This window comes from Sphingobacterium bovistauri (assembly GCF_020295405.1).
In the GTDB taxonomy this organism is placed as follows: Bacteria; Bacteroidota; Bacteroidia; order Sphingobacteriales; family Sphingobacteriaceae; genus Sphingobacterium; species Sphingobacterium bovistauri.
In genome coordinates this window covers 1-57,671 of the sequence record NZ_JADEYP010000026.1, presented here as the reverse complement: position 1 = coordinate 57,671, position 57,671 = coordinate 1, and the positions used below count along the sequence as shown (strand labels likewise).

The 57,671-nt window shown below is 34.4% G+C and carries 55 protein-coding genes (1 of these 55 running past the window's edge); 30 read left to right on the top strand and 25 right to left on the bottom strand.

Annotated features, from left to right (window positions below; genetic code table 11):
- A protein-coding gene (locus tag IPZ78_RS13205; protein ID WP_225554453.1) for an MIP family channel protein crosses the window boundary here: on the bottom strand, positions 1-109 show its start. Its footprint begins 614 nt before the window's first position; the window shows 109 of its 723 coding nt (coding positions 1-109); its start codon is at positions 107-109; its stop codon lies beyond the left edge, outside the window.
- Between the two features lie 321 nt (positions 110-430).
- On the opposite strand from IPZ78_RS13205, the gene IPZ78_RS13200 reads away from it, so the two are divergent.
- A complete protein-coding gene (locus tag IPZ78_RS13200) occupies positions 431-1,621 on the top strand; it encodes a hypothetical protein (protein ID WP_225554451.1) in 1,191 nt (396 codons plus the stop codon).
- Between the two features lie 82 nt (positions 1,622-1,703).
- On the opposite strand, the gene IPZ78_RS13195 is transcribed toward IPZ78_RS13200, so the two are convergent.
- Positions 1,704-2,873, bottom strand: a complete 1,170-nt coding sequence (locus IPZ78_RS13195) for a hypothetical protein (RefSeq protein ID WP_225554449.1) — start codon at positions 2,871-2,873, stop codon at positions 1,704-1,706.
- A 100-nt stretch (positions 2,874-2,973) separates the two neighbouring features.
- Positions 2,974-6,075 carry a TonB-dependent receptor domain-containing protein gene (locus IPZ78_RS13190; RefSeq protein WP_225554448.1) on the bottom strand — a complete coding sequence of 1,034 codons (3,102 nt, stop codon included), beginning with the start codon at positions 6,073-6,075 and terminating at the stop codon, positions 2,974-2,976.
- A 289-nt stretch (positions 6,076-6,364) separates the two neighbouring features.
- Here IPZ78_RS13190 and IPZ78_RS13185 point away from each other — a divergent pair, with 289 nt between their 5' ends.
- The 3 genes from IPZ78_RS13185 to IPZ78_RS13175 all read left to right on the top strand — a co-directional run bounded on the left by IPZ78_RS13185 (position 6,365) and on the right by IPZ78_RS13175 (position 8,938).
- A complete protein-coding gene (locus tag IPZ78_RS13185) occupies positions 6,365-6,991 on the top strand; it encodes an ABC transporter ATP-binding protein (RefSeq protein WP_225554446.1) in 627 nt (208 codons plus the stop codon).
- A gap of 66 nt (positions 6,992-7,057) precedes the next feature.
- Positions 7,058-8,455, top strand: a complete 1,398-nt coding sequence (locus IPZ78_RS13180) for an ABC transporter permease (RefSeq protein WP_262903875.1) — start codon at positions 7,058-7,060, stop codon at positions 8,453-8,455.
- Complete coding sequence (locus tag IPZ78_RS13175; RefSeq protein WP_225554442.1) at positions 8,456-8,938, top strand: hypothetical protein; 483 nt, start codon at positions 8,456-8,458, stop codon at positions 8,936-8,938.
- Here IPZ78_RS13175 and IPZ78_RS13170 read toward each other — a convergent pair.
- The 9 genes from IPZ78_RS13170 to IPZ78_RS17325 all read right to left on the bottom strand — a co-directional run bounded on the left by IPZ78_RS13170 (position 8,935) and on the right by IPZ78_RS17325 (position 17,740).
- Positions 8,935-9,648 (bottom strand): 16S rRNA (uracil(1498)-N(3))-methyltransferase, encoded by a 714-nt coding sequence (locus tag IPZ78_RS13170; protein ID WP_225554440.1) that lies wholly within the window; start codon positions 9,646-9,648, stop codon positions 8,935-8,937. The two genes, IPZ78_RS13175 and IPZ78_RS13170, sit on opposite strands and share 4 nt — an antisense overlap.
- Before the next feature lies 1 nt (position 9,649).
- Entirely contained in the window at positions 9,650-10,966 is a 1,317-nt protein-coding gene (locus IPZ78_RS13165; protein ID WP_225554438.1) for a hemolysin family protein, read from the bottom strand.
- Between the two features lie 4 nt (positions 10,967-10,970).
- Positions 10,971-11,513 (bottom strand): inorganic diphosphatase, encoded by a 543-nt coding sequence (locus IPZ78_RS13160; RefSeq protein ID WP_225554436.1) that lies wholly within the window; start codon positions 11,511-11,513, stop codon positions 10,971-10,973.
- A 26-nt stretch (positions 11,514-11,539) separates the two neighbouring features.
- Positions 11,540-12,178 carry a DedA family protein gene (locus IPZ78_RS13155; protein WP_225554434.1) on the bottom strand — a complete coding sequence of 213 codons (639 nt, stop codon included), beginning with the start codon at positions 12,176-12,178 and terminating at the stop codon, positions 11,540-11,542.
- A gap of 32 nt (positions 12,179-12,210) precedes the next feature.
- Positions 12,211-12,624 carry an HIT family protein gene (locus tag IPZ78_RS13150; protein WP_225554432.1) on the bottom strand — a complete coding sequence of 138 codons (414 nt, stop codon included), beginning with the start codon at positions 12,622-12,624 and terminating at the stop codon, positions 12,211-12,213.
- Positions 12,625-12,826: 202 nt separating this feature from the next.
- A complete protein-coding gene (gene greA, locus IPZ78_RS13145; RefSeq protein WP_225554430.1) occupies positions 12,827-13,300 on the bottom strand; it encodes a transcription elongation factor GreA in 474 nt (157 codons plus the stop codon).
- 143 nt (positions 13,301-13,443) lie between these two features.
- Positions 13,444-14,139: a response regulator transcription factor gene (locus IPZ78_RS13140; RefSeq protein ID WP_225554429.1), complete on the bottom strand. Its 696-nt coding sequence runs from the start codon at positions 14,137-14,139 to the stop codon at positions 13,444-13,446.
- 5 nt (positions 14,140-14,144) lie between these two features.
- The gene (locus IPZ78_RS13135) at positions 14,145-15,821 is read right to left on the bottom strand and encodes a sensor histidine kinase (RefSeq protein WP_225554427.1); all 1,677 of its coding nucleotides are present in this window, start codon (positions 15,819-15,821) and stop codon (positions 14,145-14,147) included.
- On the bottom strand, positions 15,821-17,740 hold the full coding sequence (locus tag IPZ78_RS17325) for an alpha/beta hydrolase family protein (protein ID WP_225554424.1): 1,920 nt from the start codon (positions 17,738-17,740) through the stop codon (positions 15,821-15,823). Before IPZ78_RS17325 ends, IPZ78_RS13135 begins: the two co-directional genes overlap by 1 nt.
- 63 nt (positions 17,741-17,803) lie before the next feature.
- Here IPZ78_RS17325 and IPZ78_RS13125 point away from each other — a divergent pair, with 63 nt between their 5' ends.
- Positions 17,804-18,088, top strand: coding sequence for a DUF4286 family protein (locus IPZ78_RS13125; protein ID WP_225554422.1), 285 nt, complete (start codon positions 17,804-17,806; stop codon positions 18,086-18,088).
- A gap of 30 nt (positions 18,089-18,118) precedes the next feature.
- On the opposite strand, the gene IPZ78_RS13120 is transcribed toward IPZ78_RS13125, so the two are convergent.
- The 5 genes from IPZ78_RS13120 to IPZ78_RS13100 are packed head-to-tail and all read right to left on the bottom strand — an operon-like array spanning position 18,119 to position 21,687.
- Positions 18,119-18,379 (bottom strand): hypothetical protein, encoded by a 261-nt coding sequence (locus tag IPZ78_RS13120; protein WP_225554420.1) that lies wholly within the window; start codon positions 18,377-18,379, stop codon positions 18,119-18,121.
- A 43-nt stretch (positions 18,380-18,422) separates the two neighbouring features.
- On the bottom strand, positions 18,423-19,118 hold the full coding sequence (locus IPZ78_RS13115) for an RluA family pseudouridine synthase (RefSeq protein ID WP_225554418.1): 696 nt from the start codon (positions 19,116-19,118) through the stop codon (positions 18,423-18,425).
- 19 nt (positions 19,119-19,137) lie between these two features.
- Positions 19,138-20,127, bottom strand: a complete 990-nt coding sequence (locus tag IPZ78_RS13110; RefSeq protein WP_225554416.1) for an MlaD family protein — start codon at positions 20,125-20,127, stop codon at positions 19,138-19,140.
- 12 nt (positions 20,128-20,139) lie between these two features.
- On the bottom strand, positions 20,140-20,913 hold the full coding sequence (locus IPZ78_RS13105; RefSeq protein WP_225554414.1) for an ABC transporter ATP-binding protein: 774 nt from the start codon (positions 20,911-20,913) through the stop codon (positions 20,140-20,142).
- 3 nt (positions 20,914-20,916) lie between these two features.
- Complete coding sequence (locus tag IPZ78_RS13100; protein WP_225554412.1) at positions 20,917-21,687, bottom strand: MlaE family ABC transporter permease; 771 nt, start codon at positions 21,685-21,687, stop codon at positions 20,917-20,919.
- A gap of 312 nt (positions 21,688-21,999) precedes the next feature.
- On the opposite strand from IPZ78_RS13100, the gene IPZ78_RS13095 reads away from it, so the two are divergent.
- The 5 genes from IPZ78_RS13095 to IPZ78_RS13075 all read left to right on the top strand — a co-directional run bounded on the left by IPZ78_RS13095 (position 22,000) and on the right by IPZ78_RS13075 (position 26,890).
- Positions 22,000-23,376 carry a DUF6600 domain-containing protein gene (locus tag IPZ78_RS13095; RefSeq protein ID WP_225554411.1) on the top strand — a complete coding sequence of 459 codons (1,377 nt, stop codon included), beginning with the start codon at positions 22,000-22,002 and terminating at the stop codon, positions 23,374-23,376.
- 131 nt (positions 23,377-23,507) lie between these two features.
- Positions 23,508-24,686 (top strand): nicotinate phosphoribosyltransferase, encoded by a 1,179-nt coding sequence (gene pncB / locus IPZ78_RS13090; RefSeq protein ID WP_225554410.1) that lies wholly within the window; start codon positions 23,508-23,510, stop codon positions 24,684-24,686.
- Entirely contained in the window at positions 24,679-25,380 is a 702-nt protein-coding gene (locus IPZ78_RS13085) for a class I SAM-dependent methyltransferase (protein ID WP_225554408.1), read from the top strand. The genes pncB and IPZ78_RS13085 overlap by 8 nt, the downstream gene beginning before the upstream one ends.
- A gap of 63 nt (positions 25,381-25,443) precedes the next feature.
- Positions 25,444-26,298, top strand: coding sequence for a methylated-DNA--[protein]-cysteine S-methyltransferase (locus IPZ78_RS13080; RefSeq protein ID WP_317197581.1), 855 nt, complete (start codon positions 25,444-25,446; stop codon positions 26,296-26,298).
- Entirely contained in the window at positions 26,285-26,890 is a 606-nt protein-coding gene (locus tag IPZ78_RS13075; RefSeq protein ID WP_225554404.1) for an alpha-ketoglutarate-dependent dioxygenase AlkB family protein, read from the top strand. The genes IPZ78_RS13080 and IPZ78_RS13075 overlap by 14 nt, the downstream gene beginning before the upstream one ends.
- Before the next feature lie 51 nt (positions 26,891-26,941).
- On the opposite strand, the gene IPZ78_RS13070 is transcribed toward IPZ78_RS13075, so the two are convergent.
- Positions 26,942-27,943 carry a D-alanine--D-alanine ligase gene (locus IPZ78_RS13070; RefSeq protein WP_225554402.1) on the bottom strand — a complete coding sequence of 334 codons (1,002 nt, stop codon included), beginning with the start codon at positions 27,941-27,943 and terminating at the stop codon, positions 26,942-26,944.
- 126 nt (positions 27,944-28,069) lie between these two features.
- Here IPZ78_RS13070 and IPZ78_RS13065 point away from each other — a divergent pair, with 126 nt between their 5' ends.
- The 10 genes from IPZ78_RS13065 to IPZ78_RS13020 all read left to right on the top strand — a co-directional run bounded on the left by IPZ78_RS13065 (position 28,070) and on the right by IPZ78_RS13020 (position 42,344).
- A complete protein-coding gene (locus IPZ78_RS13065) occupies positions 28,070-28,852 on the top strand; it encodes a PASTA domain-containing protein (RefSeq protein ID WP_225554401.1) in 783 nt (260 codons plus the stop codon).
- 2 nt (positions 28,853-28,854) lie between these two features.
- Positions 28,855-29,895, top strand: a complete 1,041-nt coding sequence (gene mltG, locus IPZ78_RS13060; RefSeq protein WP_225554399.1) for an endolytic transglycosylase MltG — start codon at positions 28,855-28,857, stop codon at positions 29,893-29,895.
- A 10-nt stretch (positions 29,896-29,905) separates the two neighbouring features.
- Positions 29,906-30,313 (top strand): acyl-CoA thioesterase, encoded by a 408-nt coding sequence (locus IPZ78_RS13055; RefSeq protein WP_225554398.1) that lies wholly within the window; start codon positions 29,906-29,908, stop codon positions 30,311-30,313.
- A gap of 9 nt (positions 30,314-30,322) precedes the next feature.
- Positions 30,323-31,285 (top strand): YihY/virulence factor BrkB family protein, encoded by a 963-nt coding sequence (locus IPZ78_RS13050; protein ID WP_225554396.1) that lies wholly within the window; start codon positions 30,323-30,325, stop codon positions 31,283-31,285.
- Positions 31,286-31,293: 8 nt separating this feature from the next.
- Entirely contained in the window at positions 31,294-33,378 is a 2,085-nt protein-coding gene (locus IPZ78_RS13045; protein WP_225554394.1) for a hybrid sensor histidine kinase/response regulator, read from the top strand.
- A 93-nt stretch (positions 33,379-33,471) separates the two neighbouring features.
- Positions 33,472-35,394, top strand: a complete 1,923-nt coding sequence (gene rpsA / locus IPZ78_RS13040) for a 30S ribosomal protein S1 (RefSeq protein WP_225554393.1) — start codon at positions 33,472-33,474, stop codon at positions 35,392-35,394.
- 90 nt (positions 35,395-35,484) lie between these two features.
- On the top strand, positions 35,485-36,321 hold the full coding sequence (locus IPZ78_RS13035) for a sulfurtransferase (RefSeq protein WP_225554392.1): 837 nt from the start codon (positions 35,485-35,487) through the stop codon (positions 36,319-36,321).
- A 132-nt stretch (positions 36,322-36,453) separates the two neighbouring features.
- The gene (locus tag IPZ78_RS13030) at positions 36,454-40,197 is read left to right on the top strand and encodes an ATP-binding protein (RefSeq protein ID WP_225554391.1); all 3,744 of its coding nucleotides are present in this window, start codon (positions 36,454-36,456) and stop codon (positions 40,195-40,197) included.
- A 71-nt stretch (positions 40,198-40,268) separates the two neighbouring features.
- Positions 40,269-41,453 carry a C1 family peptidase gene (locus IPZ78_RS13025; RefSeq protein WP_225554388.1) on the top strand — a complete coding sequence of 395 codons (1,185 nt, stop codon included), beginning with the start codon at positions 40,269-40,271 and terminating at the stop codon, positions 41,451-41,453.
- Between the two features lie 111 nt (positions 41,454-41,564).
- Positions 41,565-42,344 (top strand): META domain-containing protein, encoded by a 780-nt coding sequence (locus tag IPZ78_RS13020; protein WP_225554386.1) that lies wholly within the window; start codon positions 41,565-41,567, stop codon positions 42,342-42,344.
- Positions 42,345-42,392: 48 nt separating this feature from the next.
- On the opposite strand, the gene cysM is transcribed toward IPZ78_RS13020, so the two are convergent.
- Genes cysM through IPZ78_RS13000 form a run of 4 tightly spaced genes read right to left on the bottom strand, consistent with a single transcriptional unit; the run spans position 42,393 to position 45,288 of the window.
- Positions 42,393-43,265 (bottom strand): cysteine synthase CysM, encoded by an 873-nt coding sequence (cysM, locus tag IPZ78_RS13015; RefSeq protein ID WP_225554385.1) that lies wholly within the window; start codon positions 43,263-43,265, stop codon positions 42,393-42,395.
- Positions 43,265-44,074, bottom strand: coding sequence for a serine O-acetyltransferase (locus IPZ78_RS13010; RefSeq protein WP_225554382.1), 810 nt, complete (start codon positions 44,072-44,074; stop codon positions 43,265-43,267). Before IPZ78_RS13010 ends, cysM begins: the two co-directional genes overlap by 1 nt.
- A gap of 52 nt (positions 44,075-44,126) precedes the next feature.
- Complete coding sequence (locus IPZ78_RS13005; protein ID WP_225554380.1) at positions 44,127-44,510, bottom strand: DUF3037 domain-containing protein; 384 nt, start codon at positions 44,508-44,510, stop codon at positions 44,127-44,129.
- Positions 44,488-45,288, bottom strand: coding sequence for a HipA family kinase (locus IPZ78_RS13000; protein ID WP_225554378.1), 801 nt, complete (start codon positions 45,286-45,288; stop codon positions 44,488-44,490). The genes IPZ78_RS13005 and IPZ78_RS13000 overlap by 23 nt, the downstream gene beginning before the upstream one ends.
- 140 nt (positions 45,289-45,428) lie before the next feature.
- On the opposite strand from IPZ78_RS13000, the gene IPZ78_RS12995 reads away from it, so the two are divergent.
- From IPZ78_RS12995 to gldG, 6 genes are all read left to right on the top strand, one after another.
- A complete protein-coding gene (locus tag IPZ78_RS12995) occupies positions 45,429-45,974 on the top strand; it encodes a DUF1599 domain-containing protein (protein WP_225554376.1) in 546 nt (181 codons plus the stop codon).
- 4 nt (positions 45,975-45,978) lie between these two features.
- Positions 45,979-47,181: a BT_3928 family protein gene (locus tag IPZ78_RS12990; protein WP_225554374.1), complete on the top strand. Its 1,203-nt coding sequence runs from the start codon at positions 45,979-45,981 to the stop codon at positions 47,179-47,181.
- A 4-nt stretch (positions 47,182-47,185) separates the two neighbouring features.
- Positions 47,186-47,704 carry a shikimate kinase gene (locus IPZ78_RS12985; protein WP_225554371.1) on the top strand — a complete coding sequence of 173 codons (519 nt, stop codon included), beginning with the start codon at positions 47,186-47,188 and terminating at the stop codon, positions 47,702-47,704.
- Positions 47,705-48,685 carry a glycerophosphodiester phosphodiesterase family protein gene (locus IPZ78_RS12980; protein WP_225554369.1) on the top strand — a complete coding sequence of 327 codons (981 nt, stop codon included), beginning with the start codon at positions 47,705-47,707 and terminating at the stop codon, positions 48,683-48,685. It abuts the gene before it with no gap.
- Positions 48,686-48,688: 3 nt separating this feature from the next.
- Entirely contained in the window at positions 48,689-49,396 is a 708-nt protein-coding gene (locus IPZ78_RS12975; protein WP_225554367.1) for an ATP-binding cassette domain-containing protein, read from the top strand.
- Positions 49,397-49,469: 73 nt separating this feature from the next.
- Entirely contained in the window at positions 49,470-51,884 is a 2,415-nt protein-coding gene (gldG, locus tag IPZ78_RS12970; protein ID WP_225554365.1) for a gliding motility-associated ABC transporter substrate-binding protein GldG, read from the top strand.
- Positions 51,885-51,925: 41 nt separating this feature from the next.
- Here the strand turns inward: gldG and IPZ78_RS12965 are convergent, their stop codons facing one another.
- A complete protein-coding gene (locus IPZ78_RS12965) occupies positions 51,926-53,419 on the bottom strand; it encodes a succinate CoA transferase (RefSeq protein ID WP_225554363.1) in 1,494 nt (497 codons plus the stop codon).
- A 338-nt stretch (positions 53,420-53,757) separates the two neighbouring features.
- Between IPZ78_RS12965 and IPZ78_RS12960 the strand changes: the two genes are divergently transcribed.
- Positions 53,758-54,570 (top strand): helix-turn-helix transcriptional regulator, encoded by an 813-nt coding sequence (locus tag IPZ78_RS12960; RefSeq protein WP_225554360.1) that lies wholly within the window; start codon positions 53,758-53,760, stop codon positions 54,568-54,570.
- A gap of 25 nt (positions 54,571-54,595) precedes the next feature.
- Positions 54,596-55,471: a 3-keto-disaccharide hydrolase gene (locus IPZ78_RS12955; RefSeq protein WP_225554358.1), complete on the top strand. Its 876-nt coding sequence runs from the start codon at positions 54,596-54,598 to the stop codon at positions 55,469-55,471.
- A gap of 85 nt (positions 55,472-55,556) precedes the next feature.
- On the opposite strand, the gene rpsT is transcribed toward IPZ78_RS12955, so the two are convergent.
- Positions 55,557-55,811 (bottom strand): 30S ribosomal protein S20, encoded by a 255-nt coding sequence (gene rpsT, locus IPZ78_RS12950; protein WP_225554356.1) that lies wholly within the window; start codon positions 55,809-55,811, stop codon positions 55,557-55,559.
- A 194-nt stretch (positions 55,812-56,005) separates the two neighbouring features.
- Between rpsT and IPZ78_RS12945 the strand changes: the two genes are divergently transcribed.
- Positions 56,006-56,536 (top strand): RNA methyltransferase, encoded by a 531-nt coding sequence (locus IPZ78_RS12945; protein WP_225554354.1) that lies wholly within the window; start codon positions 56,006-56,008, stop codon positions 56,534-56,536.
- 82 nt (positions 56,537-56,618) lie between these two features.
- Positions 56,619-57,491 (top strand): succinate--CoA ligase subunit alpha, encoded by an 873-nt coding sequence (gene sucD / locus IPZ78_RS12940; protein WP_225554353.1) that lies wholly within the window; start codon positions 56,619-56,621, stop codon positions 57,489-57,491.
- Between the two features lie 68 nt (positions 57,492-57,559).
- Here sucD and IPZ78_RS17375 read toward each other — a convergent pair whose 3' ends face one another.
- Positions 57,560-57,661 carry an IS3 family transposase gene (locus IPZ78_RS17375; protein WP_394371242.1) on the bottom strand — a complete coding sequence of 34 codons (102 nt, stop codon included), beginning with the start codon at positions 57,659-57,661 and terminating at the stop codon, positions 57,560-57,562.
- Positions 57,662-57,671: the final 10 nt, after the last annotated feature.

Sequence of the window (57,671 nt, the reverse complement as noted above, 5' to 3'; positions counted from 1 at the left end):
CAGCCAATGTCGTGCCTCCAGCTATTACCGCTGCACCACAGCCGAATAAGACTAAACCAAATGTTCCAATTAGTTCAGCAATGAATTTTGAAGAAGTTTTAATTTCCATGAAAATAGAATTAGTTTTAGTAATTGGTTAAAATTAAAGAGAATGTCGATGCACACACAAGAAAACACATAGGCTATTATGTTTATTGTAAACGATAACCTACATTAGGCTAGATATAAAATATTTCGACATATCTAATCTACTAAAAATTAATCATTTGAAAAAATAAAATATTCATCCAAAAAAATACATTAAAACATCCCACCAATACGCTAACAAAGAGGACTTTTCGGATAATTTATAACAAATAATTTTCATCTTTTATCAAATCATTTTATTAATTTTATGTTAACTAATCGTTAATGATTTGTAAGCAAAAAAATGTGGAACCTACGCTATACACTTTATTGTATTGTAATTATATTACAATCTCACATTTCCTTTGCCCAAAAACTAGATAGTATTCATTTCCTTCAAAAACCATTTGTGGTTGACAAATCTTTACTTGAAACGTTCCAGTTTCCTTCACAAATTAGTAAAGATGCTATACAACGCTTTTATCAAGAGATTAACAATCAGTCGTATCACAATTTAGTTAAAGATTTAGTTCAATTTCGAACTGCAGAAAAACTTAGTGATTGGCTTTATTATCAACTTATACGCAGGGTATCACAATCCCTAAGTTCTAAGTCTGAAAATTACCATAGATACACTTTATATAAATGGTATTTGATGAATAAGTCTGGATATGATGCGCGTATTGCCATTGGTAACAATCAGATTATCTTTTACATCAAGAATAAAGAAGATATCTCAGACATTCCTTTTTTCAATATTGGTAAACAGCAGTACACTTGCCTTAATTATCATGATTATGGCAAGCTATTTCAACGAACTGATGCGTATACACCTATAGAAATATATTTTGAAGAGGGGAAAAATGATTTTAAGTACAAAATAAATCAAATGCCAGAATTGTTGGCTCAGGGATACAAGCAAAAAAGTATCAATTTTGAATACAATGACAAAGTGTACAACTTCAAGATCAAGGTGAATGATGAGGTGTCTAGTATTTTTAAAAATTACCCTGGTGTCGATTTTGACTCCTACTTTAATATTCCGCTTACCAAAGAAACCTATAGTTCCTTGATACCAGTATTGAAGGAGAATGTAGCAGAAATGACTACAGAAAAGGGTGTAGATTATTTGATGCGATTTACGAGATATGCGTTTTTATACGAAGATGATGAAGATAATTTTGGTAAAGAAAAGCGTTTATCTCCCGAACTCACACTGCTCAATCCCTACAGCGATTGTGATGACCGTGTAGCGTTGTTTTTCTATTTGGTCAAAGAGATATATAATTTACCAATGGTCGCCATCTTGTATCCTACACATATTACTATGGGGGTACAATTTGACAAAAAGATTGGTAAAACCATCAAATTTGAAGATCAATATTATTCTATTTGTGAACCAACACCACAAGCAAGAAGTCTTAACATTGGTGAATTAGCAGACAAATACTTAGACGAAGAATACAAGATCGTATATCACTATTCTCCAAAATAAAAACTCCCCATTCAATGAATGAGGAGTTGATTATTAGTTTAAAATTATAGTCTTATAAAGAATATTTTAGTATAGCTGTAGATTATAAACCTACAGTCCAACCTTTAGCCCATTCAGGTGTAGATGTTCCGGCTCCAGCACCAGTAGCCGTAGCATCTTCAGTGAATACCGATGCTACATCCACAGAAGAACCATCACTTTTCTTTCCTTTTGATTTTGTAGCAACATTATCAAATTTTACACGAGTAGCTTTTAATGTAGAACCAACATAACCAAGTGTAACATCATTTTCTACATCAAATCCTGTTCCCCAGTTTGAAAGCACCACATTGTCTAACATACCTTTAGTTCCTACACGTAATTTTAAAGCTTGTGATTCACCTTGATGAGCACCACGTCCAATTAATGTTAAATTTTTAATTGTTGGGTTTGATGTTGGGTTTACATCATGTGTATTTGAATTATTGTCAGCTTCAATACCTCTGTTTCCTTTTGCAGAAGCTTCTTTTGCATACCAATTTTCATTTGTACCATTCCAACCTTCAGTCCAATCAAATTGATCATCTTCGTTTGCTGTAGCTACTAAATATTTAGAATCTACCGTTCCACCAAACCATTCGAAACCGTCGTCAGAACCTTCGTGAACTTGTACATACTCGATTGTTGTTCCCTTACCTACACCAAACATCGACAAACCATTAAACTCTTTTTCAGCTGAGTAAGAATAACCAGAATATTCAATACGTAAATATTTAATTGATCCTGAATTGTCATTTGCTAAAGTACCACCGTAAATTAAGCCAGAAACTTCCGCAGTAGCTGTAGTTCCCTTATTAATTGGAGCTTTACCACATAATACTAAACCTCCCCAAGAACTTTGCACTTTATTTGTTGCTGTCATTACAACAGGTTTTGCCGCGGTACCTTCTACAAAGATTTGTCCTCCTTGCGCCGTAGCAATATATCTTATTTCTTCTCCATCTTTGAAAGGTGTAGCCTCGATAGTAACACCAGCCTTAACTGTCAACTTACCGCCGTTTTCAACAATAAGAGGTCCCGTCAATTTGTAAACTCCACTTTCTAATACGATGTGCTCACCATTCTTAATCGCACCTTTTAGGTTTTCACGATCTACTTCTTTGCCTGGATCTACCACTATAAGTTCGTCGTCATCACTACTACAAGCTGTGAAAACAAATGGTGTCGCAGACAAGGACATTAATAATAATAGAGTTGAAACTGATTTTTTCATTATTTCTGATTTATTAATTTTCAATTTTATAATACAAATAAACTAAGCTTATATTAACATCTAATCAACTGACTGTTAATAAATTATTAAATTTACCGGGTTAAAAATTATACTTCAAACCCAAGTTAAAGAATTGACCTTTTTTGTATGACAACACTTTGACAGGCTCCGAATTTTCTTGCCATCTTTCAAATGCTGGATTCAAAATATTGCGTGCAGACAACTCCAATCCAATTTTTTTCGAGATTTTACTTTTTACAATTAAATCCAAAGTACCAAGCCCCTTGTCTACGCGATGTCCTAATCCACCTGTTCCGATAGCATAGATTTTGTCCGAGTAATAATTGTATAGCACAGTAGCTACTATATTTTTTCCTTCGGCGAAATTTTTATTGTATGATAAATCCGCGTTGATGATAAAGTCAGATGCTCCAGTGAATTTTGAGCTTGAGTGTGATGGATCGATATTTACTAAACCATTCGTTTCTGTAGTCACTTTTTGCGCATCAAAATCTTGATCTGTTTTCATGATTGCCGAATTAAATCCGAAGCTCAATTTATCTTCATTAAATTCAAGAATATCCTTTTTGAATTCTAATTCAACACCATACACAAAACCTTTGTCGCCAGTATTCGCATATGAAATATCATTTGTTGCCGAAGCGATCATAATTTCGTTGATCGGATTTTGAATATATTTACCAAATGCAGCTACCGAAATCAATTCCGCCTCAGTCGGAAACATTTCCCATTTCAAATCTACATTATAATTGTCCGAAGCATACAAATATGGATTACCAAGCACCACTTCAGTCACATCGTCATAAGGAAAACGTGCTCTTTCTTTGAATTGAGGTAATGTATAAGTTTTGCTAGCGCCAAATCTTAAATTTTGCTTTTCGTTCAATGCGTATTTCAAATTCAAACTCGGTAAAAATGCGTCTTTCGATATCTCATTCTTAGCTTTCGGGAATTCAATGCTATAGTAATCTACACTTTGTTTGATTTTTTCATAACGAGCACCTACAACAGCTGTCAAGCGATCCGTCAATGCATAATCCACACTTGCAAAAGCAGAATGAATATTTTGATCACCATTGTAATACTGAAAAGCATTACCCGCAAATCCTTTCAATTCGTAAAATGTTCCATATCCTGCAGCTCCTAAGTATTGATCAATATTATTTGGATCAATAACGGTCTGTCTAGCATCTGTAAGAATATTAAAGTTCAATTGCATTACATCAAATGATCTTTTCTTCATTCTTGCATTATAGCCTAATGTAATTTTCCCTTTATTATCATCACCTAATTTGTAGCTTGCCGCAATGTTGGCAGCATATTCATTTTCTTTCAAGAAATAATTGTAGCGGTGATTATCAGCCTCATTCACACGAATAAAAACATGGTCACCATTGCTTAACATGCGCGTCTGCGATTGCATACGATCTGGCATATCGCCGTCCACTATATTTGCAGCCAATCCCCAATTCAAATCGATTTTGTCTGTCAGTTCGTGTTTACCAAGCAATTGATTGATTATTAACTGTGTTTGAGAAAACGTATTACGTCTCACGACTCCATTACCATCTTCTGCTGCATCGCGAATATATCCTGTGAAATTATCTGCGAATTGTTCACCAGAATTGATATATAAAAAGTTATATGATAAACTGTGCTTATTATTAATTTGATAATTGGCATTCAACATACCAGTTGACTTGGTGTTATAGCTATGTCTTGTTTGGAAAAAGCTTTTCAAACGGTCACCTTGCGCACCAACATTTGCATTCAAACCTTCGCGGTAAGCGTATCCATTTGCAAAATTTAAGGTTGCGAAAAGACTTAAACGGCTTTCGTCTCCTACGTTAAATGATTTGCCTAATTTCAAACCCAGGTCAACTGGCAACATATTTTTAGCGTCCAAATTCCAACTATTTTTGAAATGGTAGCTTCCTTGTGCATCAGCAGGTATATTGGCGTTCGAAAATCCAAAAAAGTTAGGTCCTTGTTGTAAATTGAAATTGCCCGCTTGCTTCAATGCATTTGTATTCACAGTAGAACCTAAAGAAACTTCAAATAACTGATCACCTTTGAAATTTTTGGATGCAATGTCTACGTTTGCACCACCGAAATCACCATTCAGTGTCGCATTGTGCAATTTATCCACTCCGATATAATCAACCACATCTGTGCTAAATACATCCAGAGCAATATTTTTTAAATTTGGATTGCTAGATGGAATCGGTAATCCATTCAATGAAGTCGTATTGTAACGATCTCCCAAACCACGTACATAAACTTGGCTATTGCCTTCTTGTTTTGACACACCCGAAAGTTTAGAAACAGCCGTTGCCGCATCGCTAACACCCTTTCTTGACAATTCCTCTACCCCTATTTTCTCTACAACTAACGCCGCATTTTTGCGCTCTTCTAACAATGCAAGTTCGCCAACCTGTGATCTGCGACGTGATACAACCACTTCATCTAATACTGAACTTGTATTAACAAGAACAATATTTATGTTTTCCCACTTTTTGTCAACTAAAGAGACAGGTGTTATTTCTTTATTATATCCTAAGTAGCTAGTCACTACTTGATACTCACCATTTTTAGAAACTGGAATCATAAATTCACCACGTTCATTCGTAGATGTCGTTTTAGAATTATCTCCTAACGCTACACTTACTCCTGCAATAGGTTGCATTGTTTCCACATCTATTATTTTTCCTCGAATTCCGTATCCAGCCATAGTAGTGGCAGCAGAAAATCCATCAGCAATAGATGTACTATTCTTTTGCTGTGCTACTAATGTTTTAGTTGTATCAGCTTTATTAGAAATCCGAACTATCAAATCATTTTTTGAAGTCGAAACACCCAATTTCACATTCAGTTTTGATAGTTTGCCTGACACAATTTCTACATCCGAAATTTCCTTCTTGTGAGTTCCCTTCGCTGAAAACTCAATAGTATATATACCAGGTGCAATACCTGCTAAAGTATAATTACCATTTGCATCTGAATTTGTGATTTTATTTAATGAAATAATTTTGATTAATGCATTAATCGTAGGCTTACCATCTTTCTCATTTGTAATCGAACCGGACACCAAGCCTGAACTCTGTGCAAAAACAACAGCATGGATAATAATACTTAGTACTAGTAAACTTGCCTTCTTAATGTGTAAATCTGTTTTCAACATTACTTAATTTTAATTTAACACAAATTAAAAGCAAGTAGATTAACTCAATGTTAGGTTTAAATTACCATTCCATGACAGAATCATTAAGTTAATGTTAATCAATCTCTTCAAAACTTGATTCCTTATATATTTATAAGGGAATCTAGGTTGAATATTGTGATAAGATTAATTTTTCTTTAATTAGAAAAGTGTGTTAATGGTGTAATAATTTGAATAGAATTTTCTATTGTAATCTATTGTCAATACCTTTAAACATTATCTAAATGCATTTTTTAGAATTTAAAAATCAATGATACGTTCAGAAAATCTCACATTCCAATATGATTCTTCATCGGAGCTAAATTTCGCTACTGTAGATGTAGAAAAAAATCAACACACATTACTTTTAGGTGAATCAGGAAGTGGTAAAACAACTTTATTACATCTTTTGGGTGGCTTATCATTACCTAAGACTGGAAAAGTAATAATTGATGATGTAGATATCTATTCGTTAAGTGAACAACAACGTGATTTATTCAGAGCTAAGAATATGGGTTTTATATTTCAGGATGCACACTTACTCAAAAATCTAACCATAGCCGAAAATATCTTACTTGCGCAATATTTGGCAGGAGAAAAACAAGATAAAAACGCTGTAAATGCAATCTTGGCAAAGCTAAACATTGGAGACAAAGCAAATCAACGCCCAAATCAATTAAGTAGAGGACAATTACAACGTGCAGCAATAGCGCGCGCAGTCATTAATAAACCAAAAGTGTTGATTGCGGATGAACCTACAGCAGCACTTGATGACACCAACACCAAACATGCAATTGATTTGCTATTAGAAGTAGCATCTAATTACCATGCAACATTATTAATAGCAACACATGATACAAGAATAAAATCATATTTTGCCAACACCTATCAATTATAATTTTTAGCTATGAATACGTTATCTCTTGTTTGGAAAAATATTACGCAACAATGGGGTTCAACTCTATTGAGTATTTTGCTAACAGCTTTTGGTGTTGCTATCCTAATTGTAATTTATATTAGTTCAACAACACTCGAAAAACAATTACAAAACAACACCAAAAATATAGATTTAGTTGTGGGCGCTAAAGGCAGTCCTATGCAACTTATCTTGAGCTCGCTTTATCATGTAGATAATCCTACTGGAAATATTCCGATGATAGAAGCGAATAAAATTGCTGAAAATCCCCTTGTGCAACTGGCCACGCCAATTTCTCTCGGAGACAACTACAAAGGCCACAGAATAATTGGTACAGATGCAAGTTTCTTAGAGCTATATAATTTGAAATTGAAAGACGGGAAATTATGGAGCAAATCTTTTGAAGTAGTTTTAGGAGCTGAGGTAGCGCGTAAACATAATCTGAAAATAGGTGATAAAATATTCAGTGCCCATGGTCTATCAGCAGATGCACATCAGCACGATGATCATCCTTTCACCGTAGTAGGCATCTTAATACCAGCGCAATCTGTCGCGGATAATTTAATCCTTAGCAACTTAGCCAGTGTCTGGGAAGTTCATGGGATAGCGCATAATGGCGAACATATTCATGGTGAACATTGCGATCATGAACACGATCATTCACACGATGACCACAAACATGAGGAGCATCATAATCATACAAATGAAGCACCTATTGCGGTAAATAATGAAAAAGAAGAGCATAAACACGACCATGATCATACGGAACACGGTCACAGTCATGAGGCTCATCAACACGAGCATATAGAATCTTCGCATCCACACAAAGAAGAATTAGTAACGGAAAAACCCCAGGATAATGCCTTTATAAAGAGTATAGGGGAAGATATGATCCAAGATCAAGGTGTTGAAATTACAGCTTTGTTAGTTAAATACAATTCACCGGCAGCAATTTCAGTTCTTCCTCGAATGATTAATCAAAGCACACAGATGCAAGCAGCTTCTCCTGCAATAGAAAGTTCTCGAATTTTCTCTTTATTAGGAGTTGGATTTGATTCTCTTGAGATTTTGGCTTATGTAATTATGATTATCGCTGGATTTAGCGTTTTTATCAGTTTGTACAATGCCTTGAAAGATCGCAAATATGATTTAGCCATTATGCGGACTTTAGGAGCTACTAAAGCTAAACTTTTTGCTATTACATTAGTCGAAGGATTAGTAATTACGTTTATCGGAGGAGTGATTGGGTTAATTTTAGGACATATCATCTTATACTACATCAGTTTACAAACAAGTCAAAGTGCTGATTTCATACAGGCTTTCTCAATAAATCCAAATGAAGTAATAATCTTAATAGCTGCTATTGTAATTGGTATTTTAGCCAGTATTGTACCTGCCATTAAGGCTTATAAAACTACTATTTCGAACATATTAGCATCAAAATAAATGAAAAAATATTTAATAATAATCGCATCATTCTTTATTGCCATTGCCACAAATGCACAAATAGGTGGATTTAAACAAGGTCTTGATGTACCTGATCATACCCCTATGATGAATAGTACATGGGAGGCAATTGACAAAATGATGTACAAAGTTACTACTAGTGGTAATAAAAAAGTATATACACCACATTATCCAGCCGATCTTAAAAAATTAGAGAATAAAATTGTAGAACTTCCAGGTTACTTGGTCCCGCTTACAAGTGGGCGTAATCACAGCACATTCATGTTGTCTGTACTTCCAATTGCTCAATGTCAATTTTGTGGAACAAACGGCATACCTCCGATGGTAGAAATATTTATGAAAAATGGAACAGTGAAGTTTACAGAAGAACCGTTCAAAGTTAAGGGTAAAATGGTATTTAATCCCGAACCATTAAAAGGTAATGCCGAAATCCAAATTGTAGATGCAGTAATAGTGCGTTAACGATTCAATAATGAAACTTCAATAACAGAAGCTAGTGCAGCTGTTTCGGTACGCAGCCTTGCTTCTCCTAAAGACAAAGGAACAAAGCCAGCATCTAATGCCTGGCTTATTTCTTTTTCAGAGAAATCTCCTTCAGGACCTATTAAAATAAGATAATTACCCTTAGGATTGAAAGATGTTGAAATAAATTTCTTTTCACTATCAACGCAATGTGCAATACCTTTTGTATAACCACTGTCTTTTGCTAGATCAATAAATTTGGAAAATGTAATAGCAGGATTTATTTTAGGAATATATGCTTTCAAAGATTGCTTCATTGCAGCTACAGCTACTTTTTCTAATCTCTCTACTTTTACTTCTTTACGCTCTGAATGTTCACAAATAACAGGAGTAAATTCAGTTAGACCAACTTCTGTTGCTTTCTCCAAAAACCATTCAATACGATCAATATTCTTGGTTGGAGCCACCGCTAAATGAATCTTATAGGATATTTTACCGAAATTTTCTTGTACTGATAAAACACGTAAGGTTGTTCGTTTGGGATGTGCATCAATGATCTCAGTTTCATAAATCCCCCCTCTGCCGTCAATTAAATGTATTATCTCACCTACAGTAAGACGTAATACACGAATAGCATGTTTACTTTCTTCCTCACTAAGAATAAAAGACTTATGTTGAGATTCTATATCAGGAGTAAAAAAAAGCTGCATTTTAAAATTCTGAATGTTCATCACCAGCGACCTCAACCACATCCAGTTTAACAAACTCGATATTTTGTTGTGTCTTCTTCATAATAGTAAAACGGTAACCTAATTCTTCAATGGATTCCCCTACATCAGGTATTTTTTCAAACACATGACTTACAAGGCCAGCTATGGTGTCATAATCTGTACTTTCTGGTAGTTCTATTGGCAAGAATTCATTAACATCATACACGCTCGCTCCCGCATCAATCATAAATTCAGTTTCTGATATTTGCTCGACTACAGGTGTTTCCTCATCGTATTCATCTTGAATATCACCAACAATTTCTTCAACAATATCTTCTAAAGTAACCATACCTGAAGTACCGCCAAATTCGTCCAACACAAATGCAATTTGAATACGCTTTTGCTGAAATTCAGCCATCAAATCATTTATTTTCTTTGTTTCTGGAATAAAATAAGGCTTGCGCATAATATCCTTCAAGTCAATTAGCTTTCCTTTGAACAATATTGGAAGAATATCCTTTGTATGAACAACACCTACAATTTTATCAATATTGTCATCATAGATAGGGATACGAGAATATCCTTCTTCAGTTACTGTATTAATAAATTCTTCTGTGGTATCATTAACCTCTACTGCGATAATCTTAGTACGTGGCACCATAATATTCTTTACAATACGCTCATTAAAATCAAAAACATTTTTAATAAGCTCATGCTCTGAAATATTTAATGCACCCGACTCCTTTCCTTTATCTAAAAGATATTGAAGTTCTTCCGATGAGTGATTAGATTCATTAGGATGTGGTTCTATACCGATTAATTTCAGTAAAAAATTTGCAAACCCATTAAAAACATAAATTAGAGGCATCAGAAACCAATAAAATAGCCTTAAAGGGATCGCGACTTTCATCGTTGTTGCGATAGGCTTTTGAATTGCTATAGATTTTGGAGCCAATTCACCCAACACTACATGCAAAAATGTAATAGTACCAAAAGCTATTACTATACCTAAACCTTTAGCCCAGCCCTGTGAAATATCAATATGAAAATACCCAAACAAATGACTGACAATCTCTGTCATGACTTCTTCACCGATCCATCCCAAACCAAGTGATGCTAAAGTAATACCTAGCTGTGTTGCAGCTAGGTATTTATCCAAATGCTCCGTAATATTCTTTGCAATCTTAGCCACATTGCTTCCGGATTTTGCTTGTAGCTCAATTTGTGATGCCCTTACTTTGACAATCGCAAACTCAGCGGCGACGAAAAAGCCATTTGCAAAAACTAATAAAAATGTCCAAAAAATATCTAGAGCCATTTGATTATTTATTTCTTATTTCAGTGTTATAAAGCTCAATGCTTTCTTTAATGATATTTTGTGCATAAGTACGTCCATATAGATTTTGAACCTCTACACTTTTACCTTCTAATGCCTTATAATCTTGGAAGAAACGTACAATTTCTTTCATCGTGTGCGGAGGTAATTCTGATAAATCATTGATATAATTTACTGAAACATCATTTTTAGCTACAGCAATAATTTTATCGTCTTGCTCACCACCGTCAATCATGTGCATCACACCGATAACCTTAGCTTCAATCAAACTCATAGGATAAACATCCACTGAACTAATAACCAAGATATCCAATGGATCTTTATCATCACAATATGTCTGAGGAATAAATCCGTAATTTGCTGGATACATTACCGAAGAGAATAATACACGGTCCAATTTAATTAAACCACTGTCTTTATCAATTTCGTATTTCGCTTTTGAACCTTTAGGAATTTCAATTATGGCATTTACCGAATTTGGCACGTCATCTCCAGGAGATACTTGATGCCAAGGATGTTGTGTACTCATTAATATTTATTCTGTTTATATGTTGTTTATTTTTGTTTTCTATTTTTTAACCATCTCTTAAGCAAAGCAATGATAATAGGTAAGAATGCAATAACAATCATCCCTACTACTATATATTCTACATAATTAATGATATCTGGAAATAATTCACCCAAATAATATCCAGAAAGTGTCAAAACACCGACCCAAATAAGTGCCCCAGAAACATTATATAGGACAAACTTTTTAAAATCCAGCTTTACAACTCCTGCAAATATTGGCGCAAATGTACGAATAATTGGCACAAACCTTCCTATCACCAAAGCTGTTCCGCCATATTTTTGGTAGAACTCTTCAGCCATTACAATATACTTTTTCTTAAATATCCAGGAATCTTCCTTTTTGAAAAGCATCGGCCCGGCTCGATAGCCAAACCAGTAACCCGCAAAATTACCAGCAATACCTGATCCTAAAATCCCTAAAAACATAGCTGTAATACTTACATCAATTTTGTTCAAAGCACAAAACAATCCCGCCAAGAACAGCAAATAATCTCCCGGCAAGAAAAACCCAAAGAAAAGACCTGTTTCGGCAAATACGATCAAGCATACTATATAGAATCCACCATGACTCAGTAAGTACTCAGGATCCATTAGCTGCTGAAATGAAAATAAAAATTCTTGCATAGTTGTTAAATAAAAGACTTTAGCTGCAAAGGTTATTCAGCATTAGTCACTTCAGAGATAGCATGACGAATATCGTCAGCGATTTTTTGCATCTGTTCCACTGGCAATGATAATTTTGGTTTATCAAAGCTCATATCACTTACCTTATTCAATGGAATCAAATGAATGTGTGCGTGAGCCACTTCAAGACCTACCACAGCCACACCAACTTTTTTACATGGGAATACTTTTTTGATACCTTGTGACACAATTTTAGCAAACACCCACAAGCCCATATATTCATCATTATTAATATCAAATATATAATCTGTTTCATTCTTAGGAATCACTAAAACATGCCCTGGTGTCAATGGAGAAACGTCTAAAAAAGCCAAATAGTCATTGCTTTCTGCAACTTTATAAGCAGGAATCTCTCCAGTAAGAATTTTCGAAAATATAGTAGACATAAATTTATATCAAATTTGTGTATTCGCAAATATACTAAAATATAAAAAACATCAAGAGTTATATTGCAAACGTTTGATATTCATATTACAAATATCTTCTATTATAAAAACAATAAAGGATTCTAAATTTTAGAATCCTTTATTACAAATTGTTTAGTACTATAAGCGGTTATGGCAATACCGCTCATAACCTAATAATATTCTATCTTGAAATCTCTAATACTTCAAATTCAATTTCACCTGCTGGAACTGTGACAACAGCCGTTTCACCAACAGACTTACCTAGTAAACCTTGTGCGATTGGTGATTTAACAGAAATTTTACCTGCTTTCAAGTCTGCCTCAGTCTCCGAAACCAACTGATAAGTCATTTCCGCACCATTCCTTTTGTTTTTGATTCGCACTATTGACAAAGCCAATACCTTCGATAAATCCAATTTAGACTCATCAATCAAACGTGCACTTGCCAAAACATCTTCTAATTTAGCAATCCTAGCTTCATGCAACCCCTGAGCCTCTTTTGCAGCATCGTATTCTGCATTTTCAGACAAATCACCTTTGTCTCTAGCTTCTGAAATTGCGTTAGCGATTTTAGCTCTGCCTTCAGTTTTCAAATACTGTAATTCTTCTTTGAGCTTTGCTAACCCCTCTTCGGTGTAATAAGTTACTTCTGCCATAATTATATATTTTAACTTAATTATTTAACAATAAAAATTAATAAAAAAATAAACAAGACCATTCGCTCTATGAGAAAATGGTCTTGTTCATCGTTATACACGAAGATATATTAAATATCTCGAACTTCCAAATAATTAAAAATCTATTCTTCGTCAACAAATCTATAACCCAAACCACGTACAGTTTGTAAGTAAGTAGGTTTGTCTGGATTGTTTTCTATTTTTTTTCGTAAACGCACGACATGCATATCTAGCGTACGTGTATTCACATTAGAGCTGTAGCCCCATACGACCTCCATCAATTCTTCACGCGTAATCTCTTTACCCATATTTTGTAAAAAGTGCAATAGAATACGATTCTCTAGTATAGTCAACTCAACTTTTTTACCATCACGAATCAGAGAGTGAATATGTGGATGATGCTCTGTATTGCCAAAAATATGTATATCCTTATTCGAATTTTTAGGCACGAAAAAACGAACCTTATTATCAATCATAGCCACAAGCACATCCATATTAAATGGCTTTGTTATATAATCAGTAATCCCATGACTATAAGCATCAATCTTGTCTACATCTTGAGATTTGGCAGTCATCATAATGATGATATTTTCAAACCCCTGCTTACGCACATCTTGACATACATCTATCCCCTCTTTACCTGGTAACATCCAGTCCAAAAGCACTATATCAGGTTGAACGGACAATATTAACTCTTCTGCCTCTATACCATTGCCTGACTGTACTACCTGATAGCGTTCGGTCTGCAAACGATGACTAATCAAAAAACGTAAGTTCTCATCATCTTCAATGACAGCTATTGTAATATCTCTATCCATATATTTTATACTTTTTTGATTACTATTGGAAATATCAACATAAAACAAGTGCCTACATTCAACTCACTCTCTACTTTAATCTCACCTCCCATAAACTCTGTAATTTCCTTACAAAAAGCTAACCCTAGCCCAATACTTCCTTGTTGGTTAAATTGATTCTTTACGCGGTAAAATTTCTTAAAAATACTATTAAATTCTTTTTTGTCTATCCCAATCCCTCGATCTTTGAATAAAATAACGAAATTTTTCTTAGTTTGTTCAACTTTTATTTCTAAAAAACGATTCGTCGGATTAGAATATTTATAAGCGTTATCTATTAAATTTTGAAATACACTTGTCAGTAGGATTGGATCAGCATAAATTTCACTTTTGACACTCACACTGTCCTTTAAATTCAGGTCTGGATATTTGATTCGCGTCGATTCAAACATGTGCTGACAAAATTCATTCAAATCTATAAACTCACCATTAAATTTAATGGATTTATTTTCAATTTGTGCAAAAGAAAGTAACTTATTCATTAAACTATTGAGCTTGTCGGCTTCCTGATCCAATATACGACCATACATATTCTTTTCTCCCTCACTCAGCTGCTCTGCACTTTTAATATTATTACCAGCAATCTTTATGACACTTACTGGTGTTTTGAATTCATGTGTCAAATTATTAATAAAATCATATTGCAATTGATACATACGATTATTAGCCAATACATTTCGGTAGATCAAATAACCCAACAATAGCAAAACTAAATAAATGAGTATCAATATACCTACAACTGGAAAAAACCATTTATTAATTTCTTTTGTAATATGTCCTTCCGATGTTACAAATTGCAATTTATAATCTGATAATGCACCCGGCAAAGCAATCTCTGTCCTTAAAAACACAGCTTCATCAAGTATATACTGATCAACAACTGGCTTGATACTTACATTTTCATAGAGATTAGGGTATTTATTATTAATCTGAATTTTTGTTGGAAGGATGTAGAAAACATAAAAGTCTTGCTCATAGCTCGACTTTTGATAGTTAACATCTACCATCATACTCCTGAAAGAAAGCACATCTGTCATTCGAGGAATATTCATATATGAAATTTTACCAGGCTGAATATTATAAAAAAGATTATATATATCTGTATTCGAAATACGTGATGTGTCTACATTATCACGACCTAAGTAAGTACATAATTTTAGAAAAATACTATAAAGTTCTTCATTAGAGGAAAGATCACCGTTCGAAACTTGCTTAGAACTTTGAAGACGGTAATCAGAAGTTAGTTCATAGAGATAACTCGATTTTGTGGAGGCGCCAAAATTACCTATACGCATCTGACGTTCAACGGAGTCAATGTTCGTAAACAAAATATCTGAAAATTCAATTTTTTGAACAAATGGATATTTACGCAAGATGGAGTTTGAAAAATCTTTCGCTTGCACAGAATCCATGAACCCCTGATAATACGCCACCTCAGGTATCTTTTCTTGAAAAAACTCGTTGAAATCCTTTACTGTTTCATCAAAAACTTCGGCTTTACGATTATTAAAATCAGTCTGAACAAAATTCGTAGTAATAGTGCGCGCAAAAAAAACTGAAATAACAAATAGAAGTGTGACAAAAAGCAAAAAGACTATCAGTAAGCCTAGATTTTTTTTGTATCTCGAATCAAATCTTGCCATTATTTCATCTGCTCTTTTAAGAAAGCTTCTATATTTTGATAAAATTCAATAATATTTTCGTCCTTTCTGAATCGCCGCCCTTCATCTTCTTTATAAATATACGTTAATTCCACATTGTTGCTTCGCAATTTTTGCACAAATTGGTTGACATCCGTCATTGTATTATACCGATCTTTTCCACCTTGAAACATAAGAACCGGCATTCGAACTTTATCTGCATGGAATAACGGTGAAATGGCTTTAAACAACTCATACTCTTTCTGTGGATTCCCAATGATTCTATAATACAGTTGTTTATATGAATTATAATAAGGCGGAAATTCTTTGAAATACGTAAACAAATTGATATACCCTGATGATGATATGGCACATTTGTACATGGTAGGGTTAAAACAGGCTGCATATAAAGCTGAATAACCACCAAAACCTGTACCCATAATAGCAACGCGATCTTTATCCGCAATTCCTTTATGAATAAGCCAAGCAACGCCATCATTAATATCATTTTGAATTTCCCCACCCCACTGCTTAAATCCTGCTACATAAAATTCTTTCCCTAATCCTACAGAACCTCTAAAGTTCACCTGAAATACAGCATAACCACGATTTGCCAAGAACTGCACTTCTGAGTTAAACCCCCAAACATCGCGACGATTTGGCCCATCATGTACCAATACAACAACGGGGTACTTATCTTGTTTTTTCAGGGGATAAGTCAAATAACCCTTGATGCGTTTTCCATCTCTTGAATCAAAAGCTATTTCTTCCATATGAGATAGTTTTTTGTCACGTAATGATGGATTCAGTGGTGTCAATTCCTTAATTATACCTTTATGGTAATAATATATACCTCCAGGATTGGTATCTGTATACGTTCTGAATAAAATTGTATTAAAAGAACTATCTACCTCAATGATATCAACGCTATTACCCTCAAATTTAGATGAGATTTGAAGATATATGTTTTTTAGTTCCTTATTATATATTGTTGTTGCTTTTCTTTTATCAAATGCTGTAGAAAATAACACTTCCTGCCTTGCAAAAGAATAGCCATCAGCATTCATATCCACTTCATCATTCTTAGAAAGGATGGTTTCTTGACCTGATTCTAAATTCAATCTTACCAAAGCAACTTTGTCTCTCCCTCTATTTGAAAGCGCATAAATGGAATTATTAATATCCTTAACAGGACCTAATGGATATATTAATGAAGCAAAATCTGTTTCTAAAACCTCCTTAAATCTTTTGTTTTCATCTTCCCTATACCACAATTTATCTTGCACACTATCACTTGATAACGCTATACGGACTTTACCATCAGAAGAAACAAACCAATCATTAAAATGATTACTATTTTCATCTACCAAAATAGGTTGTCCTCCTTTCAAAGGAATTTTGTACAAATCAATGACTGTGCTATCCCTTCTATTCATCTGTGCAAATAGATACCCATTGAAAGCTCTAGCGGGCGAAAGCCATTTTATTGTGTGTTTTGAGGTCTCAAAAAGTGGGTTAATTTGCTCAGAATGTATATCTACTGTAAATAATCTAAGGCTATCTTGATAGGATTGCGCATTAGAAAAAACAATACTATCATTTGTTGCCCAAAAATAATATTGTACGTTCAGACTATTTTGATAAGTGAGCTGCTTAGATGAGTCAGGATTACTTAGGTTCAGGATAAAAATATTCTTGCAATGATCTTCCAAACCTAAATAAGCCACCCACTTGCCGTCAGGTGAGATTTTAAAATTTGTATGGTCTGGTCTATCAAAAAAATCTTGAATAGGTATTAAATCTTCCTTTACACTATCACCACAACTGTAAATAAACGTTGATAATGTAACAAGCACTAACTTTAATATCCCCTTAATATTCATAAATCTTCTACTTCTATTCAAATAAAATAATTTTCTCACATATTTCATCAATTGCAACCTTAATTTTACAGCATATTTAAAAGCAATTTCTAACTTTGTGACATGTATCTATACAACATATCAATAATTGTCGAAAATGAGCGGCATGAGTCCCTGATCCAATGGGTAAGAGAAAACTGGCTTTCAACGCTTCCTGAAGGGGTTAAATTATTAAAAATGTTAGATTCTCCACACGAAGGACAAACCTACTGTGTTCAGCTGATGTTCGAATATCCCTCAGATATTCCTAACTTTCAAAAAGAAAAATTAATCCTACTTCAGGAGTATATCGCAGAAAACCATCTTGAAAAAGCTTTTCTGTTTGATAGTACGATGAAGTATCTATAAATAGCAAGTATTTTATAAAAGCAAAGTCTCCTACAAAATAGGAGACTTTGTTTCTTTATGTCTGAATTTAGTATACCAAAGAATCGCTATCCCCCCTCCAAGAAGAAATGGAAAAGCTAGTAAAAAAAGAATTCCATTATTTAAACCCTTACCCTGTGAATTACCGTTTTGAGTACTATTTTCAGCATTCAATGAACACATTGCACATTGCGCATCTAGCTTAGAAGGCATTAACACACTTGTTCCTATCACAATACAAAAACTCAGAAAAATGATTCGAAATAATTTCATACTTCAAAGGTAACTATTATAATATCAAAATATTGTAAGAATACTATTTCAAAAGGACATTGAATTTTTCCCAAAAACCATCAATTGGTAAAGGAGCTTCGATGAACATCATCTCTTCTTTTACTGGATGTTCAAATGCTAAAGACCGGGAATGCAAACATATCGTACGTCTCAATGACCCACGCGGATATCCATATTTATTATCTCCTACAATCGGGCAACCCATATAAGCCAATTGACAACGAATTTGATGTGTTCGCCCAGTCAGTGGATTAACACGAAGTAGGTAATATCCATCCAATTGGCCCACTACATCATACTCCAATTCTGCATAACTTCCATTTTTCACTTCACGATCGTATGCTTTGGTAATCATTCTTTTACGGTCGCGTAGCAACCAATTTGTCAATTTACCTGACTTATGAGGAGGTCTTTCTTTTACGACGGCCAAATAGGTTTTTTTAACTTTTCTATCATGAAAAGCTTTATTCATTCTGTCTAGGCCTTTGCTCGTCTTTGCTAAGACAATCATTCCACTCACGGGCCTATCCAATCGATGAATAACACCTATAAATGCACCATTAGGCTTATTATATTTTACAGTCAAAAAATCCTTGACCATTTCTTCGAGGGACTTATCTCCAGAGTTATCTACCTGAACAATATCACCGCCTCGTTTGTTTATTGCGATTATATGATTGTCTTCAAATAAGACATCATCTTCTGTTATTACAGACATTACTTTTATAAATGAAATACTAATTAACTACCTCAGCTTCCTTTTGAGCTTCTTTTTCCTTTTTCTTAAAGAAACCTCTTAACAAAAAGTTACTTTGCAAAGCCTCCATGTTTTGATCCAATTTTTGCGTAGAGGTATTTAGATTTTTGAGGATTTGTCTAATCTCATTAGCTGATGCAGGATCATTTGTCAATACACCTATAGCATTATCCTTATCATTTAATCTTTCAGAAGTTTTATTCAAATTCCCAACCAAAGCATTTGCCGTCTGCGTCACGCCTTGCAGTTGAGCAGCAGCATCACGTAAGGAAGCAAATACTTTTGTATCTGTTGTTAAATCATGGATTAAGCCTTGATTGCTGTTCAATTTTTGCGTTAATATGACTAGATTGTTTACTGCTAGATTTGCATCAGACATTACCTTATTCATTGAAGCAACCGAAGTTTTCAAATTATTAGCAATAGCATCATCTGTCATCAATGCTCCAACTGTACCTTTACCATCGACCATTTGTTGCGACAATTTTGCGAAATTAGAAGTGATAACTGAAAGATTTGCTCCGTTCTCTTGCAGCATCCCCATCATCTGTTCCATACCACCACTTGCTCCGGTTTTTAACACATCACCTTCCTCAACTTGTGGAGTTTCCGTAGAACCGCCTACTAGACTAATAATAGAATTACCAATCAAACCGTCGGATCCTAACGTAGCCAAGACATCTTTACGAATAAATTGACTATTTTTTTCTTCAATATTCATAGTCACACGAACGTTCTCAACCCCTTCAAATGCCACATCCTTCACAATACCTACTTTAACACCTGAAAACCAAACGTTGTTTCCAACCTTTAGCCCTTTGACATCTTTAAAATATGAAACTACTTTAATGTTTTTGCTAAATTTATTTTGCTGCGTACCAATTACAAGGATACCTGCAACTAAAATAATTAATCCAATAAAAACAAAAAGTCCAACTATTAATGATTTTTTATTTTCTGAAGCACTCATTTCTAAAAAATATTATACAATAAAATTATAATCATAAAACGGCTTAACACGATCGTCATCCGTATCAAAAATTTCCGCAAAGGTACCCTGTCTCTCAAATTTCCCATCCAATAGCATAACCATGCGATCTCCTACCATCTTCGCACAAGCCAAATCATGTGTGATAATGATTGATGATGTCTGGTATCGCTCTTGAACTTCATTAATCAGGGTATTGATATCCAAACACGTAATTGGATCTAGACCTGCTGTAGGCTCATCGTACAACATTATATCAGGTCGCAAAATCAATGTTCGCGCTATACCAATTCTCTTTTTTTGTCCTCCCGAAAGTTCGGACGGCATTTGATTAATAGCCTGCAACAGCCCAACTCCCTCTAATACATCCTCTACTTCACGATTGATTTCCGCTCTTGTCAAGTTACGTTTATTACGTACCAAAGGGAATTCTAGGTTTTCACGCACAGTCATACTGTCGTACAAGGCGCTATTTTGAAACGAAAAACCAATTTTCAGACGCAATTTCATCAAATCACGCTCTTTGAGTTCGTTTACCACTTCGCCCAAGACATTAATTGTTCCTGAATCAGGTTTTAATAATCCAGAGATTAATTTAATCAAAACTGATTTACCTGTTCCTGATCGTCCTAAAACAACTAAATTTTCGCCTCTATACAACTTCAAATCTACATCACGAAGAATTTGACGATCACCAAAAGATTTACTCAACTTATCGACACTGATAACCGCATCATCATAGATTATTCTATTTTGGATCTTTTCCATAATTTATGATATTAATGGTGTTATAACTGCCAACAGTTGTACTATCAATAATTCTTCTATAAAAACGATAAACATCGACGCTACAACAGCTGAATTCGCTGCCTTTCCAACTCCTTCAGTACCTTTAGAAGAGTTATACCCTATATAACAGCTCGCAAATCCAATCGTAAATCCAAAAACAATTGCACGCAATGCCATCGCAAAAATGTCTATGAAAGCAATTTTATCAAATACTTGTGTAAAGAAGCTTAAAAGACTTAGCTGATCTTGTCCGATAATACTTAAATAACCTCCGAATAACCCAATTGCTGCAATATAAAAACACAATACAGGGATCATAATTGTAGTAGCAACGACTCTAGTTACCACTAAATATTTGAAAGGATTAGTACCCGAAACTTCCATGGCATCTATTTGCTCAGTAACATTCATAGAACTTAATTCAGCTCCAATTTGTGAACCGACTTTACCAGAAGCAATAAGCGCTGTAACCAACGGCGCTAACGCTCTAACGATAGCTATAGAAATTAAAGCCGGCAACCAAGAAGTAGCACCAAAATCCTCCAAAGAGGGTCTAGATTGCTTCGTAAAAACGAATCCAACGATAAACCCTGTCAACCCAATAAGTGGGAAAGACTTCCATCCGACCTCATAACATTGACGAATAATCTCCTTAAACTCGTATGGAGGAGTCACTAACTCTCGAAAAAAACGCATTAGAAAACGATGCAAACTCGCAAATTCGAGGAGTAAATTATTGATTTTCCTTCCCATTTATATTTTTGAACGTATTAAAAAATTATAATGTACTGTAACTAAATTTACAGCACAAATGTACGAAATTTTAAATGACCACTCTTACATTATAAGACTAAAATAACTAATATCAAAAATCGATAAATTGTTTTAACTATCATTTTAAAAATTCAGAACTCCAAAAGCAATTCACGAAATCATTTATAAATAAGTCAAAGCCTTGTAGACTTAATAACGAAAAAATTAACAATATGGAATTAAACCCTTCTTCACTTTTCGTTGTCATACCAACAAATAGATAAAAAATATTTACATTTTAATTTTTACGATATGAAAAACTGGAAATTCCCCCTTTATATATCAGCATTGATACTGACATTTTCCAGTGTCATGTTTTCGAATCAAGTCAAAGCACAAGCTTATGGACAGGTTTCTCTAGATGTATTCTATGATGAGTTATCACCTTATGGTAATTGGGATATGGACCCCAGCTATGGTGACATTTGGTATCCTAATGAAGGAAGAAATTTTAGACCATATAGCACTAATGGATATTGGACCATGACAGAGTATGGTAATACTTGGGTATCAAATTACGATTGGGGATGGGCTCCATTTCACTATGGTCGTTGGGTGCACAACTCTTACCGCGGCTGGGGATGGATACCAGGCTATGAATGGGGACCAGCTTGGGTAGATTGGCGCTCTGGTAACGGTTATTATGGATGGGCTCCAATGTCACCTCGTGTCGGCGTAAGCATATCTATTAACTTGCCAGTTTCAGCATGGTGCTTTGCCCCTATGCGTCATATCTATTCACGTAATTTTCATAGACATGCGTATTATGGGCGTACAAACATTTACAATAGAACCACGATTATCAATAACACATATGTTGTAAACAACCACAATTATTACGGAGGTCCTTCACATAGAGATATGGAGCGTGGGGTAGGTAGAAAAATCGATGTAAGAAGCGTAAGACAATCTGATCGCCCGGGTGCTTCACGTGTAGACAGTAGAAATGTCTCAATATACAGACCAGAACGTGACAACAACAGAACAACTAGCCGTTCCGTTACTTCCGACAGAAGATCTTCATCTATACGTGAAGTAAACAGAAACACAGAAAGTAGAGATAATAGAAGTGCCGCTAGAAATGCTACACGCGAAATGCATATCGATAATAATGGCAATACATCTGTTAGAAATAGAGAAAATAGAACACAAGAAAGGGCTGTTACAAACAGAAATTCAAATTCTCGCTCAACAATTGAAAGAGGTGAAAATGAAAATCGCACGAATGGACGCAACTCTAGAACGATGGAACGTAGCCCTGTACAACGTAACTCAAATGAGGTTACACGTGAGAGAAGCAATGTGCAAAATAGAGGCTCAGTAACATCTAGAACAAATGAACAGCCACAACGTGTTGAACGTTCACAACCGCAACGCGAGCAGAGAACACAACCACAGCGTCAGGAAAGAGTTCAACCGCAAAGAGAACAAAGAACGCAAGAGCGTAGTGTAAGAAATACAAACCCTGTCTTTCAAACATCAAACTCAAGAAGTTCACAATCATCTTCGAATGTAGGTAGGTCATCTTCTCCACGAATTGAGAGATCCGCTCCATCTACAGGCAGCAGATCCGCTGGAAACACGCAACGTGGTGGAGGAAGTAATGGTTCTGAAAGAAGTAGAAGATAATTATATTTACAAATGTTAATACAGCATTTTAGCGAGCTAAATAACTTAGCTCGCTTTTTTTATGTAATTTCGACAAGATTTTATCGCATAAGTAAACTTTAGTAAGGGTTCCATTTAGCACAACAACTTCTATGGCAAGACTTGAATCTTTTTTAGACAACGATTTCTACAAATTCACCATGCAGTATGCGGTGACAAAATTATTTCCAAGAGCAAAAGCTAAATATCAATTTATCAATAGAGGAAAACATCTCTATCCAGCTGGTTTTGCAGAAAAACTTAAAGAAGCCATTCAGGAGTTAGGAAAGTTGAAATTAACAAAAGAAGAGAAGAAGTTCTTTGCTGAAACTTGCCCTTATATCGACCCAACCTATTTTGATTTCTTACAAGGATATCGTTACGATCCTGATGAAATTGAGATTACACAAAATGGATCAGATTTGACTGTGAAAATTGAAGGCTATTGGTACCGTACGATTCTTTGGGAAGTTCCAATAATGTCACTTATTTGTGAATTATACTACGATATAACAGGTCTTGAGCGATTACCTGACCGGGAAGTCGCTGCAATTGTAGAAAATAAGATGCAAAAATATGACAAACTGGATATTACCATAGCTGATTTTGGAACACGAAGAAGGCACTCTTTTGCTGTCCATGATCTGGTAATAAAATCACTAAAAAGTCATAATTCAAAGACTTTCATTGGCACTAGCAATGTCTATCTAGCTATGAAATACCAAACTAAACCCATCGGTACGCATGCACACGAATGGTTTATGTTTCACGCCGCAAAATATGGTTACAAAATGGCTAATCTATTGGGATTAGAAAACTGGTCAAATGTATATAGAGGAGACTTGGGTATAGCACTTTCAGACACCTACACTACAGAAGCATTTTTTAAACAGTTTGACAAAAAACTCACCAAATTATTTGATGGTGTGCGACATGATTCGGGTGATGCTATTGAATTTGCTCAAAAGACTATCAACCACTATATAAGCAAAGGCATTGATCCAAATTCCAAAACCATCATTTTCTCAGATGGCTTAGATTACAATAAAGTAGAACGGATAGTAAACTTCTGTAAAGGGAAAATCGGGATTTCATTTGGAATAGGAACAGATTTCACGAATGACGTAGGTCTTGAGCGGATGAATATTGTATTGAAAATGACCGATACTTTACCTGAAGATGGGGAATGGACACCTGTTATCAAGCTCTCAGACGAAGCAATGAAACACACGGGCGATCCAAAAGAGATTGAAATGGCAAAAAGATATTTACAGATTGATAAGCATGCATAGGGACGTTTACGGCGAAGCTTTAGCCGAATATTTTGAAAAAGAAGAGTTGAATACACCATTACTATTACACAGTACATATGGTGATATCGAAGAGATGCCAGTAGAAGTGTTTTTTCGTGATGCAGAAGACTTTCCTGAATTAGAATTTATCGCCTTATCCCTTTGCGATGGTAAAGTATTGGATGTAGGTGCTGGTGTAGGCGCACATGCATTATACTTACAAGAGAAAAAATTTGATGTTACCGCTTTAGAAATTTCGAATACGGCATGTAATATCATGCAACAACGTGGTGTACAAAAACATATTCAAAAAGATTTTTTCGATTTGAAAGAGCAAAATTTTGACACACTATTATTCTTGATGAATGGCATTGGGTTGGCTGGAACTTTAGAGGGATTCAGAAAATTATTAGCACATAGCAAGACATTATTAACGGATAAAGGTCAATTATTATTCGACAGTTCAGATATCTCTTATTTATATGAAGAATACCGCATCCAGCGTCCAGAATATTATTTCGGTGAAATAGGATACCAATATGAATTTAAAGGAATCAAAGGTGAATCTTTCAAATGGCTTTACCTGGATCAAGAAACTTTAATTAAAATTGCCCACGAAGAAGGCTGGGTCGTTCAGGTTCTTTTTGAAGATGAAAACGATCAGTATTTAGTGCGAATGGAGCCGAGAAAGTAAAGCAATATTCCGCAATTTTCGGATTGTTTTATCTTGTTTAAATAGAGACATTTGTATATGGAGATGTCACAACAGCAACTAAACTATGAGCGTATAGCCAAGGCCATAGCTTTTATACAAGCTAATTTCAAACAACAACCTAGTTTGGAAGAAATTGCAGCGCATATTAGTTTAAGTCCTTTCCACTTTCAGCGCCTATTCCAAGACTGGGCAGGAACCACACCAAAGAAATTCTTGCAATACATTAGTTTACAACATGCAAAAAAAATTCTTCAAGTTTCGAAATCAACAGAAATCGCAACATTCGAAACTGGCCTTAGTAGCTCCAGTCGATTACACGAGCTCTTTGTCAAAATCGAACATATGTCACCCGCAGAATATAAAAATGGAGGTGTCTCGTTACAAATCAATTACTCCATTCAGCACACGCCATTTGGCCCCCTATGTGTAGCTTCTACCACAAAAGGAATATGCCATCTCGCTTTTATAGAGAATAAAGAAGAAGCTGTCACAAGTATTAAGCTTCATTATCCAAATGCTACAATTCGACACCAAGAGGAAGAAATACATAATAAAATCGATAAAATATTTTCTGATATATCCTCTATACCTTCACCACTTAGTTTGCATTTGAAAGGCACCCCCTTTCAACTAAAGGTCTGGGAAGCTTTATTGAAAATCCCAAAAGGTCAACTACGAACGTATAGCGATATCGCGCTACATATTGGAAATCCAAAAGCTTCGCGCGCTGTGGGTACAGCCATTGGTAGCAATCCAATTGCTTTTTTGATACCTTGTCACCGCGTCATTCAAACTTCTGGACTATTCGGCGGTTATATGTGGGGGGCAACTCGCAAAACAGCTATTATTGGATGGGAAAACGCGAACTTAAATACAGAAAGTGATGAAACTATTTAACACAGCTGATCCATCCAAAAATCATTTGCCTTATGATGGCACTGTTCAATATTATGGGGTTGCTATAGCAAATCAACAACACTATTACCATCAATTACTTCACACTATAGACTGGGAACATGATAAAGCCTTAATATTTGGAAAATTGATCACGACCAAACGTAAAGTAGCTTGGTGCGGAGATAAAGATTTCGCTTATAAGTATTCTGGGATTGAAAAAGTCGCATCCCCATGGAACGCTATACTATTTGAATTGAAGTCTACTGTGGAGAACATTACAGGCGAGACCTTTAATTCATGCTTATTGAATCTATACCATGACGGGAATGAAGGTATGACTTGGCATAGCGATGGCGAAAAGGATTTACAGAAAAATGGCGCTATCGCGTCAGTGAGTTTTGGTGCAGAACGTAAATTTTCCTTCGAGCATAAAGTGACGAAAGAAAAAATTGATATCGTATTAGAGAATGGCTCTATACTCTTAATGAAAGATGAAACCCAAACACATTGGTTACATCGGCTTCCTCCTAGCACACGCATTCTCAGTCCACGCATTAACCTCACCTTTAGGACAATCACAGAGCCTAAGTAAGGCTTTCTGATTTAATCAGAAAGCCTTACTTAGGTCGTGTTTTGAAATTTATTATATCAATGCAGCTTCTATTAATTCAGCATAAAAATCAGCCTCACTCATACCAAAAGCACGAACCTGCTGCGGAATAAAGCTTTGAGCTGTTTGACCGGGTATAGTGTTAATTTCAATAAAATAAAATTTATCCGTATCATTCTCTAAAAAGAAATCTACGCGAACCATTCCATTACAATTCAATCGAATATAGATCTCTTTAATAATTCGGGCAGCACGAGCTTGCTGCTCTTCCGTCAATTCTGCTGGTGTAATTTCTTCTGTTAATCCGGGAACGTATTTAGCCTCAAAGTCAAAAAACTCCCGTGTAGTCTTTACTTCTGTAGCTGGCAATACCACTAATTCCCCTTTAGAATTTCTAAATATCCCTTGCGAAAACTCACGACCAGACACAAACTCCTCTACCAAAACCTGTGCACCTGTATTCTCCGCGTCATAAGCTTTATCTAGCGCTTCTTTCAGTGCAGATGACTCCTTCACTTTACTCATGCCTATACTCGATCCTCCAGCATTCGGCTTTACAAAGTAAGGTAATGACAATTTCGATTCTACCAATTCAATTGAATTGGCTCTATGATTCTCGAAAAGCAAGACTGACTTTGCAACATTTAATTCCGGAATGTCTGCAATAATAGCCTTTGTATATCCTTTATTCATCGTCAATGATGATGTAAGTGCATTACATGAAGTATAAGGTAAACCAATCATATCAAAATACCCCTGCAACCTTCCATCCTCACCTGGACTACCATGCAATATAATAAAGGCAACATCAAATGTTACTTTAACATTATTTAACAGTACCGAAAAATCATCCTTCAATATGGGATGATTGACGCCAACCCCATCTACATAAAACCAGCCATCTGTGGTAATATCCACTAGGTAAATATCATATTTTTGTTTGTCCAATTGACTGTAGACAAATTTTGAGCTTTTGTAAGATACCGCAGCTTCGCCAGTATATCCTCCAGTAACTAATGCGACTTTTGTTTTCATATTATAGGATTCTATTGGCAAATATAATTTGTGATACACGGAAAAACGAATATTTTTGCTGAATATTAATTAGGTTTATGCCTAATAGATGTATTAACTTTACATAAAGAAAATAAAACTCTAAGGATGTCCAAAATATTACTTTTTTTAAAAACAGATGTATTCAGAAAAAATCTCATTTACGCAATTATCGTACTTATCGTTTTTTTCTTAGCAGTCTATGTCGGGCTTAGGATATACACAAAACATGGGGATGCACAAGAAGTTCCCTTGTTGAAAGGCTTAACGATTTCTGAGGCTAAACAAATTTTGGATAATGCAGATCTAGAATACAAAATAGACTCCGTTTATCAAATGGATGCTAAACCTGGAATGGTAATCGAACAGAATCCTTCTGCCAAAGCATTGGTAAAAAGCGGTCGTACAATTTACCTGACTATCATCACTGAAGTAGCACCAGATATTGAATTCCCTAATATTATTGAAAAAAATCTAATTGAGGTAGAAGCCATTTTGAATAATGCTTCCCTAAAAATTGGTGATACCATTTATATCAACGATATAGCGAGAGATGTAGTATTGGATGCAAAATTTGGAGGACAATCCATCAAAACAGGTAGAACAATAGCCAAAGGCTCCAAAATAACATTAATTTTAGGTAATGGACGTGGATCAAACGAAGTAGAAATCCCTACATTGACAAATCTTACACTATCAGAAGCAAAATTTGCATTGATAGGTCTAGGACTTACGATGGGTAAAATCACGGGTAATATCGTAGATTCAGCTACAGCAAGAGTAATTAATCAATCTCCAGATTCAACATCAAAATTTATCGGTATAGGATCACCTATCAATTTAGAATTAAGTAACGACATCACTCCAGAACAAACTCTTCCAAATCAATAAAAATGACAAATACTAAGAAATTCCCTAAATGGTTAGGAATTACTATCGCTGTAATACTATGTGTAAGCTTAATTGTGGGTTGGAAAGTTTATCAAGTTTTTTTAGGCGCATCCGTTACAGAGACGCAAAAATATTTGTATATACATACAAATGATACATATGAAAATGTATTAAGAAGAATACGCACAGAAAACATTGTAAAAGATGCTGACGAATTTGATTACGTAGCTAAAGCAATGAGCTACCCATCTGCAGTAAAAGCAGGTAAATATAGACTTCAAAAAGGAATGAGTAACCGTAGATTGGTGGGGGATTTACGCGGTGGATATCAAGAACCCGTTTCTTTGCGTTTCTCAAATATTCGATTAAAAGAAAATTTTGCTGGCTTTTTAGGCCGTAATTTCGAACAAGATTCGTTGCAATTTATATCCTTATTGAACAATGAAGCTGAAGCCGAAAAATATGGCTTTACAAAGGATAATTTCTATACAATGTTTATTCCTAACACCTATCAAATCTACTGGAATACATCTGCAGACAAAGTAATAGAGAGGTTTCATGAAGAATATAAAAAATTTTGGACAGCAGAGCGCCTTGAAAAAGCTAAAGCACAAAACTTTACACCTGTAGATGCATCCATTTTAGCGTCTATAGTGCGCGGAGAAGCCTTACACAATGACGAAATGCCAATGATAGCTGGACTTTATTTGAATAGATTAAAAAAAGGAATGTTATTACAAGCTGATCCAACTGTCATATTCGCAAATAACGATTTCACGATTAGACGTGTCTTGAACAAGCACTTAACTATCGATAATCCATACAATACCTACAAATTTAAAGGACTGCCTCCTGGGCCGATAAACATGCCTCCTATCGTAGCTATTGATGCAGTTTTGAATCCTTCAGCACATAAATATATTTATATGTGTGCAAAAGAAGACTTCTCAGGTTATCATGCTTTTGCTGAAACGGTGTCTGAACACCTTGTGAATGCACGCAAATTCCAAAAAGCATTAGACGAAAGAAATATCAAAAAATAACAAAATTTCCATGTTTGTACACGAAGAAAAAATAAGGGTAAGGTATGCAGAGACAGATCAGATGGGGTACGTTTATTATGGAAATTACGCCGCCTATTATGAGGTAGCGCGCACAGAAATGTTGCGCACAACTGGTTTTTCGTATAAAGAATTGGAAGACATGGGTGTCATGATGCCTGTATTAGAGATGAATATAAAATATAATCAACCAGCAAAATACGATGAATTACTAACCATTAAGATTATAATCAAAGAAAAACCTGCTGTACGTATTAAATTTGATTATGAAGTATATAATGAAAGCGGAGACTTATTAAATATAGGGTCAACACAGCTAGTTTTTGTCGATATGAAAAAAAATAGACCATGCAAAGCTCCCGACGTCTTTATGCAAAAGCTCGCACCCTATTTCGGTTAGTATGATATAATGAAAAAGCTCCATAACCGATTATTAGTAATTAAGCCGTACGACAATATGGTCGAATGGAGCAAATCAGCCTTCCTCCCTGGCTTCGGCAATCTGCCTCTATACACGGTTGCTAGTTTCTTTTTTCAAGAGATAAGTAAACAATCCATTCTAAATAAAGCGTCTAGCTTGGCCTACAATTTTATGCTGGCAATCTTCCCTGGAATTATCTTTCTATTCACATTAATACCCTATATCCCTGTTGAAAATTTTCAACAAAATTTACTCGACTTTTTGCAAATTGTCATCCCAAACAATGCCTTCAGTGCATTCAAAAGCACAATAGAAGATATTGTTAAAAATCAAAACAGTGGCCTATTATCATTTGGTTTTATATTGTCCACATTTTTTGCGACAAACGGAATGACCAACTTAATGAGAACCTTTAATAAATCATCCTTAGTTCCAGAAAAGAGAAAATGGCTCAAAAGACGCTTAATTGCTTTGGCACTATCTATTGCAATCGTTACAGCACTTACTATTGGAATAGGTTTATTTACTTTAATTGGATTATCGATTAATTATCTAAAAGAAAGTATAGATTACGATGTATCATGGCTATGGACATTTTTACTCACAATTTCGCGTTGGATCATCCTTTTCTTAATCTATTTTTTAACAGTAAGTCTTGTATATAAATATGGCCCATCCAATTCTAAACATTGGAAAATATTCAGTGTAGGTGCGATACTAGCTACAATTTTAGCCATAATAACCTTCTCCGGATTCGCATTTTATGTTAATAATTTTAACGCATACAACAAATTATATGGTTCGATAGGTACAATAATTGTAATTATGATTTGGATGTATTTAAATTCCTTAATAATTTTGATAGGTTTTGAACTAAACGCTAGCTTAGCTTTATCAAAACTAAACACAAAAATAACCATAAAGAAAATACACAATCAATTTAAAATATAGATTAACCAATGATAGAAAAAGGAGTTAAATCAAGCAATAGAATTCGAACAGCATTATTGTTTGTCACCATTACACTTTTTCTAGTTATCTCAACAATATTTTTCATTAGTATCAATTATTTTGAGGTCATTAATACAAGAATCTCCAAACTAATTGAATTAACAAATTACAAAGATGCGCATTACGAAAACGCCCTTAGTGAGTTCTTAGACGCTGAAAATAATTTCAGGAAGTATTCCGTAAATCTCGATACAGCCTATTACAATGCGTACATAAAACATATTTATCAATTAGACAAAAAGATTGAGGATATAATTAATCAATATAGGCTAGATACATCAGGAACACCTTTGGATCCTAGCGCTGTAATAAGCTTCAACAGATACTTGATTATTGAAAGCAAACTTGATGAAATTCAAAGCTTAACACCACTATCCAACTCCACTGACCAAGACCACGACACTTCGATACTAGTGCAGCCTCCATCCACTAGTAATCTTAGTATGGATATCGATAAAGTAGTCAAAGCTCCACAAAACAAAAATAAATCTTTACTTAATAAGTTATTCCGAAAAGCTGAAGAACCAGTAGTTGACAAAGAAGCTATTAAATTATATAATCAAAATCTAAGAAATTTCTCAAACACCAACTACAAACGCTTTAATGCCTTCAAAAATTCGTATGAAATATTACGCAAATCAGAACGAAAACTTCTATCAAATCACTTCACCATATTATATAGTATATACCAAGTATTACTCGAAATTGATGAACTCCAGATAATCAGACAAAAAATGTTGCTTCATGATCAACATGAAGATTTACTTAAACAATCTGAAAAAATTGCTTGGCAGACCATTTTATGTTTAATCTTTATTTTCATATTGATATCAATCATGATCTATTATCAATTTAGGAATAGATTTTATCAAAAGCAGCTGGTTCAAGAACAACGATATGCAGCCAAATTAGCTTCTGAAAAATCTGATATACTTGCTGAAATAAGTCATGAAATAAGAACGCCAATCAATTCCTTGATTGGTATAATAGATTTATTGAAAAAAAGATCAAATATATATTCAGAAAAAGAACAACTTTTTCTTGACTCAGCATATTCAAACATTTCAAACACTTCACGAACTATAAATGACATTCTCAATCTTAGCAAAATAGATTACTCTGCAAAACCCGAACTTAGTGATTTTGATATTGAAGAGTTAGCCCTTGATGTCTTTACAATTCACGAAAGTCAAGCTGAATTAAAAAAAATAGAATTGGAGGTAGCTGTTGAAGAAGACACGCCTACCATTATTCATTCTGATGAACTCAAAGTAAGGCAAATTCTGACAAATCTTATTTCAAATGGAATTAAATACACCATGTATGGAAAAGTGACTTGTTTTATTAGAATAAATGAACTGAATAATTTACATATAAAAGTGATAGATACTGGCTTAGGTATACCCGCAAATATGCAACCCAATATTTTTAAGAAATATTTTACCAAAAGCAATGAAAGCAAATTAAGTAATGGAATAGGTTTAGGATTATACATTACAGAACGTATTGTCAAGCAATTACAAGGAACGATTACATTCACAAGTAAGGAAAACATAGGAACTACTTTCAGTGTTGAAATACCAATTCCAAAAGCTAAAAAGAAAATTAAGTCCACAGTTGAATATAAGTCATTGTCGGAATACCCTAATGAACTCACATGGTTATTGGTAGATGATAATGTTCTTAACATTCTTTATTTAAAACAATTTTTCCAAACATTCAAACATGTAAAAGCTGCTACCAACGGATTAGAAGCACTCGAAATCTTAAAAACATTTGTCCCTAATATTATTATCACTGATATTAATATGCCCATAATGACTGGAGACGAATTTTTAGTGTATGCAAGACAAATTCCCACCTTAAACGATACAAAAATAATTGCTACCTCATCTGATTATGAACAAATCCGAGAATTAGAAATAAAACGCAATACATTCTTTGACAACGTAATAATTAAACCATTCAATGAAAAGGACATAGTGAAGACTATAAATCAAACATTGTATGGAGACAAAGAGAGCAGCATTTAAAGAGTAAAACTTTTTTCTACTTAAATGATTGGAAATAAAAGTTTTTAGTATCTTTGCACTTCCTACAATGTAGGAAAAAGGAGAAATTAATTAATGGCAAAAAAACAAGAAGCAGAAAAAGAGTTAGCGGCGAAAAACGCAGAGCTACAAGGTGCTGACACTAAAGTAGTGAAAGACACTGAGACAATTGAGTCTGAAGCAGATTCAACTTTGATCGACCAAATCAAATCAACTACTTGGTCTACACCAGAAGGTGACTTCGATTGGGATGCTGACGAAAAATCTTTCGGTAACTACAGCGAAGCTGAACGTTCGAAATTAGAAGAGCAGTATGCTGGTACTTTCAACCAAATCAATCAAGGTGAAATTATCGAAGGTGTTGTTGTTTCTATCAACAACAAAGACGTTGTATTAAACGTAGGTTTCAAATCAGACGGTCTTGTAGCAAAAACTGAGTTTCGTGATCTTCCTGAATTAAAAATCGGGGATACTGTTGATGTATTTGTAGAGTCTCAAGAAGATGCAAATGGTCAATTGGTATTGTCACGTAAGCGTGCAAAAACTCAAAAATCATGGGAAGCTATCAATGAAGCATTAGAAAATGATGCTATCATCGACGGTTTCGTTAAATCTCGTACTAAAGGTGGTTTAATCGTAGACATTAAAGGTGTAGAAGCTTTCTTACCTGGATCTCAAATCGATATCAAACCTATCCGTGATTACGATGTTTACGTAGGTAAAACTATGGAATTCAAAGTTGTAAAAATCAACCACGAATTCAAAAACGTAGTAGTATCTCACAAAGTATTAATTGAAGACGATTTAGAAAACCAAAAATCAGAAATCGTTGCTAAATTAGAAAAAGGTCAAGTATTAGAAGGTACTGTTAAAAACATTACTGATTTCGGTGTATTCATCGACTTAGGTGGTGTTGACGGTTTACTTCACATTACTGATATCTCTTGGGGTCGTATCGAGCATCCAAAAGAAGTATTAGCATTAGATCAAACGATCAACGTGGTAGTATTAGACTTTGATGATGAGAAAAAACGTATCGCATTAGGTTTAAAACAATTATCAGCTCATCCTTGGGAATCTTTGGATACAGCATTAGAGATTGGTTCTAAAGTAAAAGGTAAAATCGTAACAGTTGCTGATTACGGTGCTTTCTTAGAAATCATCCCTGGTGTTGAAGGTTTGATCCACGTATCTGAAATGTCATGGTCACAAAACTTACGTTCTCCTCAAGAGTTCTTAAAAGTAGGTGACGAAATCGAAGCTCAAATCTTAACGTTAGACCGTGAAGAGCGTAAAATGAGCTTAGGTATTAAACAATTGACTCCAGATCCTTGGAAAAACATCACTGAGCGTTACCCTGTAGGTTCTAAACAAACAGCTGTAGTTAAAAACATGACTAACTTCGGTGTTTTTGTAGAATTAGAAGACGGTATCGATGGTTTGATCCACATCTCTGACTTATCTTGGTCTAAAAAAATCAACCACCCTAACGAATTCACTAAAGTAGGTGAAACATTAGACGTAGTTGTTTTAGAATTAGACGAAGAGAACCGTAAGTTATCTTTAGGCCACAAACAATTAGAAGAAAACCCTTGGGATACATTCGAAACTATCTTTACTGAAGGTTCGATCCACGAAGGTACAGTAATCAAAGTTGGTGACAAAGGTGATATCGTAGCTTTACAATATGGTGTTGAAGGTTTCTGTCCTTCTAAACACTCTGTAAAAGAAGATGGTTCTGTATTGAAAGTTGATGACAATGCAGAGTTCAAAATCATTGAATTCAATAAAGAAAACAAACGTTTAGTAATCTCTCACTCTCGTATATGGGAAGAGGCTAAAGAAGAAGCTCGTAAAGAAGAATCTAATACACGCAAAAAAGATGCTAAATCAGCTTCAAACGCGGTTAAAAAAGTAAAAGATTCAGTTGAGAAATCTACTTTAGGTGACTTAGACGTATTAGCTCAATTAAAAGAGCAAATGGAAGGTGGTAAATAATTCTAATTTAATTTAGAATCTTCTATATAAAGCCCCAATCTTAGGATTGGGGCTTTTTGTTTTATTAACAAACATTCATTATTTTAGAACATGATCTTCAAATCTTCATTGATCACCGCTCAAGAACTTGCCGATGCGTTGAAACAAGATACTATAGTACTTTTGGATTGTACAATTGACAAAGTAGGCCAATCCATGAAGGCTGAAAAATTGGAATTAATTCCCAATTCGTCATTTTTTGATATTGAAGGTAAACTATCCGATAATACCTCTTCCTTACCTCACACGTTGGTTTCTCCGATAATATTTGAAAACGAAATGCAAAATATTGGGATTAACCAGACAAGTACAGTAGTACTGTATGATCGATGGGGAGTATATTCTAGTCCACGTGCTTGGTGGATGTTCAAAGTCATGGGGTTTCATAATGTTTATATATTAAACGGAGGCGTACCAGCTTGGAAAAAATTCAATTACCCTATCTCAAATAACTACAAAGAATCCGTAGAAAAAGGTAACTTAAAAACTAACTATTTGAATGAATGGATTGCTGATAAAGATTATATACTAAAACATCTTGACGGTAATAGTATAGAAATTTTTGATGCACGGAGCCAAGGGCGATTCTCAGGAATAGCCCCCGAACCAAGAAAAGGTTTGAAAAGTGGACACATCCCTCACTCTAAAAATATTCCGTTCGAAAATTTGCTAAAAGGTGAGTTTTATTCAGATATTAAAGAAATTGAGACTATTTTCAAAGAACAAAATCCTAGAAACTCTACCCATGTCTTCACATGTGGTTCAGGAATTACAGCATCAATATTAGCGTTTGCTAGTCATCTGATTGGTACACCAAACATTAGAGTATATGATGGATCGTGGTCTGAATGGGGAAACGAGAATTTGAATCTTCCGATTGAAAAGTAGTATTTTTTTGTTTGAATGCAAGACATTAAAGAAGAGTTGAATCTTTATTTAGTGTCAAATATTTATGCTAATTTTAACATTATCGAATAAACATATTTTAAGATAAGAAAACATAATCGCAGCACGCATAATATGAAAAACAAAATTAGGATATTATTATTCGTTCTAACCCTATTATTTTTTGCTACAGCAGTTACAGTCAAAAATGCAGTTACTGATGTCGACATCTTAAATCTCGAAACAAAAAAATTCACAACACAGCTCCACAATAAGGAAAAGCTTGTTTATAAAATTTTTTCAGATTCAATCCTTCACAAAACATTTGTAAATAGCGAACGGTATCCTTTACAAGTTAGAGAAATCGCAAACAAATATGACAGTGAACAAATCTATCTCTATATATATAAGAATTCAAAGCCTATATTTTGGTCATCTAATATTTATGTTCCTGATACAGACTTAGGTCTAAAAGATGGCATTTCATACATTCTAGCTGATAATTTTTCATTTATTGTCAAGAAAAAGAAATTAACAGCTGAATTGAATATTGTAGCACTAATCCCAATTGACCGACAATATAATACATCTTATAAAGCAAAAAATAGTCAGAACTATTTTGCGGCTACTTCAAACACACAATTACAAGTAGCAAAATTTGGTGATAACGAAGAAATCCGCAACATTTACTCAACTAAGAATAATTACCTCTTTTCCGTAAAATTAAAAAGCAATAAATATAATAACATATATCTTACCATTCAACTATTCTGTTGGGTCCTAGGTACTATCTGTGGCGTAATTTTGATTAGTAATATATGCGTAAATATTGCAAGATCAGGAAAACCACTCTTTTCTATTTTATTATTAGGCTTTACATTTTCTGTCATACGAATTATTGATCTTGAAACCAATTGGCTATCCCAAATTTCCGACTATAAACTATTCTCTCCTCGTACTTACGCCTATAATTATCTAGCACCAAATCTTTGGTCATTCTTAGTTAATTCCATAGTATTACTTTGGATTGTTTGCTTTTGTATATACATCAAAAAATATTTTGTTGTTCCGAATTTTATTTTGAAATACAATGTTCGCAATTGGGTCTACTTATTTCTGCTATTGGGTATATACTATTTGTACAATCAATTGTTTAGCCAGCTAGCAACATTAATTACACATTCGTCATTCTCTACTGAAGATCTCATTACTCTACTTTTCACCTACGATTTTACTTTCTATCATATATTAATATATGCTATAATCATCTTTTCAATTATATTGATGACGGATATATTAGTTTATATTGGAAAAATTTTAACTCCAAAAACTACTACAAATCTAAACATCCAATTAATTTCTTTAGTAATTACGCTTATAATCAGCGGTTTTTATCAAAATTTTTCATTGATAAATATTTTAATTGGTATCCTGATAATGATGCAATCATTTGATAAATCCATGTTAAAATACAATAATCTGTATACACAGATTATCGCTATCCTGACATTAGCATGTATTACAACTATCAAATTTGCTGATGCGATCAATGAGAATAATAGAGAACATATGAAATTGATGCTTCTTAATTTGGAAGCTGACGATGATGTTGAAGCTATTTCCCTTTTTGCACAAATAGAGAGTGAAATTGAAAATGATCAACAGTTAAAAAAACTGATTAGAATAACGAGCGAAAACCCAAATTCTCAATTAATTGACGACTATATTCAAAAAACTTATTTGGTTGGATATTTGACCAATTACAGTTTCTCTGGCTACTATTATTTAAATGAAAAAGCACTTGACAGTTATAATTTCAATCCGCTCATAGATTATCGAGAAAAAGTTATTTCAAATGCTTCTAAAGTAAATTTCACTAAATCATTTTATAAATCAAAAACAGAAATAGGTCATTATGATTATTTTACATTAATAAACACGGAAGATAATGAGGGAAATAATTTCTCTATAATATTAAATTTAAAGAAAAACATCAAAGACGTAACGACCCACATCCCCTTTGTTACAAATAATAGTAATGAAAATTTTGATAATGTAAAGACAAAAGATTACAATTTTGCTATCTATAAGAACGGAATATTAATAAGTCAAAATGGAACTTACACATACGCTGATAAAGATCAATATTTAGATAAAAATATCCATGAATTCTATGTGATTGATGACAATACAAATTATCAACATATAATATTTCGGCCAAATAAAGAGACTACACTTATTGTCAGTAAACTAATACAATCATACTGGCAATTTATTACGGTTGTATCTATTACCTTCTTGTTTTTATACATCATTATAAATGTAGTTAGGTTCTTAGTTCAAATAGTTCCAATCTACATACGACAAGATGTAACAATTATTAATTTATACCTGAGGCTTCGTTACTCCTTAGCACAAATCAGATACAGTTCTCGGATACAAACACTTGTGATTAGTTCTGTTTTGATTGCGATTATCATTTCGGGAATAATAAGTTTTTACAGTATAAGACTACAAACCATCCAAAACAGTAAGGATCAGAAGATTAGATTTATATCACAAGTAGTTCAAAATTTAGAAGACATCGCGGCTAAAGACTCCTCAAATCTGCACCTATCTTCTTTATATAAAACCATGTCATCCCTAACTGAAATCGTTGTAACAGACTATAATTTGTATGACAAAAATGGAAAACTATTTTTCACCACACAACCCAACATTTATAATCATAATCTAATTTCATCTTATATCAATCCACATGCATACATTGAAATGAATGTTTTGAAGAAGAATGAAACATTAATGATTGAACAGATTATTGATTTTGATTATGAAAGCGCGTACGCGACCATCAAAGATGCAAATTATAGAACTATTGCATATTTAGGTATACCGTATTTCAACTATCATAATGATCAAACGGAAAGCACTAATATTTTGCTTAAAACACTTTTGAATATATTTACAATCATCCTTATAATTTTTGCCTTTCTATCCTTGTATATTTCTAATAAGATTACTGAACCGTTGCAAATGATTAGAAAAAAACTTTCTCAAACAAACATTTCTGACAAACCGAATGAATCTTTATACTGGGAAAAGGATGATGAAATAGGTCTTTTGGTTAAAGAATACAACTACATGCTCGTAAAATTGGAAGAACATTCCAAACAACTTCGACATGCAGAACGTGAAAGTGTATGGCGTGAGATGGCCCAGCAAGTAGCACATGAAATAAAAAACCCATTGACGCCAATGAAGCTTGGAATTCAACAATTGAATCGTTCATTCAAAGACAATGACGATAGATTTCCAGAACGTTTTGAGAAAATTTCAAATTCATTCATAGAGCAGATTGACGCATTGGCACGTATTGCTTCAGAGTTTTCTGCATTTGCAAAATTACCTGAGTCACATTTCGTAGTATTAAATTTGATCGAGAAGATAAATAAATCGATACATGTTTATGATAATATACCGAATGTGAGTATTGAACTAATTAATGAAACTCAATTTGAAAATGAAATTGAAATATTTGGTGATAGAGACCAAATAATCCGATCATTTAACAATTTAATAAAAAATGCAATTGAAGCTACATTAGGACGTCGTAAACCACGCATTAAGATCACTATCAAGCCACACGAAGAGAAAACGATAAAAGTGGAAATCTCTGATAATGGATTTGGCATTCCGGATGAGGTAATTCCCAAAATATTCAAACCCAACTTTACTACGAAAAGTTCTGGCACAGGATTAGGTTTAGCATTCGTAAAACAAACGATTTCCGGAATCGGTGGATCAATTGATTATGAAACCAAACTTAACCATGGTACCAATTTTATAATCATATTACCAATGCACATAAAACAAGAGTAGTTACAATATTATTTTTACAAATACGAAATACAAAAAAAATGTATATTCGAAACATTAAAAAAATAATAGATATGAACTGGAAAAAATCATTTTATATAGCGTCCTTTTTGGTAGCTACAAGTACCTTAACTTTCGCCCAAGATAACTTGATCAATGCATTAAAAAATAATGTAAGCGACAACAGTAAACAAGGCTTTATCTTTACTGAGGTTATCAATCTTGCTAATACATCAATTAAAGATCAGGGTTCCTCAGGCACATGTTGGTCATATTCAGGCAATTCATTTTTAGAATCCGAAATGATACGTATGGGTAAAAAACCAGTTGAAATATCACAAATTTTCACGGCTTATTACACTTATCTAGAAAAAGCAAAAACTTTCGTTCAATTGCATGGTAAGCAAGCTCAGGGAGAAGGTGGTCAACTACATGACGTATTGACGATTTATCGAAAATATGGTGCTGTGCCTCAAGAAATTTACACTGGTCTTAGAGAAGGACAAACACGTAATAATTTCTCAGAAATGAGTAACATTCTACATGGTATGACTGAGAATATTGTAAAGGAAAAAAAATTAACACCAAATTGGCAACTCGCAGTAACGGGTGTAATGGATGCCTATCTAGGTGTTCCTCCTAAATCATTCCAATACAATGGAAAAACATATACACCACGCACATGGGCTGATCAAGTAATCGGAATAAATCCTGATGATTATGTTGGCATTAGTTCATTCAAAGCGTATGAATACCATAAACCATTTACATTATTAATACCAGACAACTGGTCTTTTGAAAGATTTTATAATGTAAAGATGAATGAAATTACAGAAGTAATTGACAATGCTTTAGTAAATGGATACACCGTTGCATGGGCGACGGACGTTTCGGAGAAATTCTTTAGTTGGAAAAATGGGGTTGCATTTGTTCCTGAAAAAGAATTTGAAAAAATGTCGGCAGCAGAACAAGGTGATTTGTTCAATGGTCCGAAGCCAGAAGCTCAAATAACAGAAGATATGCGTCAAGCAGCATATGACAATTACTCTACAACAGATGATCACGGTATGCACATTGTTGGTTTAGTAAAAGATCAAAATGGTAAAGAGTACTATATTGTTAAAAACTCTTGGGGCGCTTCAAACGATTACAAAGGCTATATGTATGCGACAAAGGAGTTCGTAAAATTCAAAACATTGTCAATTCTTTTGCATAAAAATGCATTACAAAAAGAGATTAAATCCAAACTCGGAATTTAATTCAAAATAAAATCAAAAAGCTCAGTCCCGAACTGAGCTTTTGTGCATTAATTTATTGATCGAATAATATTTATTATTGTTATACTTGTAATAAAAGTATACTTTTATCCTATGAAATCAACAATTATACTTAGCTCAATCACAATAACACTTCTAAGTGGCTGTTCAATTCTACAGAATAAAACACCTTCTAATGCAAGTGATTTGAATGCGAAATGGCATATAATTTCGATTGAGAATAAGACTATTGATAAAAAGGTGAATGGCAAAGAACCAATATTCAGCTTTGATTTAGCAAAACAAGAATATGCTGCTATTACAGGTTGTAATAATTTAATGGGGGGCTTTGAATTAAAATCTAAAAATAACATTAAATTCACTAGAGGAGTATCAACCATGATGGCTTGTAACAACATGGAAGTAGAACAGGGTTTATCTAAAATACTCCCGTTGATCTCATCTTATAAGATTAGTAATGATACTCTCTCATTTATTGATACAAAGAAGAATATTAAAGCACAATTTAAATTAAAGCACGAAGATAATTCGTCTCAATTACAAGGCAAATGGGAATTGGATTATTTAGGTCTTTCAAGTAAAACGCTAGAGCAATTATTTAACTCGCGTAAACCAACAATAGAATTCGATATTAAGGAAGAGACATTAGTTGGAAATGGTGGTTGCAATAATTATTCTGGAACATACAATGTAAATGGACATAAAATAAATTTTGGTGCTATTGCTGCCACTAAGATGGCCTGCCCTTCGTTAACAGGAGAAGCATTATATTTTCAAAATTTACAAAAAATATCGTCTTACAGTGTACATGAAAATCAACTGACATTCATCACTGATGATATTGCAATCTTGAGATTCAAAAAAATAAAATAGCTAAAAAACAAAAGGAGGAATGTAAATCCTCCTTTTGTTTTTTAAGTACTATCCGAATAAATCAGAGCTCAAATAGCGATCCCCCCTATCACAAGCTATAAATACAATTACCCCCTCTTCTATTTCATTCGCCACCTGTAGAGCGGCATGAAATGCACCTCCAGTACTCATTCCTGCAAATACACCTTCTTTCTTTGCTAATAGGCGTGACTTGTCAACAGCATCATGCTGAGCTACATCTATTACCCTATCCACTCTACTCGCATCAAATATCTTGGGTAAATATTCTTTTGGCCAACGTCGAATACCTGGAATTGACGATTCTTCTGTCGGTTGACAGCCGACAATTTGAATGTTTTGATTCTTCTCTTTCAGGTATATGGAATTGCCCATGATTGTACCTGTCGTTCCCATCGCACTGACAAAATGCGTAATTTTCCCTTCGGTATCACGCCAAATCTCAGGACCTGTTGTTTTGATATGCGCTTTGTAATTATCGGGATTAGCAAACTGGTTTAATATAAAAATACCATCTCTTTCGGCCTTTTCTTCAGCATAGTCACGACACACCTCCATATTCTCTAGTAAGGTAACTTTCGCACCAAATGCTTCCATTGTTAGGGTACGTTCACGTGTCGAACTAGAGGGCATCACCAACTCTAGATCCATTTCATACATGCTTGCAATCATCGCGAGCGCAATACCGGTATTCCCACTTGTGGCTTCGATAAGTTTGTCCCCTTTTCTGATTTCACCCCTCTCAATAGCTGATCGGATCATATTCAATGCAGCTCTATCTTTAACAGAGCCTGCAGGATTATTCCCCTCTAATTTGGCATAAATTTTAACCTTAGGGTTGTCGTGAAAACTTGTTATCTCGACCAAAGGAGTATTACCAATAGTGTCTATTATATTTCCCATTATAAAGCGGGTTTAGTATCAATAAATTTTGAATTCGATTGATGATATACAGTTGTGTACGGTTCTATACTTGATGTAAGCCAAACATTCCCTCCTATTATTGAATGATGTCCTACACGTGTCTCTCCTCCTAATATTGTTGCTCCGGCATAGATAATCACATAATCTTCAATAATCGGATGACGCTGCTTACCAGCTAAGTCTTTCTCAACACTCAATGCGCCTAACGTAACGCCTTGATATAACTTCACATGCTCTCCAATGATACACGTTTCTCCAATTACCAATCCTGTACCGTGATCAATATGCAAATATTTACCTATCGTAGCTCCTGGGTGAATATCAATGCCCGTGCGTTCATGTGCCCACTCTGTTAATATACGTGGAATTAATGGAACATCTTGCAACCATAACTCATGTGCCATACGAAAAATACACGAAGCCAAAAAACCTGGATAAGTGCGAATTACTTCACGCAAATCCTTTGCTGCGGGGTCGCCTTCCAAAATAGCTTGTGCGTCTGCGAGCATGATCTCATATAGCCCGGGCAAGGATTTATAGAATTTATCAACCACCACCTCAGGATTGCATTCACAACAATTTTGACTCTTTAATAATATATCCAACAGCTCTACTTCTGACTGTTTGAACATGACAACAACCCCATCGACAGAGTCTAATTTTCTAGGATCACGTTCCGGAAATAACAATCTAAACAAATCTCTAGCCCAAGTCCATATTCTAGTATTGCTAGGCATATCTTGAGCTTCCAGTTGCTTTTTATAAAGATGGTTGTAAAAGTTTTCCATGATTGCAAATCTACATTTTTAGAATCAAAAAAATCTACTATTATTATAGATTTTATAGAACTAATTTAGTCACTAACTCTTTATGCGTATCTTCTGCAGAAATACACATACCCGTATGTGATGGTGAGCATTGAATAATTGTGCTCCTATTTGCTGTTAGCCAACGAAAACGTTCAGCTTGATCAAGATTAGCTATCCTACCATAAGACTTATCTCCTGCACAAATTTTTTGAAATGACTCCAAATGTCTTTTTATCTCTTCAATATCTGATTCGCTATATAAGGCTTTTATTTTATGTGCATTAAGATGAAAAAGAAACTCTGCATATCGAAACTTCTTACAATACAAAGCTACCCCTACATTCACAAACTCTTCACGCTCAGCTCTAGGAACTACGCGTACTACAGCATACTCATACAATGTTCTTACGCTCATTTTCTATTTGATTTAAAAACATCGATGCATTTGCTAATCTTCTCATCAAGAATTTAAGATACACTTCTCTTACTTGCGTAGGGTTTAAATCTCTCCCCACCTCTTCCAACCATTCGTCTGGTATAACATTCAAAATACCACGAATATTCTCTTCAGTGAACATAGCACCATAATTATCCTGTATTTCTTGTACTTTAGACGCTTGCTTCAACAAAACATGATCTTTAATCTGCACAAAAGGTTTCGCGACATAATCTTCCCAATTATCCCAAGAATGATGAAAATACAAGGAAGCACCGTGGTCTATCAACCACAATTCTTTATGCCACATCAACATATTTGTATTGCGAGCTGTCCGATCTACATTCATCAATAAAGCATCCAACCATACAATTTTAGACGCCTCCTCTTCTCCAACGACATCTACATTCGCATCATATGTAATTGCTCCACTCAAAAAATGAACACCAAGATTTTTACCGATAGAAAATTTCAACAAATCTTGAATTTCTTCATCAGCTTCCAACCTCCAAAATGATTCGTCCAGATTCGCAAACACCAATTCTGGCATACGTAATCCTAGAAACCGCGCTAACTCACCCCCAATCAATTCAGCCACCAAAGCTTTTTTACCTTGTCCAGCGCCTCTAAATTTAATAACATAACTAAAGCCATCGTCCGCATCGACCAATCCTGGAAGTGAACCTCCTTCACGAAATGGTTGTGCATATCGTGTAATTTCGACTTCTCGAATATCTGGTTTATTAATTCCCTTCATGTATTTTTAAAGTATATTCGAAGTTACTCGAAAATAAATTACAATTTGTCATAAAATACCAAAATCAAACACTATTTTGACTATAGGCTAAGTACATTTCTGATTATATTTGTAACACAACATATCCTAACAACTATATAATGAATACGACGGAAGAATATAATGCGGTAATTGATTTTTGTAAAAAACTTTTTGTGAATAAAACTCAAGATTATGGCACATCGTGGCGTATCATGCGTTTAAGTTCAATAACAGACCAACTTTATATCAAAGCAAAACGCATTCGTACGTTGGAAATCAAACAAGTTTCTAAGGTTGGGGAAGATATTGCAGGCGAATTTGTGGCTATAATAAATTACTGTGTGATTGCACTTATGCAATTGGAAATGGGCGAAGAGGGGGATGAAAATTTGGACGCAATCTTCGTCGAACAAAAATATACTGAAAAAGTGAATCAGACTCGTGATTTAATGTTTGCCAAAAATCACGATTATGGTGAAGCATGGCGTGATATGCGCATATCTTCGATGACCGATATGATTTTAATGAAATTGCACCGTGTTAAACAAATTGAAAACAATGACGGAAAAACAATCGTATCAGAAGGTTTAGCTGCCAATTATCAAGATATGTTGAATTATGCAGTATTTGCTTTAATTAAAATGGAATTTGCTGATAAAAAATAAGACTATGTCGAACACTTCATATTACACACCTCTTCAAAATAGCTCCACTAAACCAGATCTTTCACTTTGGCTATCACGCATATTTGTTGGGTTATTATTTATATTTTCTGGTTTAATTAAAGCCAACGACCCTATGGGCTTTGGTTTCAAATTGCAAGAATACTTTCATGTTTTTCATTTAAATATTCTAAATGACTACAGTACTTGGATTGCTATAATTATCTGCGCCTTTGAAATTATTTGTGGGGTGTTATTACTCTTAGGTATTGCTCGTAATATAATTGCTTGGGGATTGTTATTAATGATTATCTTTTTCACATTTCTAACTTTCTACTCCGCATTTTTTGATGTGGTAACATCTTGCGGATGCTTTGGTGACGCGATCCCACTAACACCATGGGAGTCATTCATTAAAGATTTAGTATTATTAATCTTTATCGGTATAATCTTTATCAAAAGACACAAAATTGAACCTATTTTCAAAAGTTCCTTTACCAATAATACACTAACCCTATTGACTATTATTTTTTCTTTTGGAATAGGTATTTATACCTACAAATACTTACCATTTGTAGATTTCTTGCCATACAAAATAGGCAATCACCTTCCTTCATTAATGAAGGCCCCAGAAGGAGCACCGCAAGATGAGTTTGAGCACATTTATAATTTGAAAAACAAACAATCCGGTGAGACAAAAAAAATGACTGACAAAGAATATATGGGTCAAAAAATTTGGGAAGATGAAAATTGGGAAATTATTGGCGAGCCAGTGACAAAATTGATTAAGAAGGGGTATCAAGTTGCAATTCCAGATTTGATCATATCGGATACAGAGGGACAAGACTTTACACAAGAAATTATTGAAAACCCACATTACAATTTTATTGTAACAAGTGTTGATGTATCCAAATTCACTCCTACTGATTTCTTAGCTCTGGATAAGATTAATCAAACCATCAAATCATTAAGTGAAGACTTTAACTTGAGAGCGGTACTACTAACAGCCAGTGCTAGCTCTGATATTGATTACTTGAATGACCAATTAGATTTAGTTTTAGAAACTTTTTATGCTGATGCAGTTCCTCTGAAAAGCATGGTAAGATCCAATCCTGGGGTAATGTTACTTCAAAATGGTGTAGTAATACAAAAATGGTCTAAAAATACTTTCCCAACTAAGGAAGAATTGATTTCTACTTATCTGAAATAATAAAATGGACAAACCTATTTTTTTAGTTGGCTTCATGGGAAGCGGAAAAACGACTTGGGGTAAAAAAATCGCGAATGCATTAGAACTTCCATTTGTAGATCTAGATCATGAAATTGTTGCAAATATAGGAATGACAATTCCAGAATATTTTCAACAATATGGAGAAGAAAGCTTTCGGAAATTAGAAACCGAATACTTAAAAAAACAAACAGGGCGAATTGCTATCATCTCCACTGGAGGAGGGACACCTTGTTTCTTTGATAATATGGATTGGATTAATGAGAATGGACTTTCTCTTTATCTGTATCACACCAGTAAATCATTATGGTCGCGATTGAGCCAATCCGATGTCAATAAAAGACCTGTTTTAAAGGATTTATCAGGAGATGAATTATTTGAATTCATTGATTCCAAGCTTAATGAACGTGCTGAATACTACGATAGAGCACACATAAAATTTGAACAAATACACACACCATTAGAAGAAATCATTCTTTTGATTAAAAATTACCAGCAGAAATAAATGAAAAAGATTTTAAATAGTATCGCTTTTGCTATAAGCTTTATCGTTATAGTCGGTTGTTTTAGAAATACGCCCCCACAGTCACAGCAAGACACGGTAACTTCCAAAAGCAACTATGAAAAGTCTTTATTCTCCTCGAGCAACTTTAACATAAATAGTCTAGACGACCTATACGAATTTTTAACTTATTCAGAAAAAAGAGTTCCCCTTGTCAGTGCTCATCGTGGAGGTGATACACAAGGCTATCCTGAAAATGCTATTGAAACATTTGAATACTGGGCAAAGCAATTTCCACTTATTATTGAATGTGACGTACGAATGTCAAAAGATTCTGTATTGGTATTGATGCATGATGAAACATTAGATCGCACATCGAACGGCAGCGGCTCAATCAATTCATACTCTTTAGAAGACTTGAAAAAAATCCGATTAAAAGATAGCAACGGAGAGTTGACAGAGTATAAGATTCCAACGCTAGAAGAAGCGCTTGTCTGGGGTAAAGGAAATGTGATCTTTACGTTGGATGTCAAACAAGATGTGCCTTACAAATTATTAAATCAAATCATTCAAAAAACGAATGCTCAGTCATATGCTGTAGTGATTACCTACAATTCTAATCAGGCTCGTGCCATAAACCGAATTAATCCAGACCTTATGCTTTCTGTAAGTATTAAGTCTCAAAAAGATTTAGCTAAACTTGCGGAAGCAGGAATACCTGACAATAGATTAATTGCCTTCGTAGGCACTTCACAACCAAAAACAGAATTAATAGACTTATTGCATTCACATGGTATCAAGACCATTTTAGGCACAATTGGCAACCTCGACAAACAGACTAAAAGTAGAGGATATCAAGTCTATGCTGAATACATCGAAAATGGTGCTGACATCCTGAGCACAGATCGTCCTGAAGAAGCGCAAAAAGCTCTTGATTTCTTTATTAAGAAGAGAAAATTAGAGTCCCCATTTTTAAATCGATAAACCATGTCTATTCGTATTCAAAATCTGAGTAAAAAATTTGGAAAACAATTTGCATTGCAAGATGTAAGTTTCCATAAGACAAGCAATGGTATAATTGGATTTCTTGGTCCCAATGGAGCAGGGAAATCCACGACGATGAAGACTTTAGCTGGCATAATACCAATCGAATCAGGTCAATGTTGGATTGAAGAAATTAATATTCAACAAAACTCTTTAGAATCAAAAAAAAACATTGGATATCTACCGGAGAATAATCCGTTGTATTTGGATATGTATGTAGGCGAAATTCTAGAATTCCAAGCCGCATTATACAATCTAGATAATGTTTCAACACGAATTAAAGATGTTGTTAAAAAAACAGGACTGGTACACGAACAGCACAAAAAGATAAAAGAGTTATCTAAGGGATATAGGCAACGGGTCGGATTGGCTTGTGCAATTATTCATAACCCTAAAGTTTTGATATTGGATGAACCAACAACTGGATTAGATCCAAATCAAATTATTGAAATCAGGCAGCTAATTCGTGATTTATCCAAAGAAAAAACAGTTCTTCTTTCTACACACTTAATGCAAGAAGTGGAAGCGATTTGTGATGAGATTATTGTCATTCATCAAGGAAAGATTAAAGATCAATTTTTATTACGTGATAAAAATTCTAGATACCCAAATCTCTCGATGGAAGAAATTTTCGTTCAACTAACTAAGTAAAACCAAAAATCCACATAATTATTGCAATGTGTGGCATATTTTCATATTTTCGAACATTAAACCTCGAGTAACTTTGCTAAGCATTTATAAAAAAGAGATAATTTCTTATTTCAATTCTTTCATTGGATATTTAGCTATTGGATTATTTCTTCTAATAGCAGGTTTATTGACATGGATATTTCCTGAAACATCAATTTTGAATAACGGATATTCGACCCTGGAATCTTTTTTCAGATTAAGCCCCTATTTACTATTGTTACTTATCCCTGCTATATCTATGCAGAGCATTGCGGGAGAAAAAGCAAATGGCACTTTTGATTTATTATTAAGCAAGCCAATCACCTTTTCCAATATTGTTTTAGCTAAGTTTTTAGGAAGCTATACCATTTCCTTATTAGCGATTTTACTAACATTAGTATATCCAATATGTCTGTATTTCCTAGCCGCACCTATTGGAAATATAGATATCGGAGGAATAATTGGCTCCTACTTAGGTTTATTTTTATTATCAGCATCATTTACAGCCATATCGATATTTAGCTCCTCACTGACTGATAATCCCATCATTGCTTTTTTACTCGCTGTTGTGTTATGTTTTATTACATATTATGGGTTTGATGCAATAAGTAGTTTCTCCTATTTATACTCCTACGGAGATACCATCTCCTCGTTAGGAATTCAATACCATTATGATGCATTAAGCAGAGGAGTATTGACCGCTCAAGATTTCATTTACTTCATAAGTTTCACTACATTATTTTTAACACTTTCTATAGTTCATTTGGGTAGAAAATTCAGATCAAGTAAAAAGTCATTTACCACTTATACTATTGTTTTAATTTTGATATTAACATTAAATCAATCCTTTATTACAAACTTATTCGGAAGAATTGATTTTACAGAGGACAAAAGATATACCCTAAGCCACACGTCGAAAGAAATACTAAAAGAAATTGACGATAATATCTACATTACCATATTCTTAGACGGTGAATTGCCTAGTGGTTTTAAACGTTTGCGACAATCCGCTATCGATATGTCTCGAGACATGTATACAGCTTCAAATGGCTTTATTAAAGTAAATATTATCAACCCTCAGGATGGCTCTGCTCAAGATCAACAAGAATTAATTGCAGCTTTAGTTGATCGAGGATTACAACCTACAAATTTAAGTGTAAAAAATAGCAGCGGATTAGCCCAAAATCTTATTTTTCCTTATGCAATAGTGAGCAAGGGTGAACAAGAGATAAACGTAAATTTATTACAAAACAAGATTGGGCTCTCTCCAGAACAAGTCCTCAATAATTCTATTGAAAACATTGAATATGGCCTAATTTCAGCAATAAAGAAACTCACATCCGACTCAAAAACTTTTATTGGATTTACCGAGGGACATGGCGAACCTTCAGATTTGGAGTTGTATGACGCAATGCAAACCTTTGCCCAATCAAATCAGGTCGGAAGAGTAAATTTGGATTCCATTGCTATGGAAGAGCTACAGAAATTTTCAGTTATAGTCATCGCCAAACCTCAACATAAATTCTCAGAAAGTGACAAATACAAAATAGATTATTTTGTGCGAAATGGAGGGTCAGTCATATGGGCAATTGATCAAGTCAATGCAGATATTGAAAATTTAAGAGAATCAACTCATCAAGTTTTACTCGGAAAAGAATTAAATCTTGATGACCAACTATTTTTGTATGGGGTACGATTAAATTATGATTTGATTGCCGATATGAATTGTGCTCAAATTCCACTGTCAGTAGGTAATATAAATGGTCAGCCCCAAATTGAATTAACCCCATGGTTCTTCTATCCTATCCTAATGCCAAATCGTACACATGCTGCGGTTAAAAATCTGGATGGTATACGATCCGAGTTTATAGGAACAATAGATACTATTGCGACCCCTACTATTAAAAAAGAAATAATCTTAGAGTCTTCTCCCTTTTCAAAAACATATAAAACAGGCTCGAGAATCTCGCTGCAAATCGTAGAAGAACAACCTGACATAAATACATTCCGTAGTGAGCAGAAAGCTGTAGCTGTAATGCTATCTGGTCATTTTCCTTATATTTTTGAAAATAGACCAACGCCACCTGGTATTAATAACGCAGTAGACTTATCTAATATATCACAGCCGGCTAAAATGTTTGTCATATCAGATGGTGACTGGTTAATTAATCAAATAAATACAAAAGACCAATCGCCTTATCCATTAGGTTGGGATAGGTTTACTGAACAACAATTTGCAAATAAAACTTTATTACAAAACATTGTAGATTATTTAGCGAATGACGAAAAACTCATTAGCCTACGCAACAGAGAAGTAAAATTGAGATTGCTGGATCAAGCAATTGTCAAGCAAGACAAATTAAAATGGCAACTAATAAATGTTGTATTTCCAATACTACTTCTTTTTATCCTAGGGATTACTCAACAATACTTACGTAAAAGAAAATACACTAAAAAAGTCGCAATATAAATTGCGACTTCTATTCAATAAAAATCAAGAAAGTATTAATATTAATTCTTTTTCATAGTACCCGTCTCGGATAAACGCAAATGCCAGCTAAATGCTTCTTCCAAAAGATGTGGTGTATGTCCACCTCGCTCACAAGCCCTATCAAAATAAGACTGTAACTCTTCTCTATAATCAGGGTGAACACAATTCTCAATGATTTTTTTCGCACGCTCACGTGGAGCTAAACCACGTAAATCTGCCAACCCTATATCTGTAACTAAAATATCAACGTCATGTTCAGTATGGTCAACGTGAGATACCATTGGTAGTACATGCGATATTTTATTTTCTTTTGAAGCAGCCTGCGCAACGAAAATACTTAAATAAGCATTACGAGCAAAGTCACCCGAACCACCAATACCATTCATTATTTTAGTACCCGAAATATGAGTTGAATTTACATTTCCATAAATATCAAATTCTATAGCAGTATTGATAGCAATGATTCCTAATCGACGTACAAGCCCAGGTGTATTGGAAATATTTTGAGGTCTCAAGACCATTTTATCTCTGTATTTATCCAAATTAGAAAAAACACGATCATAACAAGCCTTTGAAACTGTGATCGAAGAAGCTGACGCAAAATCCATTTTACCGGCATCAATAAGATCAAAAGTACTATCTTGAAGCACCTCAGAAAACATGGTCAGATTTTTAAAATTACTATTTTTAAATCCAGTCAAAACAGCATTCGCTACTTTACCAATTCCTGCTTGCAAAGGCAATAAACTTTCTGTCAAATGCCCCAATTTAACCTCATTTTCAAAGAAACCCAAAATGTGATTTGCTATTGCTGTAGTTTTATCATCTGGTTCTGCTATATCAGCAGGACTATCTTCAATATCTGACATCACGATACCTACAATTTTTGAGGGATCTAATGCGATAGTCTTTCTTCCAATTTTATTTTCTGAAGCTACAATAGGAATTACATTTCTTCTTGGATAATCTTCAGCCTGATAGATATCATGAATACCTTTAATTTCTAATGGAACTGCTGTATTCACTTCCAAAATCACTTTTTTTGCAAGTGCCGCAAAAGTAACTGAGTTACCTACTGAAGTCGTAGGAACAATACTACCATCAGCTTCAATACATGCAACTTCTAATACAGCGATATCAACACCAGCAATATTTTTATTGTGTATTAATTCTGCCGTCTCACTCAGGTGTTGATCGATATAAAGTATTTCACCAGCATTAATTTTATCACGTAAGATTCGATCAACTTGAAAAGGCATACGCTTTGCTAAAGCACCGGCTTCAGCTAGTTTACCATCGGTACCATGTCCAAGTGATGCTCCAGTTATCAACGTGATTTTCAAAGGTTCTATTTTTGCTCTTTCAGCTAAAGCTGGTAATACGACTTTGCTATCACCCGCCTTAGTAAAACCACTAGATCCAACGACCATACCATCCTCAATCAAAGCCGCCGCCTCTTGAGCAGACATAACTTTACTATTCAAAGATTCTAAACGTATTCTACTTAAACTCATATTCAAACGTAAATTAATAGATGTTATCTACCTTATAATCAAATAACATTACAATATTACTCATTAATAAAATGTCATTTTTATTCTTTTCAGTCAGTTAATTATCTCACAACGCTGAAAATAAAGTAAGCGATTGAAAAACAACGACTTAATAACAATTAATACCATTAAAATTATTTTGCTAATCTGTCAAATCACTCATAAACATTATTTTAATGAATATTCTAGCACGATAATAGTGGTTAAATAACGATAAATAACCAAAAATCAAAGTGACCAAACACTTACTTTTTGGTTATTTAACTTAAAAATTAGAAATTTGTTTCAAATTATTAGATATGGAAAAGGAATATGTAAATAAGTATTACATGACCGAGGTTGATGCATTCGAAGATAGTATATATTGTCATCACGCATTAATGGGAGATAGTTATATTGGTGAACACATACATAAGAAAGGGCAATTTTTATATACGGAGGGTGGTGTTGTCTTTTTGAAAACAGCTAATAAATCTTACTTTCTACCAGCAAGACATTATATTTGGATTCCGGCTGGAATAAAACACAGCATACATCCTAGTTCTTCACACGTTGTGATGCGAAATCTATATTTTCCTAAATATGAAACAGATACAGATTTTTTTGATAAAATAAACATTTATCCAGTTAGTGATTTATTGATCGAACTAATCATGTTTACCAATCGTTGGAATGGTAATATTTTCCCGGTGGAGGAACCTAAATATTCCATCGCAAAAGCATTTAAGCTAATCCTACCTGAACTATCGCAATCAGAATTGCCATTGGCATTGCCGTATCCTCAACATCAAAAATTGAAGGATATTATCAAGTTTTTAGAGTCCAATATCTCCGAAAACGTAAGCTTCAAAGTATTGGCAAACAACTTTGATATAAGTGAGCGAACACTCGCTCGATTGTTTCAAAAAGAATTAAACATGTCATTTATCCAATATTACACTATTTTGCGTATGTTGACAGCACTAAAGTTGCTTTTGGATGAAAAACTAAGTGTTAATGAAGTAGCACTAAAAGTTGGCTATAGTAGCTTACCAACATTTAGTAATACTTTCAACAAAGTAATTGGCGTTCGCCCAAGTGATTATGTGAAACACCAAAATACTTTACTATAAATAACTCAAATCTAAACTTAAATATATGAGACTTAAAGCGTTTGTATTGTCGACATTAGCGACTGTATCTATTTTATCTTGCTCTACACCACAAAAATCTGTAAAGTCCAGTACTGATCTTCCAAAAGCCATTCAACTTTTTAATGGAAAAGATCTAAAAAATTGGACACCCAAAATTAGAAATTATGAGGTTGGAGAAAACTTCGGAAATACCTTTCGTGTAGAGGATGGTATGATGAAGGTGAGATATGACCAATATGATAAATTTAATTTCCGTTATGGTCATATTGCATACAATACACCTTATTCATACTATGTGTTACGTGTTGAATATAGATTCATAGGTGAGCAAGCTACAGAGGGTGAAGCTTGGGCATGGCGCAATAGCGGGGCTATGCTACACGGTCAGGACCCAAAAACAATGTGGAAAGACCAGAACTTCCCCATTTCTATTGAAGCACAATTTTTAGGAGGTGATAATGACCCTAAATCGATACGCACAACTTCAAATTTGTGTACTCCTGGCACACATGTAGTCATGAATGATAAACTATTTACACCGCATTGTATAAACGCCAAATCAAAGACCTATCACGGAGATCAATGGGTGACAGCAGAATTCGTTGTATTAGGAGACTCTGTTATCCGCCATGTATTGGAAGGTCAGACTGTAATTGAATATTCAAAACCTCAAATAGGAGGCGATATGGTTGATGGACATAATCCAGCTGTAAAAAAAGATGGCCAACCTATTACAGGTGGTTACATTTATCTACAGTCAGAAAGTCACCCAATAGATTTTCGTAAGGTTGAGCTATATGATTTAGAAAAGTATAAAAAACAACCAGAGAAGCTCAATACCCTTATCCAAAACATACTTAACATTAAAGGCTCGAATTAATCGAGCCTTTAATGTTAAGTATTGAAATATAAACAACAAAAAAAGGACACTTTTTAGTGTCCTAATATATCTTAGTATCTAAAGATTAACCTAATTTGTTAACTAATTTAGTTAATTTAGATTTGTTGTTAGATGCTTTTTTCTTGTGAATTACGTTTTTCTTAGCCAAACGATCAAGCATAGAAACAACACGAGGTAATAATTCCTTTGCCTCAGTAGCATCAGTTGTAGTACGTAATTTTTTGATGGCGTTACGCGTAGTTTTTGCTTGGTAACGGTTTCTTAAACGCTTCGCAGCGTTAGCTCTAATTCTTTTAATCGCTGATTTATGATTTGCCATTTCTCTTAGCTATATTTTTTTATTATACTTTTTATACTAAATTCGGACTGCAAAAATAACGAGTATTCTTGAATATTCAAAATCTATTTTAAAGTTTCTTTCCGAATCTTCTATTAACGAAGCAAAGATAAATAAAATTATGGAGATAATACAGCTTCCATCTATATTAAAGGTAAAATAAGTATTTTTGTGCCATGCAAAAATTATCTATGGATCAGCTCAATCGAGTTGATATTGATTCATTCAAAGAATTAGAGAAGACACCTATTACTATAGTACTAGATAATGTACGCAGTATGCACAACGTAGGCTCTGCATTTCGTACAGCAGATGGATTCGCTATCGAACAAATCATCCTATGTGGTATTACAGCTACTCCACCTCATCGTGAAATTGAAAAAACGGCATTAGGAGCGACGCAGTCTGTACAATGGACACACTATAAAGAAACAACAGAAGCTATCGATCAATTAAAAAAGCAAGGGTATAAAATCTTAGCTATTGAACAAGCTAAAGATTCAATATCATTGGAACAATTTGAAATAGAATCAGATACAAAATATGCTTTTGTATTTGGAAACGAAGTTCATGGTGTAGATGAAGAAGTCATGTCCATAGTAGATGGCTGCATAGAAATACCTCAATTTGGCACAAAGCATTCTTTTAATGTATCAGTAACTATAGGAATTGTCCTCTGGGATGTGCTAAAGAAAATAAAGTTCTGATAAAAAAAAGACCGAATAGAGTAAGCAATATTTCCAGAAGTCGTTACAAAATAGTAGATTTGCTCTGCTAAAAATTAGAACAATGAGTGTATTAGTAAATAAAGATTCAAAAGTTATCGTTCAAGGTTTCACTGGAACAGAAGGTACTTATCACGCGTCTCAAATGATTGAGTACGGAACGCAAGTTGTAGGTGGTGTTACACCTGGTAAAGGTGGTCAAACTCACTTAGACCGTCCGGTATTCAATACAGTACAAGACGCTGTTGATACTACAGGTGCTAATGTTTCTATTATTTTCGTTCCACCAGCTTTCGCTGCTGACGCCATTATGGAAGCTGCCGCTGCGGGCATTGCATTAATAGTTTGTATTACAGAGGGTATCCCTACTAAAGATATGATTCAAGTAAAATCGTACTTGAGTGACAAAAATTCTCGTTTGATCGGTCCTAACTGTCCAGGTATCATCACAGCTGAAGAAGCTAAAATTGGTATCATGCCAGGTTTTATCTTCAAAAAAGGTAAAGTAGGTGTTGTTTCTAAGTCAGGTACATTAACATATGAAGCAGTAGACCAAACTGTTAAAGCAGGTTTAGGTATCACTACCGCTATCGGTATTGGTGGTGACCCTATTATCGGAACTACAACAAAAGAAGCTGTGGAATTGTTAATGAACGATCCAGAAACTGAAGGTATCATCATGATTGGTGAGATCGGCGGTGGTATGGAAGCTGAAGCAGCTCGTTGGATCAAAGAAAATGGCACTAAACCAGTTGTTGGTTTCATCGCTGGTCAAACAGCGCCTCCTGGACGTCGTATGGGGCACGCTGGTGCTATCGTAGGTGGTGCAGACGATACAGCTGCGGCAAAAATGGCTATCATGCGCGAGTGTGGTATCCGTGTCGTTGAGTCTCCTGCTGAAATTGGTAAAGCAATCGCTGAGGAATTAGCTAAATAATATTAGAATATTCTATATAAATAGAAAAGGAGACTTAAATTGGACTGCCCCCCAAAAGTTAGACGAATTTATGCAATCTTTTTGAAATAATGAGCTCGGTATTCTATCGGGCTCATTCCTTTTAAATTTGATTTAATTCTAACCTTATTATAGTAATTGATATAACTTATTATTTCCTTT

Excerpts from the sequence above, each read along its gene's own strand:
- IPZ78_RS13200 (WP_225554451.1), top strand. The coding sequence starts at position 431 with ATGTGGAACCTACGCTATACACTTTATTGTATTGTAATTATATTACAA.
- IPZ78_RS13195 (WP_225554449.1), bottom strand. The coding sequence starts at position 2,873 with ATGAAAAAATCAGTTTCAACTCTATTATTATTAATGTCCTTGTCTGCG.
- IPZ78_RS13190 (WP_225554448.1), bottom strand. The coding sequence starts at position 6,075 with ATGTTGAAAACAGATTTACACATTAAGAAGGCAAGTTTACTAGTACTA.
- IPZ78_RS13185 (WP_225554446.1), top strand. The coding sequence starts at position 6,365 with ATGATACGTTCAGAAAATCTCACATTCCAATATGATTCTTCATCGGAG.
- IPZ78_RS13175 (WP_225554442.1), top strand. The coding sequence starts at position 8,456 with ATGAAAAAATATTTAATAATAATCGCATCATTCTTTATTGCCATTGCC.
- IPZ78_RS13170 (WP_225554440.1), bottom strand. The coding sequence starts at position 9,648 with ATGCAGCTTTTTTTTACTCCTGATATAGAATCTCAACATAAGTCTTTT.
- IPZ78_RS13165 (WP_225554438.1), bottom strand. The coding sequence starts at position 10,966 with ATGGCTCTAGATATTTTTTGGACATTTTTATTAGTTTTTGCAAATGGC.
- IPZ78_RS13160 (WP_225554436.1), bottom strand. The coding sequence starts at position 11,513 with ATGAGTACACAACATCCTTGGCATCAAGTATCTCCTGGAGATGACGTG.
- IPZ78_RS13155 (WP_225554434.1), bottom strand. The coding sequence starts at position 12,178 with ATGCAAGAATTTTTATTTTCATTTCAGCAGCTAATGGATCCTGAGTAC.
- IPZ78_RS13150 (WP_225554432.1), bottom strand. The coding sequence starts at position 12,624 with ATGTCTACTATATTTTCGAAAATTCTTACTGGAGAGATTCCTGCTTAT.
- greA (WP_225554430.1), bottom strand. The coding sequence starts at position 13,300 with ATGGCAGAAGTAACTTATTACACCGAAGAGGGGTTAGCAAAGCTCAAA.
- IPZ78_RS13140 (WP_225554429.1), bottom strand. The coding sequence starts at position 14,139 with ATGGATAGAGATATTACAATAGCTGTCATTGAAGATGATGAGAACTTA.
- IPZ78_RS13135 (WP_225554427.1), bottom strand. The coding sequence starts at position 15,821 with ATGGCAAGATTTGATTCGAGATACAAAAAAAATCTAGGCTTACTGATA.
- IPZ78_RS13125 (WP_225554422.1), top strand. The coding sequence starts at position 17,804 with ATGTATCTATACAACATATCAATAATTGTCGAAAATGAGCGGCATGAG.
- IPZ78_RS13120 (WP_225554420.1), bottom strand. The coding sequence starts at position 18,379 with ATGAAATTATTTCGAATCATTTTTCTGAGTTTTTGTATTGTGATAGGA.
- IPZ78_RS13115 (WP_225554418.1), bottom strand. The coding sequence starts at position 19,118 with ATGTCTGTAATAACAGAAGATGATGTCTTATTTGAAGACAATCATATA.
- IPZ78_RS13110 (WP_225554416.1), bottom strand. The coding sequence starts at position 20,127 with ATGAGTGCTTCAGAAAATAAAAAATCATTAATAGTTGGACTTTTTGTT.
- IPZ78_RS13105 (WP_225554414.1), bottom strand. The coding sequence starts at position 20,913 with ATGGAAAAGATCCAAAATAGAATAATCTATGATGATGCGGTTATCAGT.
- IPZ78_RS13100 (WP_225554412.1), bottom strand. The coding sequence starts at position 21,687 with ATGGGAAGGAAAATCAATAATTTACTCCTCGAATTTGCGAGTTTGCAT.
- IPZ78_RS13095 (WP_225554411.1), top strand. The coding sequence starts at position 22,000 with ATGAAAAACTGGAAATTCCCCCTTTATATATCAGCATTGATACTGACA.
- pncB (WP_225554410.1), top strand. The coding sequence starts at position 23,508 with ATGGCAAGACTTGAATCTTTTTTAGACAACGATTTCTACAAATTCACC.
- IPZ78_RS13085 (WP_225554408.1), top strand. The coding sequence starts at position 24,679 with ATGCATAGGGACGTTTACGGCGAAGCTTTAGCCGAATATTTTGAAAAA.
- IPZ78_RS13080 (WP_317197581.1), top strand. The coding sequence starts at position 25,444 with ATGTCACAACAGCAACTAAACTATGAGCGTATAGCCAAGGCCATAGCT.
- IPZ78_RS13075 (WP_225554404.1), top strand. The coding sequence starts at position 26,285 with ATGAAACTATTTAACACAGCTGATCCATCCAAAAATCATTTGCCTTAT.
- IPZ78_RS13070 (WP_225554402.1), bottom strand. The coding sequence starts at position 27,943 with ATGAAAACAAAAGTCGCATTAGTTACTGGAGGATATACTGGCGAAGCT.
- IPZ78_RS13065 (WP_225554401.1), top strand. The coding sequence starts at position 28,070 with ATGTCCAAAATATTACTTTTTTTAAAAACAGATGTATTCAGAAAAAAT.
- mltG (WP_225554399.1), top strand. The coding sequence starts at position 28,855 with ATGACAAATACTAAGAAATTCCCTAAATGGTTAGGAATTACTATCGCT.
- IPZ78_RS13055 (WP_225554398.1), top strand. The coding sequence starts at position 29,906 with ATGTTTGTACACGAAGAAAAAATAAGGGTAAGGTATGCAGAGACAGAT.
- IPZ78_RS13050 (WP_225554396.1), top strand. The coding sequence starts at position 30,323 with ATGAAAAAGCTCCATAACCGATTATTAGTAATTAAGCCGTACGACAAT.
- IPZ78_RS13045 (WP_225554394.1), top strand. The coding sequence starts at position 31,294 with ATGATAGAAAAAGGAGTTAAATCAAGCAATAGAATTCGAACAGCATTA.
- rpsA (WP_225554393.1), top strand. The coding sequence starts at position 33,472 with ATGGCAAAAAAACAAGAAGCAGAAAAAGAGTTAGCGGCGAAAAACGCA.
- IPZ78_RS13035 (WP_225554392.1), top strand. The coding sequence starts at position 35,485 with ATGATCTTCAAATCTTCATTGATCACCGCTCAAGAACTTGCCGATGCG.
- IPZ78_RS13030 (WP_225554391.1), top strand. The coding sequence starts at position 36,454 with ATGAAAAACAAAATTAGGATATTATTATTCGTTCTAACCCTATTATTT.
- IPZ78_RS13025 (WP_225554388.1), top strand. The coding sequence starts at position 40,269 with ATGAACTGGAAAAAATCATTTTATATAGCGTCCTTTTTGGTAGCTACA.
- IPZ78_RS13020 (WP_225554386.1), top strand. The coding sequence starts at position 41,565 with ATGAAATCAACAATTATACTTAGCTCAATCACAATAACACTTCTAAGT.
- cysM (WP_225554385.1), bottom strand. The coding sequence starts at position 43,265 with ATGGGAAATATAATAGACACTATTGGTAATACTCCTTTGGTCGAGATA.
- IPZ78_RS13010 (WP_225554382.1), bottom strand. The coding sequence starts at position 44,074 with ATGGAAAACTTTTACAACCATCTTTATAAAAAGCAACTGGAAGCTCAA.
- IPZ78_RS13005 (WP_225554380.1), bottom strand. The coding sequence starts at position 44,510 with ATGAGCGTAAGAACATTGTATGAGTATGCTGTAGTACGCGTAGTTCCT.
- IPZ78_RS13000 (WP_225554378.1), bottom strand. The coding sequence starts at position 45,288 with ATGAAGGGAATTAATAAACCAGATATTCGAGAAGTCGAAATTACACGA.
- IPZ78_RS12995 (WP_225554376.1), top strand. The coding sequence starts at position 45,429 with ATGAATACGACGGAAGAATATAATGCGGTAATTGATTTTTGTAAAAAA.
- IPZ78_RS12990 (WP_225554374.1), top strand. The coding sequence starts at position 45,979 with ATGTCGAACACTTCATATTACACACCTCTTCAAAATAGCTCCACTAAA.
- IPZ78_RS12985 (WP_225554371.1), top strand. The coding sequence starts at position 47,186 with ATGGACAAACCTATTTTTTTAGTTGGCTTCATGGGAAGCGGAAAAACG.
- IPZ78_RS12980 (WP_225554369.1), top strand. The coding sequence starts at position 47,705 with ATGAAAAAGATTTTAAATAGTATCGCTTTTGCTATAAGCTTTATCGTT.
- IPZ78_RS12975 (WP_225554367.1), top strand. The coding sequence starts at position 48,689 with ATGTCTATTCGTATTCAAAATCTGAGTAAAAAATTTGGAAAACAATTT.
- IPZ78_RS12965 (WP_225554363.1), bottom strand. The coding sequence starts at position 53,419 with ATGAGTTTAAGTAGAATACGTTTAGAATCTTTGAATAGTAAAGTTATG.
- IPZ78_RS12960 (WP_225554360.1), top strand. The coding sequence starts at position 53,758 with ATGGAAAAGGAATATGTAAATAAGTATTACATGACCGAGGTTGATGCA.
- IPZ78_RS12955 (WP_225554358.1), top strand. The coding sequence starts at position 54,596 with ATGAGACTTAAAGCGTTTGTATTGTCGACATTAGCGACTGTATCTATT.
- rpsT (WP_225554356.1), bottom strand. The coding sequence starts at position 55,811 with ATGGCAAATCATAAATCAGCGATTAAAAGAATTAGAGCTAACGCTGCG.
- IPZ78_RS12945 (WP_225554354.1), top strand. The coding sequence starts at position 56,006 with ATGCAAAAATTATCTATGGATCAGCTCAATCGAGTTGATATTGATTCA.
- sucD (WP_225554353.1), top strand. The coding sequence starts at position 56,619 with ATGAGTGTATTAGTAAATAAAGATTCAAAAGTTATCGTTCAAGGTTTC.